Source organism: Clostridium lapidicellarium (genome assembly GCF_041224415.1).
Lineage (GTDB): Bacteria > Bacillota > Clostridia > Clostridiales > Clostridiaceae > Clostridium_B > Clostridium_B lapidicellarium.
In genome coordinates, this window is record NZ_JBGFFE010000010.1 from 1 (window position 1) to 57,671 (window position 57,671).

At 35.2% G+C, this 57,671-nt stretch carries 61 protein-coding genes, 1 tRNA gene and 2 riboswitches (1 of these 64 running past the window's edge); of the genes, 10 read left to right on the forward strand and 52 right to left on the reverse strand.

The genetic code is table 11. The annotated features are described in order from the left end of the window. Window positions 1-56 precede the first annotated feature (56 nt). Together aroF and AB8S09_RS08260 are read right to left on the reverse strand one after the other, a co-directional pair. Window positions 57-1,091: a 3-deoxy-7-phosphoheptulonate synthase gene (gene aroF / locus AB8S09_RS08255; protein ID WP_294180843.1), complete on the reverse strand. Its 1,035-nt coding sequence runs from the start codon at window positions 1,089-1,091 to the stop codon at window positions 57-59. 130 nt (window positions 1,092-1,221) lie between these two features. Continuing rightward, entirely contained in the window at window positions 1,222-1,350 is a 129-nt protein-coding gene (locus AB8S09_RS08260; RefSeq protein WP_294180844.1) for a hypothetical protein, read from the reverse strand. Between the two features lie 219 nt (window positions 1,351-1,569). Here AB8S09_RS08260 and AB8S09_RS08265 point away from each other — a divergent pair, with 219 nt between their 5' ends. Beyond that, window positions 1,570-2,775: an SH3 domain-containing protein gene (locus AB8S09_RS08265; RefSeq protein ID WP_294180846.1), complete on the forward strand. Its 1,206-nt coding sequence runs from the start codon at window positions 1,570-1,572 to the stop codon at window positions 2,773-2,775. 52 nt (window positions 2,776-2,827) lie between these two features. Here AB8S09_RS08265 and AB8S09_RS08270 read toward each other — a convergent pair whose 3' ends face one another. The 4 genes from AB8S09_RS08270 to ymfI all read right to left on the reverse strand — a co-directional run bounded on the left by AB8S09_RS08270 (window position 2,828) and on the right by ymfI (window position 5,361). After that, the gene (locus AB8S09_RS08270; RefSeq protein ID WP_294180848.1) at window positions 2,828-3,163 is read right to left on the reverse strand and encodes a hypothetical protein; all 336 of its coding nucleotides are present in this window, start codon (window positions 3,161-3,163) and stop codon (window positions 2,828-2,830) included. Between the two features lie 29 nt (window positions 3,164-3,192). Beyond that, the gene (locus AB8S09_RS08275; RefSeq protein WP_294180850.1) at window positions 3,193-3,567 is read right to left on the reverse strand and encodes an SdpI family protein; all 375 of its coding nucleotides are present in this window, start codon (window positions 3,565-3,567) and stop codon (window positions 3,193-3,195) included. 69 nt (window positions 3,568-3,636) lie between these two features. Continuing rightward, window positions 3,637-4,473 (reverse strand): response regulator transcription factor, encoded by an 837-nt coding sequence (locus tag AB8S09_RS08280; protein ID WP_294180852.1) that lies wholly within the window; start codon window positions 4,471-4,473, stop codon window positions 3,637-3,639. Between the two features lie 144 nt (window positions 4,474-4,617). Beyond that, window positions 4,618-5,361, reverse strand: a complete 744-nt coding sequence (gene ymfI, locus AB8S09_RS08285) for an elongation factor P 5-aminopentanone reductase (RefSeq protein ID WP_294180854.1) — start codon at window positions 5,359-5,361, stop codon at window positions 4,618-4,620. A gap of 174 nt (window positions 5,362-5,535) precedes the next feature. On the opposite strand from ymfI, the gene tpx reads away from it, so the two are divergent. Continuing rightward, window positions 5,536-6,030, forward strand: coding sequence for a thiol peroxidase (tpx, locus tag AB8S09_RS08290; RefSeq protein ID WP_294180856.1), 495 nt, complete (start codon window positions 5,536-5,538; stop codon window positions 6,028-6,030). A gap of 70 nt (window positions 6,031-6,100) precedes the next feature. Here tpx and AB8S09_RS08295 read toward each other — a convergent pair whose 3' ends face one another. Then, window positions 6,101-7,045: an AEC family transporter gene (locus AB8S09_RS08295; RefSeq protein ID WP_294180857.1), complete on the reverse strand. Its 945-nt coding sequence runs from the start codon at window positions 7,043-7,045 to the stop codon at window positions 6,101-6,103. Window positions 7,046-7,258: 213 nt separating this feature from the next. Continuing rightward, window positions 7,259-7,348: riboswitch (glycine riboswitch) on the forward strand. A 124-nt stretch (window positions 7,349-7,472) separates the two neighbouring features. On the opposite strand from AB8S09_RS08295, the gene AB8S09_RS08300 reads away from it, so the two are divergent. The 3 genes from AB8S09_RS08300 to AB8S09_RS08310 all read left to right on the forward strand — a co-directional run bounded on the left by AB8S09_RS08300 (window position 7,473) and on the right by AB8S09_RS08310 (window position 10,281). After that, entirely contained in the window at window positions 7,473-7,742 is a 270-nt protein-coding gene (locus AB8S09_RS08300) for an ACT domain-containing protein (protein ID WP_294180859.1), read from the forward strand. A gap of 17 nt (window positions 7,743-7,759) precedes the next feature. Continuing rightward, window positions 7,760-9,118 (forward strand): PFL family protein, encoded by a 1,359-nt coding sequence (locus AB8S09_RS08305; protein ID WP_294180861.1) that lies wholly within the window; start codon window positions 7,760-7,762, stop codon window positions 9,116-9,118. A gap of 104 nt (window positions 9,119-9,222) precedes the next feature. Beyond that, window positions 9,223-10,281: an HD-GYP domain-containing protein gene (locus AB8S09_RS08310; RefSeq protein ID WP_294180863.1), complete on the forward strand. Its 1,059-nt coding sequence runs from the start codon at window positions 9,223-9,225 to the stop codon at window positions 10,279-10,281. Between the two features lie 23 nt (window positions 10,282-10,304). Here AB8S09_RS08310 and AB8S09_RS08315 read toward each other — a convergent pair whose 3' ends face one another. Both AB8S09_RS08315 and trmB read right to left on the reverse strand, forming a co-directional pair. Beyond that, window positions 10,305-12,284: a methyl-accepting chemotaxis protein gene (locus AB8S09_RS08315; protein ID WP_294180866.1), complete on the reverse strand. Its 1,980-nt coding sequence runs from the start codon at window positions 12,282-12,284 to the stop codon at window positions 10,305-10,307. 43 nt (window positions 12,285-12,327) lie between these two features. Continuing rightward, window positions 12,328-12,963 carry a tRNA (guanosine(46)-N7)-methyltransferase TrmB gene (gene trmB, locus AB8S09_RS08320; RefSeq protein ID WP_294180869.1) on the reverse strand — a complete coding sequence of 212 codons (636 nt, stop codon included), beginning with the start codon at window positions 12,961-12,963 and terminating at the stop codon, window positions 12,328-12,330. 144 nt (window positions 12,964-13,107) lie between these two features. Between trmB and AB8S09_RS08325 the strand changes: the two genes are divergently transcribed. Continuing rightward, on the forward strand, window positions 13,108-13,740 hold the full coding sequence (locus AB8S09_RS08325) for a hypothetical protein (RefSeq protein WP_294180870.1): 633 nt from the start codon (window positions 13,108-13,110) through the stop codon (window positions 13,738-13,740). Between the two features lie 8 nt (window positions 13,741-13,748). Here the strand turns inward: AB8S09_RS08325 and AB8S09_RS08330 are convergent, their stop codons facing one another. The 9 genes from AB8S09_RS08330 to AB8S09_RS08370 form a co-directional block, all read right to left on the reverse strand. After that, window positions 13,749-14,399, reverse strand: a complete 651-nt coding sequence (locus AB8S09_RS08330) for a site-2 protease family protein (RefSeq protein WP_294180871.1) — start codon at window positions 14,397-14,399, stop codon at window positions 13,749-13,751. A gap of 16 nt (window positions 14,400-14,415) precedes the next feature. Further along, window positions 14,416-15,444 carry a hypothetical protein gene (locus AB8S09_RS08335; RefSeq protein WP_294180872.1) on the reverse strand — a complete coding sequence of 343 codons (1,029 nt, stop codon included), beginning with the start codon at window positions 15,442-15,444 and terminating at the stop codon, window positions 14,416-14,418. A gap of 27 nt (window positions 15,445-15,471) precedes the next feature. Next, the gene (locus tag AB8S09_RS08340) at window positions 15,472-16,482 is read right to left on the reverse strand and encodes a phosphodiester glycosidase family protein (RefSeq protein ID WP_369868912.1); all 1,011 of its coding nucleotides are present in this window, start codon (window positions 16,480-16,482) and stop codon (window positions 15,472-15,474) included. Window positions 16,483-16,705: 223 nt separating this feature from the next. Then, on the reverse strand, window positions 16,706-18,082 hold the full coding sequence (locus tag AB8S09_RS08345; protein ID WP_294180876.1) for a PhoH family protein: 1,377 nt from the start codon (window positions 18,080-18,082) through the stop codon (window positions 16,706-16,708). 275 nt (window positions 18,083-18,357) lie between these two features. Next, window positions 18,358-19,311 (reverse strand): 2-hydroxyacid dehydrogenase, encoded by a 954-nt coding sequence (locus AB8S09_RS08350; RefSeq protein ID WP_294180878.1) that lies wholly within the window; start codon window positions 19,309-19,311, stop codon window positions 18,358-18,360. 137 nt (window positions 19,312-19,448) lie between these two features. Beyond that, on the reverse strand, window positions 19,449-19,622 hold the full coding sequence (locus tag AB8S09_RS08355; RefSeq protein ID WP_294180880.1) for an aspartyl-phosphate phosphatase Spo0E family protein: 174 nt from the start codon (window positions 19,620-19,622) through the stop codon (window positions 19,449-19,451). 300 nt (window positions 19,623-19,922) lie between these two features. Further along, the gene (locus tag AB8S09_RS08360; RefSeq protein ID WP_369868913.1) at window positions 19,923-20,510 is read right to left on the reverse strand and encodes a hypothetical protein; all 588 of its coding nucleotides are present in this window, start codon (window positions 20,508-20,510) and stop codon (window positions 19,923-19,925) included. Window positions 20,511-20,592: 82 nt separating this feature from the next. Then, on the reverse strand, window positions 20,593-21,105 hold the full coding sequence (locus AB8S09_RS08365) for a NusG domain II-containing protein (protein WP_294180884.1): 513 nt from the start codon (window positions 21,103-21,105) through the stop codon (window positions 20,593-20,595). Beyond that, entirely contained in the window at window positions 21,026-21,892 is an 867-nt protein-coding gene (locus AB8S09_RS08370) for a thermonuclease family protein (RefSeq protein ID WP_369868914.1), read from the reverse strand. Before AB8S09_RS08370 ends, AB8S09_RS08365 begins: the two co-directional genes overlap by 80 nt. 493 nt (window positions 21,893-22,385) lie before the next feature. On the opposite strand from AB8S09_RS08370, the gene AB8S09_RS08375 reads away from it, so the two are divergent. Then, the gene (locus tag AB8S09_RS08375) at window positions 22,386-22,529 is read left to right on the forward strand and encodes a hypothetical protein (RefSeq protein WP_294180888.1); all 144 of its coding nucleotides are present in this window, start codon (window positions 22,386-22,388) and stop codon (window positions 22,527-22,529) included. Between the two features lie 390 nt (window positions 22,530-22,919). On the opposite strand, the gene AB8S09_RS08380 is transcribed toward AB8S09_RS08375, so the two are convergent. The 3 genes from AB8S09_RS08380 to AB8S09_RS08390 all read right to left on the reverse strand — a co-directional run bounded on the left by AB8S09_RS08380 (window position 22,920) and on the right by AB8S09_RS08390 (window position 25,208). Next, a protein-coding gene (locus AB8S09_RS08380) for an IS630 family transposase (protein ID WP_369868915.1) occupies window positions 22,920-23,983 on the reverse strand; the annotation gives its coding sequence in 2 pieces (ribosomal slippage) (window positions 22,920-23,456 and window positions 23,459-23,983; 1,062 coding nt in all). Between the two features lie 427 nt (window positions 23,984-24,410). Continuing rightward, window positions 24,411-24,734 carry a YjcN family protein gene (locus tag AB8S09_RS08385; RefSeq protein WP_294180891.1) on the reverse strand — a complete coding sequence of 108 codons (324 nt, stop codon included), beginning with the start codon at window positions 24,732-24,734 and terminating at the stop codon, window positions 24,411-24,413. Window positions 24,735-25,133: 399 nt separating this feature from the next. Further along, window positions 25,134-25,208 (reverse strand) — tRNA-Glu (locus AB8S09_RS08390). A gap of 212 nt (window positions 25,209-25,420) precedes the next feature. Between AB8S09_RS08390 and AB8S09_RS08395 the strand changes: the two genes are divergently transcribed. Next, window positions 25,421-26,077 (forward strand): metal ABC transporter ATP-binding protein, encoded by a 657-nt coding sequence (locus tag AB8S09_RS08395; protein WP_294180964.1) that lies wholly within the window; start codon window positions 25,421-25,423, stop codon window positions 26,075-26,077. 23 nt (window positions 26,078-26,100) lie between these two features. Continuing rightward, window positions 26,101-26,895 (forward strand): metal ABC transporter permease, encoded by a 795-nt coding sequence (locus AB8S09_RS08400; RefSeq protein WP_294180892.1) that lies wholly within the window; start codon window positions 26,101-26,103, stop codon window positions 26,893-26,895. A 35-nt stretch (window positions 26,896-26,930) separates the two neighbouring features. Here AB8S09_RS08400 and AB8S09_RS08405 read toward each other — a convergent pair whose 3' ends face one another. From AB8S09_RS08405 to pdxR, 26 genes are all read right to left on the reverse strand, one after another. Beyond that, window positions 26,931-27,227: a DUF2325 domain-containing protein gene (locus AB8S09_RS08405; protein ID WP_294180894.1), complete on the reverse strand. Its 297-nt coding sequence runs from the start codon at window positions 27,225-27,227 to the stop codon at window positions 26,931-26,933. A 137-nt stretch (window positions 27,228-27,364) separates the two neighbouring features. After that, on the reverse strand, window positions 27,365-27,880 hold the full coding sequence (gene cobO / locus AB8S09_RS08410; protein ID WP_294180896.1) for a cob(I)yrinic acid a,c-diamide adenosyltransferase: 516 nt from the start codon (window positions 27,878-27,880) through the stop codon (window positions 27,365-27,367). After that, window positions 27,873-28,757 carry a GHMP family kinase ATP-binding protein gene (locus AB8S09_RS08415; protein ID WP_294180898.1) on the reverse strand — a complete coding sequence of 295 codons (885 nt, stop codon included), beginning with the start codon at window positions 28,755-28,757 and terminating at the stop codon, window positions 27,873-27,875. Before AB8S09_RS08415 ends, cobO begins: the two co-directional genes overlap by 8 nt. Window positions 28,758-28,788: 31 nt before the next feature. Further along, window positions 28,789-29,565, reverse strand: a complete 777-nt coding sequence (locus AB8S09_RS08420) for a cobalt-precorrin-6A reductase (protein WP_294180900.1) — start codon at window positions 29,563-29,565, stop codon at window positions 28,789-28,791. 32 nt (window positions 29,566-29,597) lie between these two features. After that, the gene (locus AB8S09_RS08425) at window positions 29,598-30,410 is read right to left on the reverse strand and encodes a sirohydrochlorin cobaltochelatase (RefSeq protein WP_294180902.1); all 813 of its coding nucleotides are present in this window, start codon (window positions 30,408-30,410) and stop codon (window positions 29,598-29,600) included. A gap of 90 nt (window positions 30,411-30,500) precedes the next feature. After that, the gene (gene cobJ / locus AB8S09_RS08430) at window positions 30,501-31,226 is read right to left on the reverse strand and encodes a precorrin-3B C(17)-methyltransferase (protein WP_369868956.1); all 726 of its coding nucleotides are present in this window, start codon (window positions 31,224-31,226) and stop codon (window positions 30,501-30,503) included. Window positions 31,227-31,230: 4 nt separating this feature from the next. Beyond that, window positions 31,231-32,229 carry a cobalt-precorrin 5A hydrolase gene (gene cbiG / locus AB8S09_RS08435; protein ID WP_294180904.1) on the reverse strand — a complete coding sequence of 333 codons (999 nt, stop codon included), beginning with the start codon at window positions 32,227-32,229 and terminating at the stop codon, window positions 31,231-31,233. Beyond that, on the reverse strand, window positions 32,210-32,986 hold the full coding sequence (gene cobM / locus AB8S09_RS08440) for a precorrin-4 C(11)-methyltransferase (protein ID WP_294180906.1): 777 nt from the start codon (window positions 32,984-32,986) through the stop codon (window positions 32,210-32,212). Before cobM ends, cbiG begins: the two co-directional genes overlap by 20 nt. A gap of 13 nt (window positions 32,987-32,999) precedes the next feature. After that, on the reverse strand, window positions 33,000-33,665 hold the full coding sequence (locus tag AB8S09_RS08445) for a cobalt-factor II C(20)-methyltransferase (protein ID WP_294180967.1): 666 nt from the start codon (window positions 33,663-33,665) through the stop codon (window positions 33,000-33,002). A gap of 68 nt (window positions 33,666-33,733) precedes the next feature. Beyond that, the gene (cbiT, locus tag AB8S09_RS08450; RefSeq protein WP_294180908.1) at window positions 33,734-34,297 is read right to left on the reverse strand and encodes a precorrin-6Y C5,15-methyltransferase (decarboxylating) subunit CbiT; all 564 of its coding nucleotides are present in this window, start codon (window positions 34,295-34,297) and stop codon (window positions 33,734-33,736) included. Beyond that, entirely contained in the window at window positions 34,294-34,917 is a 624-nt protein-coding gene (cbiE, locus tag AB8S09_RS08455; protein WP_294180910.1) for a precorrin-6y C5,15-methyltransferase (decarboxylating) subunit CbiE, read from the reverse strand. The genes cbiT and cbiE overlap by 4 nt, the downstream gene beginning before the upstream one ends. A 20-nt stretch (window positions 34,918-34,937) precedes the next feature. Next, entirely contained in the window at window positions 34,938-36,017 is a 1,080-nt protein-coding gene (gene cbiD, locus AB8S09_RS08460; RefSeq protein ID WP_294180912.1) for a cobalt-precorrin-5B (C(1))-methyltransferase CbiD, read from the reverse strand. Window positions 36,018-36,036: 19 nt separating this feature from the next. Continuing rightward, window positions 36,037-36,657, reverse strand: a complete 621-nt coding sequence (locus tag AB8S09_RS08465) for a precorrin-8X methylmutase (protein WP_294180914.1) — start codon at window positions 36,655-36,657, stop codon at window positions 36,037-36,039. Window positions 36,658-36,661: 4 nt separating this feature from the next. Beyond that, complete coding sequence (cobT, locus tag AB8S09_RS08470) at window positions 36,662-37,738, reverse strand: nicotinate-nucleotide--dimethylbenzimidazole phosphoribosyltransferase (RefSeq protein ID WP_294180915.1); 1,077 nt, start codon at window positions 37,736-37,738, stop codon at window positions 36,662-36,664. Then, window positions 37,738-39,084: a cobyrinic acid a,c-diamide synthase CobB gene (locus AB8S09_RS08475; RefSeq protein ID WP_369868916.1), complete on the reverse strand. Its 1,347-nt coding sequence runs from the start codon at window positions 39,082-39,084 to the stop codon at window positions 37,738-37,740. The genes cobT and AB8S09_RS08475 overlap by 1 nt, the downstream gene beginning before the upstream one ends. Before the next feature lie 16 nt (window positions 39,085-39,100). Then, window positions 39,101-40,075, reverse strand: coding sequence for a porphobilinogen synthase (gene hemB, locus AB8S09_RS08480; protein ID WP_369868917.1), 975 nt, complete (start codon window positions 40,073-40,075; stop codon window positions 39,101-39,103). A 41-nt stretch (window positions 40,076-40,116) separates the two neighbouring features. Next, window positions 40,117-41,604 carry a uroporphyrinogen-III C-methyltransferase gene (cobA, locus tag AB8S09_RS08485; protein WP_369868918.1) on the reverse strand — a complete coding sequence of 496 codons (1,488 nt, stop codon included), beginning with the start codon at window positions 41,602-41,604 and terminating at the stop codon, window positions 40,117-40,119. Between the two features lie 12 nt (window positions 41,605-41,616). Then, a complete protein-coding gene (gene hemC, locus AB8S09_RS08490; RefSeq protein WP_294180922.1) occupies window positions 41,617-42,489 on the reverse strand; it encodes a hydroxymethylbilane synthase in 873 nt (290 codons plus the stop codon). A gap of 37 nt (window positions 42,490-42,526) precedes the next feature. Beyond that, on the reverse strand, window positions 42,527-43,153 hold the full coding sequence (locus AB8S09_RS08495; RefSeq protein ID WP_369868919.1) for an NAD(P)-dependent oxidoreductase: 627 nt from the start codon (window positions 43,151-43,153) through the stop codon (window positions 42,527-42,529). Between the two features lie 18 nt (window positions 43,154-43,171). Further along, entirely contained in the window at window positions 43,172-44,263 is a 1,092-nt protein-coding gene (locus AB8S09_RS08500) for a pyridoxal phosphate-dependent aminotransferase (protein WP_369868957.1), read from the reverse strand. 29 nt (window positions 44,264-44,292) lie between these two features. Beyond that, on the reverse strand, window positions 44,293-45,231 hold the full coding sequence (gene cbiB, locus AB8S09_RS08505; protein WP_369868958.1) for an adenosylcobinamide-phosphate synthase CbiB: 939 nt from the start codon (window positions 45,229-45,231) through the stop codon (window positions 44,293-44,295). A 64-nt stretch (window positions 45,232-45,295) separates the two neighbouring features. Next, window positions 45,296-46,810: a cobyric acid synthase gene (locus AB8S09_RS08510; protein WP_369868959.1), complete on the reverse strand. Its 1,515-nt coding sequence runs from the start codon at window positions 46,808-46,810 to the stop codon at window positions 45,296-45,298. Between the two features lie 126 nt (window positions 46,811-46,936). Next, a riboswitch (cobalamin riboswitch) is annotated at window positions 46,937-47,079 on the reverse strand. A gap of 24 nt (window positions 47,080-47,103) precedes the next feature. Then, window positions 47,104-47,829 carry an energy-coupling factor ABC transporter ATP-binding protein gene (locus AB8S09_RS08515; protein WP_369868920.1) on the reverse strand — a complete coding sequence of 242 codons (726 nt, stop codon included), beginning with the start codon at window positions 47,827-47,829 and terminating at the stop codon, window positions 47,104-47,106. After that, window positions 47,826-48,632 carry an energy-coupling factor transporter transmembrane component T family protein gene (locus tag AB8S09_RS08520; protein WP_294180931.1) on the reverse strand — a complete coding sequence of 269 codons (807 nt, stop codon included), beginning with the start codon at window positions 48,630-48,632 and terminating at the stop codon, window positions 47,826-47,828. Before AB8S09_RS08520 ends, AB8S09_RS08515 begins: the two co-directional genes overlap by 4 nt. Before the next feature lie 88 nt (window positions 48,633-48,720). Beyond that, window positions 48,721-49,275 (reverse strand): NUDIX domain-containing protein, encoded by a 555-nt coding sequence (locus tag AB8S09_RS08525; RefSeq protein WP_294180933.1) that lies wholly within the window; start codon window positions 49,273-49,275, stop codon window positions 48,721-48,723. Further along, window positions 49,276-50,727, reverse strand: a complete 1,452-nt coding sequence (gene pdxR / locus AB8S09_RS08530; RefSeq protein ID WP_369868921.1) for a MocR-like pyridoxine biosynthesis transcription factor PdxR — start codon at window positions 50,725-50,727, stop codon at window positions 49,276-49,278. A gap of 174 nt (window positions 50,728-50,901) precedes the next feature. On the opposite strand from pdxR, the gene AB8S09_RS08535 reads away from it, so the two are divergent. Next, window positions 50,902-51,804 (forward strand): D-alanine--D-alanine ligase, encoded by a 903-nt coding sequence (locus AB8S09_RS08535; RefSeq protein WP_369868922.1) that lies wholly within the window; start codon window positions 50,902-50,904, stop codon window positions 51,802-51,804. A 90-nt stretch (window positions 51,805-51,894) separates the two neighbouring features. Here the strand turns inward: AB8S09_RS08535 and AB8S09_RS08540 are convergent, their stop codons facing one another. The 5 genes from AB8S09_RS08540 to AB8S09_RS08560 form a co-directional block, all read right to left on the reverse strand. After that, complete coding sequence (locus AB8S09_RS08540; RefSeq protein ID WP_294180941.1) at window positions 51,895-52,770, reverse strand: diguanylate cyclase; 876 nt, start codon at window positions 52,768-52,770, stop codon at window positions 51,895-51,897. After that, a complete protein-coding gene (locus AB8S09_RS08545) occupies window positions 52,767-53,117 on the reverse strand; it encodes a hypothetical protein (RefSeq protein ID WP_294180942.1) in 351 nt (116 codons plus the stop codon). Before AB8S09_RS08545 ends, AB8S09_RS08540 begins: the two co-directional genes overlap by 4 nt. 118 nt (window positions 53,118-53,235) lie before the next feature. Beyond that, window positions 53,236-55,734, reverse strand: a complete 2,499-nt coding sequence (locus tag AB8S09_RS08550) for an MBL fold metallo-hydrolase (protein ID WP_369868960.1) — start codon at window positions 55,732-55,734, stop codon at window positions 53,236-53,238. A 410-nt stretch (window positions 55,735-56,144) separates the two neighbouring features. After that, window positions 56,145-57,437 carry an oxalate/formate MFS antiporter gene (gene oxlT, locus AB8S09_RS08555; protein ID WP_369868923.1) on the reverse strand — a complete coding sequence of 431 codons (1,293 nt, stop codon included), beginning with the start codon at window positions 57,435-57,437 and terminating at the stop codon, window positions 56,145-56,147. Between the two features lie 161 nt (window positions 57,438-57,598). Further along, window positions 57,599-57,671 carry the final stretch of an oxalate oxidoreductase subunit beta gene (locus AB8S09_RS08560; protein ID WP_369868924.1) on the reverse strand. It continues 872 nt past the right edge of the window, so the window shows 73 of its 945 coding nt (coding positions 873-945); the start codon falls outside the window, past its right edge; its stop codon occupies window positions 57,599-57,601.

Genomic DNA, 57,671 nt, shown 5'->3' on the forward strand with positions numbered 1-57,671 from the left:
TCCCATCATCAATTCATTTTTATCAGTGAGTTTCGCAATTACCTAATATATGCCTTTCATACATTCAAGGCATTATATTTCCTGCAGGACATTGCATCCTCCATTCTGTTTATATCCTTCATAAGTTCCTGAAATACTTTTGGCTTTATGGACTGCTGTCCATCACATTTTGCATTGGCGGGATCATTGTGAACTTCTATCATAAGTCCATCTGCACCTACGGCTACTGCCGCCTTGGCAAGAGGCTCCACCATCCACCAAATTCCAGCTGCATGGCTTGGATCTACTATTACCGGAAGGTGGCTCAATTTTTTTATAACCGGCACAGCACTTAAATCCAGTGTATTCCTCGTATAGGTCTCAAAAGTCCTTATTCCCCTCTCACAGAGTATTACATTTTCATTTCCACCTGACATTATATATTCAGCAGACATAAGCAATTCCTCAATAGTAGCTGAAATTCCCCTTTTCAATAAAATGGGCTTTTTAGTCTTCCCAAGCTGCCTCAAGAGATCAAAATTCTGCATATTTCTTGCACCAACCTGTATTATATCTACATCTTCCACAAATTTATCTATCAGATCTGTAGACATAATTTCCGTAACAATTGGAAGTCCCGTCTCCTTTCTGGCTATTTTTAAAAGTTCAAGTCCTCTTTCCTTGAGACCTTGAAAACTGTAAGGTGAAGTCCTGGGCTTAAAAGCACCTCCTCTTAAAAATTTGGCTCCGCTTCTCTTCACATCTTTTGCAATGCCTACAATCTGCTCCTCGCTTTCAACGGAACAGGGGCCTGCTATTACAGCCAATCTGCCTCCTCCTATGGAATTTTCCCCCACTTTCACAACAGTATCATCAGGGTGAAACATCCTGTTGGAAAGCTTATACGGCTGCTGTACTTTTTTTACATCCTCCACAAACTCATCTGCCCTGATCTTGCCTGCGTCAACCCCTGTTGTATCACCTATAAGACCCAGCACACAATATTCCTTCCCCTGTATTACATTTACAGATACGTTATTTTCTCTTTCGATTTTTTGCTTCAGCCTCATTATTTCATTCAACGGCGACTTTGGCTTCATAATTACTATCATATATAAAATCCCTCCTTGAAATAAAAAAGCAAGGCTCCTTAATGAGCCTTGCCTAAAATTAACCAATTGCATTTTATTCTAGCATGAAGTATGTAAAACTTCCATCACCACATACAACTATATCCACTCATTAGGAAAGATCTAAATATTTTTGAAAGCAAAAATAACCAGCGCTAAAATAAAAATAGCCCCAGCTAAAGGTAAAGTAAAAGTAATTTTTATTTTCTGCTTTCATTTCTTTCCCAATGACATCTTTCATTTCAACTTTACCTCCACATAAAATAAATTATAATCTAAATCTATTGTTTCTAATTATAGCAGGTTCTCTCTTTATGTCAACAAGGAATTTTAAATTTATGGAATTATATGGAATTATGCCGAAATATATAGTATAATTAACCTAAATTATTTCCAATTCTCTACGATAATATATTGATTTGAAATTTCAGGTTAATCTATAACCTCAGGAGGACACAGTATGAACAGGTACAAGAAACTAGTCTTTGCTTTTTTTGTCTCTGCAGCTCTTATGAACAGTAGAAATATGATAAATACCGTACACGCAGATAGTATTTTACCAAATATTCAAAGCAGTGCCTACACTGCAGTTGGAAACATATTTGCCAAATGCGGATACAGGGGACAGTGCACTTGGTTTACATACGGTAGAGTTCTTGAAAAGCTCGGAATTGCACTACCTTCAGAATTCTACGGAAATGCAGTGGAATGGTGGTATGCCAATGCAAGAGACAATGTATACCCCTACGGTTATGAGCCCAGGGCAAATTCTATAGTAGTGTGGGGCGGCGGACCTATCGGCTACGGACATGTAGGTTTCGTAGAAAAAGTAGAAGGCGATACCGTATATTTTAATGAAGGTAATTTCAGCATAAGAGGAAATTACGATGGAAACGTGAAAACCCTTTCAAAAGAGGCCATAAAAAACCGCGGCAATTTATATCTAAAGGGGTACATATACGTTGGAAATGGGAGACAGTCAGTCCCTGCTTCTTCCCCGGGCAGCGGCCCTGATGAAGATACAGATACCCACAAAACTGGATTTGTAAATATTTCCAGTAATAATTCCTGTTTGAACATAAGAAATGGTGCAGGTACATCTTTTGGAATACTGGGGAGTCTAAAAAAAGGACAATCTATTGAAATAGTCGGTTCCGTCGGAAGCTGGTATAAGATAAAGTTGAATTCATCATATGGTTATGTAGCTTCCACCTACATAAGTACAGATGAAAACAGCAGTACTCCAACCTCCAACTCGAAAACGGGTTATATCAAACTTCAAAACAGCTCTTCCTATTTGAATTTAAGATCAGCACCCCAAGGCCCCATAATAGGATCCCTGTCAAACGGAACACAGGTAACCGTTCTGGGAAGTTCAGGAAGCTGGTGCAAGATCACTGCAGGAAATAAAACCGGTTATATCTATTCCAGCTATATGAGCTTTTCACAGCCAGCACCTGTACCGGCAAATTCCAAAACCGGTACTGTAATTTTGAAAAATAGATCTTCTGTATTGAATTTAAGAAATAATCCATGGACAGGGCGTGTACTCGCAGCTCTTCCCTATGGGAGTAAAGTTACGATTTTAAGTACTGACGGGCGCTGGTACAAAGTACAGGCTGGATCTGTAACAGGTTATGTACATTCTGACTATATAAGGGTGTAAAATTCAAATATCAAAAAAGCCAGCCTGGAAAATACAGACTGGCTTAGACTAGTTAGTATTGAATACCTTTAATATCCTCCAAATTTTTCACTTCCAGATTGTCTATTAATTCATAAGGTGAATTCTGACCCAACAAACTGGAAACATTGCAGAACCATTCAAGTGGTTTAATATACTTTACATCTCTGGATACCAAAAAATAAAAATCCGGATGGGTATTGGATCTGGTCTTATTACTCATAAATAAATTATGTTTCTGTATACCTGTAAGAAAAGGTTCTATTTTAGACTTAGTTTCATATAAAGTACATTTTATGACAAAAGCATCCACTGTTTTATCATAATTCTCAAAATATTTGCAATCCTTCCAGACTGCTATAACTTCCATGATTATCCCCCTTTTAAATCACATACTTGTCAATCATCTGCATTATTTCGTTTCAGATTATTAGTTCTATGAATTCTTTTACCGTTTTCATCAAAGATCTTTTTCATATGTTTCTCTGTAGTAAATACCGTACACATCAGAACAGGTATAAAACCTATCAATGGTACTAAATAACCCTTGCCGTGCAGAAAATAATGACCTATTTCGCCTAAAATAAGAAGAATAATTCCTGCCAACACGTACTGATTAGTAGAATATCTGTTTGCTTCATTCCATGTATCCTGATTTTTCATAGAAATATCAGTGCGATATCCATACCATGAATTGATTTTTTTAGGTCTAACCATTTTGGGTATAACGCCAAAAGCCAAGGTTACCAGGCCAAATACCAGTGAATATATCATATACTCAGCTCCCCTTAAAACTTAATATCCATTACTTTAATAATAAAACAATTCTTTTAAAAAGCCAACCTATTTCCCATTTAATTTGTCTTTCATATTAGATGTAAGTTTATCCAGCAGCTGAGGTTTATCCTTTCCATCATCAGGGAAAACCACATAACTGCATTCAAGGTGATATTCACTGTATTTTTCATCCACAGATCTTATTCTATTATATATTTCATTTATCTTATTCATGATAAAACGCACTCTTCCCCTCTGACATCGGGGTAATACACCTACCAGTGTAGAAAACCCATATTTTTCAAACAAATCCGGTGTTTTAAAAAGAACTCTTAATTTTTCATAGAGAGAGTCCACTAATATCAGATAATTATCTTTTACTTCTATTTTTTCGTCCATTTCCGTAAAATATTTTTTTATCAAGCTGATCATTATAATTGAAAGTTTCGTATGTTCAGCTTTAGCTTTCACAATCTGTCTTGTTATATACTGCTGGAAGTTCAAATATATTATTTCACCTTGTTCATCCTTATTTTTACTGGATTTTATAAGCTTATTAACCCTTTCAATCAGCATTTTATTATTAAAAGGTTTTAATATATATTCTGATGTTCCCTCTTTTATACATTTTATGAATGCATTTCTCGTATTCATTTTTGTAAGTATCATTATTGGAATATTTAGATTTCTAGCTTTTATCTTTCTAATTACTTCAAAACCATCTTCATTGCTAAGTCCAACTTCCAATATTATTAAATTTATTTCATCTTTATTGTCATGAAGTTTATTAAAAAAATCAAAAGAAGTGCCTGCCTCATATACGCCAATTCCCTTTCTCTCCAGAATCTCCTTTACTCTATATCTCATATAAGCCATATCATCCAATACAATAACTTTATCCATAATTATCATCCTATTTTCCATAGTAATATTTTAGACTATTCCTTTCCGCATTTGAAAAATGAAATTTTCAATGTCATATATTTTGTTATCGTCCAATTTAAGACTTACTTTAAAAAAATATACAGTTGAAAACCATGTTTTTTGCTAGGACATCCCACCATCTACAGTTATAATCTGACTTGTCATGTAAGAAGAAGAACCTCCTGCCAAAAAACATACTACTTTTGCAACTTCATCACTATTTCCAAACTTGCCCATGGGAATTTCTTCTTTTAAAATTTCTCTATCTTCAGCTTTTAAACAGGCATTCATCTGTGTATCTATTACACCTGGCGCTACGGCATTTACTCTGATATTAGAAGGTGCCATCTCCTTTCCAAGAGATCTGGTAAAAATATTTATGGCACCTTTTGTGGCAGAATAAATTGATTCACAGGAAGCACCGACATTTCCCCACATGGATGAAATATTTATTATAGATCCGCTTTTTCTTGAAATCATATGCTTTAACACACAATGTGTACAATTCAACATTCCTTTAAAATTGACATCTATTATGGAATCCCACTGTTTTTGCTGCATATCTACAAACAGACCTATATGACATATACCTGCATTATTTACCAGTACATCTATTTTGCCCATTTTGCCTATGGCATCTCTCACTATTTTCTCCGCATCCTCATACAAGCTAACGTCGCCCTGAACTACAATTCCAGTAGAACCAGCTTCTCTTACCATTTCCAGAGTTTTATATGCCCCTTTTTCATCTCTATTATAATTTATTACCACAGCGGCACCACATTTTGCAATATTTACAGCAATACTTCTCCCTATACCTCTGGATGCACCAGTAATTACAACAATTTTTCCTCCCAAATCTTCCATATAAATTTCCTCCTTTTAGAATCAAACCTGCATTACTTCAAGAAACATTATACATTAACTCTACATAATGGCAAAATAAAATTATAGTAAATTTGCATATTCTGCACATTTATGCTATTATAATTATAATAAATAATAATTCTCAATTAATATAATTTATTTGGAGGGATATATATGAATTTAACATTTCAGGGAAAAAGCGTAAGACTCTCTGGCAGTCCTCTTAAAGTTGGCGATGCTGTGCCAAATTTTACTGTTATAAACAATGCAATGGATACAGTTTCTTTAAAAGACACAAACGGTGTTAGAATATTTTTAACAGTACCTTCTATAGACACACCGGTTTGTGATCTGGAGACCAGAACTTTTAACGAAAAAACATCAGAAATTCCAGGCGTGACTGTATATACAGTATCCATGGATCTGCCCTTCGCCCAGAGCCGCTGGTGTGCAGCTAATGGAATAAAAAATGTAATTACAGTATCGGATTTTAAAGATAGGACATTTGGTAAAAATTTTGGAACATACATGGAGGATTTAGGTCTGTTGGCCAGAACTGCCTTTGTAGTTAACAGCACAAACAAAATCACCTATGTAGAATATGTACCTGAAGTTACAAATCAGCCAAACTTCGATGCCATATTAAATGCCGCTAAAAAAGCAAAATAAAGTGAATATACAGTACAAAAGATTCCTGGATCCCAAAGGTTCAAGAATCTTTTTTTTAACTTAATCTGAACTATATAAATATCATGAATATTGGAATAACAACTATACAAGCAAGTGTAGTGATAACAGTCACAATGCTGGCATATTTGTAATCTGCACCATAACCTTTTGCTACAATACTTGTATTGGTCATTGCAGGCATAATGGATTGGATAATAAATACTTTCCCCATCAGCGGCGGTACATGGATAAAATGAAGCAGCAGCATAACCAAAACAGGTGAAAGAGCAAATCGGGCAGCAAGCAAAATCAACAGTTCCCTATCAAATTTCAGTTCGGAAAATTTAACCGAACTCAGTACCAATCCAATGAAGATTAAAGCAAAAGGTGTCGTTGGAAATCCCAGATAGTTTAAAGTATCCATTACAAAATTCGGCAGATTTATTTTTAGGATGATTAGCAGAATCCCAACCATAAACCCCAGCAATGCAGGTGTTAGGATTTTTTTGGCTGTCGCTTTTGAAAAAAAAGAAACATTCTTGGCTAAATTTCCATCACGACTGATTTCATAATTTCCGATTGTCCAAAAATATGTTGTATTAACTATATAATAAATCAATACATAGGGTACACTTTTTTGTCCAAACAATTCCAAGTTAATTGGAAGTCCAACAAAAAATGTATTAGAGCAAAAAAATATAGATCTAAAGATTCCTTTATGTCTCCTTGGAACTTTGAGCAAATTGCTGATTAAAACAGACAGTATATACATGCTTCCCATGGAGATAAGTGGAACTAAAATTCCACTTATCAGAGAAAAAAACTTACTGCGGTCAAAATTGCCAACTAGATTCCAAATCATATAACAGGGAAGTGCAATATTCAGCAAATATTTAGTTATCGCACTTCCAAATTTATCATCTATCCACTTTGCACGTGACATAAAATAACCAACCATTATCATTACAATGATCGGAATGATGCTTTCTAAAGATGTAAAAAAAGTAAGTAGCATATTATAAACTCCAGATTCTCAAAATAATTTTATATTAAAATATCAACGTCTATTTTACTCTAAATACACACAACATTCAATTTATAATAAAGTTAATCTTAAGGTAAAATTATCACAACATCAATTTGAATTATAATAAAAAACATGTTATAATCACTTTAATAATTTAACAGGCTGGATGAAGCTGGCGGAATATATCCATAGACCGTTAGCTGACAAGCCTCTGGAGAGACTCGTAAAGAGCGCCGAAGGGGAAAACTGTCTACAGTGAAACTCTCAGGTAAAGAGGACAGAGGATTTTATCCAAAATAGTAAATTTCTAATTATTTGCTGTTTTAATTCCTTGTTTACCAGAGATTAAATTTAATTTAATCTCTTTTTTGTTTCTTAAATAATTATCAATATTGAAGGGAGATGAATTCAACAGATGAAGGCATTCATAACTGTAATCGGAAAAGACAAAGTTGGTATTATCTACAAAATAACTTCTGTGTTGTTTGAAAACAATATAAATATTCTAGACATCAATCAAACTCTGATAGAAAATTATTTTACCATGATAATGCTGGTAGATTTAAGCAAAATGAAAACAGATTTTACAAGCATAAAAAATATACTTGAAAATAAGGCAAGAGAAATGGGTGTTGATATCAAGATTCAAAGAGAAGACATATTTACTTCTATGCAAGAAATCTAAACTGGAGTGTGAACAATATGATAAATACCAAAAACATAATGGAAACAATAAATATGATAGATAAGGAAAATCTCGATATAAGGACAATCACAATGGGCATATCCCTCATGGATTGTATAGACAGCGACGGGAAGAAAGCCAGAATAAAAATATACGACAAAATAACCAGATGTGCTGAAAACCTGGTTAAAACTGCGGAACAAATCGAAACGGAATATGGAATACCAATAATACATAAAAGAGTATCCGTATCCCCCATTTCACTTGTGGCTCAATCAACCTCCGACAAAGACTATGTAAAATTTGCACAGACTCTAGACAAAACTACAAAAACCCTCGGTATAGATTTTATCGGAGGATTCACAACACTTGTCCATAAGGGTTATTCAAAGGGAGATAGAATACTCATAGAATCCATACCTGAAGCACTGGCATCCACCAATAAGGTCTGCTCTTCGGTGAATGTTGCAACTACAAAAGCCGGAATAAATATGGATGCAGTAAAGGATATGGGGAGGATAGTGAAAAAAACTGCTTATCTCACCAGAGAAGACGACAGCATAGGATGCGCCAAATTGGTGGTATTTTCAAATGCTGTAGAAGACAATCCTTTTATGGCTGGGGCATTTCATGGAATTGGAGAAGCTGATACCATAATAAATGTAGGCGTAAGTGGTCCCGGCGTGGTAAAATCTGCATTGGAGAAAGTAAAGGGGGAAAATTTCGGCACAGTAACTGAAACTATAAAAAAAACTGCTTTTAAAATAACCAGAATGGGACAATTAGTGGCTGATGAGGCTTCAAAAAGATTGAAAGTACCCTTTGGAATAGTTGACCTGTCATTGGCACCTACACCTGCAGTAGGAGACAGTGTAGCGAGAATTCTCGAAGAAATGGGATTGGAAAGCTGTGGATGTCCAGGTACAACGGCAGCACTTGCACTTTTAAACGACTCAGTTAAAAAAGGTGGTATAATGGCTGCATCACAAGTTGGAGGTCTAAGCGGTGCTTTCATACCGGTAAGTGAAGATGAGGGAATGATAAATGCAGTAAATGCAGGTTCTCTCAATTTGGAAAAGCTGGAGGCCATGACATGTGTATGTTCCGTTGGACTTGACATGATAGGCATACCGGGAAATACACCGGAATCAACCATATCTGCCATAATTGCAGATGAAGCTGCCATAGGAATGATAAACTGTAAAACAACTGCAACAAGGTTAATACCAGTTTATAATAAATCCGTAGGAGAAGAGGCAAATTTTGGTGGTCTCCTTGGAAAAGCTCCCATAATGCCTGTAAGCAAATTTTCCAGTAAACTTTTTATAAATAGGGGCGGCAGAATTCCGGCACCAATTCACAGCTTTAAAAACTAAAATGCCTAATTTGGCCTCAAACATATTTAGAATTATAAAATTAATACGATAAATTGTTATATTACTATATATTTCTAAATCAACAATATATGAGGTGAAACAATATGGCATGGGAAAAGAAACTTATTCCAGTTACCGAACTAAAGCCTGGAATGATGTCTTCAGAAGATGTAATTTTTGAAGATAAAATGTTATTGTCAAAAAATAATATCGTTACAAAACCTACTATAGATAAATTGAAACAAAATTACCTTGTGGATAAAATAGAAGTTTATGTAAAAAATGATTCTGATAGTCCATTAATTATTAAAACAAATACAATACAAAAAATAGAAAATGATTTTAACGAATTTTCTCTAAGTTTAAAACGTATATTCAACAACATATCTAAATTAAAAGTTCCTGAAATGAATGAAATAAGGATTTTTTCAAAAAAAATACAGGAGGAATTTAAGTCCACGGGAATAGTTATCAGAAATATTGTGTTTTACGGCAGTGGAAATGACACCATATACAGACACAGTATAAATGTATCTGCTATAAGTTTCATATTGGGAAAATGGTTGAATTTCAGCCAGCGAGAATTAAATTTATTGACCTATTCAGCAATATTGCATGACTTTGGCAAAACCAAAATCAGCAAAGATATAATAAACAAAACCGGTGCTCTCACTCCAAAAGAATATAAAATTTTTAAAAATCACCCTATTATAGGTTATAAATTCATAAAAAGCATTCCATACTTAGATCCCTCTGTAGGCTACGGGGTACTGATGCACCACGAGAAAATCGATGGATCTGGATATCCATTAGGTATAACTGGAGATAAAATACATGCATTTGCTAAAATAATAGCCATTGCAGATTTATTTGATGCTGTGAACTCTTCAAAATATCATAAAAAAGTAAGGGGTCCTTTTGAAGCCCTGAGGATAATTCAGGAACAGAGCTTGGAAAAACTTGATTGTAAATACTGCAGTGTATTTTTAAATCACATAATAAATTATTTCATGGGAGAAAATGTGCTATTAAACAACGGGAAAAAATGCAAGGTAATTCAAGTCCAGATAAATGATCTTACAAATCCGCTGCTCCTAAGCGAAGATAATTTCCTGGATTTAAGAAAAGAAAAAGATCTGTATGTGGAAAAGTTGATCATATGATCAACTTTTCCCCTTTTTTAAAGTCAAATCTTAAATTTTTGAATGATTACATTGAGCTTTTGAGCTGAATCCGACTGCTCTCTAGCAGTTTTATCAACTTGTATCATTTCCTGTGCGGCATCACTTATAATATCCTGAATTTGGTTGGTGCTTTCAGAAGACTTCTGTGCAATACCGGCCATGCCGCTTACCGCTTTAGTAACTTCATTTGTTGTGTTTTTAATATCTTCCGTCATAGAGGTCAGATGACTTAGAGAATCGGATGTAAATTGGGAATCCTTGTAATATCTTTCTCCTGTACTCATATAATTATCAAGCTGCAAATTCACATTTTCATCAATAAATCTTAAAGTCTGATGACTGGCGTCAGAGAGATTTTTAAAAGCTTCTTGAACTTTTTCCACTACATCTTGAATAGTAGAAACAGTTTCTGAAGACTGTTCGGCCAACTTCCTAACTTCTTCCGCAACCACTGCAAATCCCTTTCCATGCTCTCCTGCTCTCGCAGCTTCAATGGCCGCATTTAACGCCAAAAGATTGGTCTGTTCTGCAATATTCGCTATTATATCTGCCATTTCCTTTATCTTTGAAACTACTTTTCCATCCTCTATGGCTTTAAGTATATTCTTCTCTTCATCTTTATAAATGGATTTGCATTCTTCTATAGCCTCTTGGGCACTTTTTTGGACAGAAAGGGCATTTTCTTTGGAATTGTTTGCATTTTCATTCACATTCATAGCTTGATTGGATAACTGATTTATATTCGAATCTATCTCTTCCACTGATGCAGTGACTTCCTGGGCTGAGGCCGTTGTTTCCTGCGAACCGTTTACTATGTCGCTTATGGATTCATTTATATTCTGAAATTTGGATGTCATTTCCTGAACTGTAGCAGAGAGCTCCTGACTGGAAGCACTCATATTTTCAGAATTTTCAACTATGGTTTTAACTAGAGACTTTACATTCTTCTGGGCTGTATTGAGGGAAAGAGCTGTATCTGCAAATTCATCCCTTCTCTTCATATTTATAGGAGTACTAAAATCACATTTAGACAACCTTCTGGCAAACTGTTGTATCTGTGCCAGAGGTCCTGTAGCATATTTCGCAACAGCTATACCGCATATAACAGCTACTGCTATCATAACCAGCAAAACAATGACAGCTGTAGTCAAATTATAATTTAATGCCTGGGCATAATCGCTTTTAGGGCTGACGGCCACAACTGTCCACCCTGTTTCCTTCGATCTATTAAATCCAGCTATTTTCGATTCCTTTCCCCGTCCGTACTTTATATTGCCCTGTTTTTCACCTAAGACGGACTGTCCGGAAGGAATTTCTGATTTTATATTTTTCATTATCTTGCTCCTGTCAGAATCTGCAATGATTGTACCTTCCCGTGAAATCAAAATGGCGTACCCGCTTTTCCCCACCTTAGTGGCAGTCAATCTATTCCTCAATGTGGACAAATCAACATCAAAAGCCACGGCACCCTTTCTTCCGTCATCAAGGTGTACTGCTTTGGCAAGAGTTATTACGATTTTACCTGTAAGAGCATCTTTATATGGTCCGCTGACATATATGCCGCCATTGGAAGCCAAAGCCTTCTTGTACCATTCTCTTGATGTCGGATCAAAATTTTCAGGTATTTTTACAGATTCGGGATACACTGTCATCTGCTTTGATTCATCACCCAGATAAGATTGTAATATGTCATTATTGCTTCGTGTTATACTTCCCAATGCATTCAATAGACTTTCCCTGTTCTGGGAAAGTACATCTCTATTGAATGATAACGATTCCAAATCATGTTTCAAAGAAAGGTTATGCAAATCTATGTAGGAAACTTTTTCATTTGCAACCTGGCGAGTCAATTCCCCTGCATTATCATTTATGATCTTAGATGCTATGGAAAAGGAAAAAACCGATACTATGACTACTGGTACTACAACTAGCAATATCAACAGTCCAATTAATTTATGATGTAGTGACATTTTATTTATCAAAATTTTACCCCCCCGCAGTTTATTTAATTATATACTAGCATATTTACTCTAATCTTGCCATTAGAAACATTATTTTTATGCCAAGTCCAACAAATTTTTCCTCATATTCTGTCATTATATTTTCATGAAAATCACTGTTGTGAAGATCATAAGTCAAATATTCTATTTTATAACCGCTTTCTGCAAAATAATCCTGGGATTCTTTAAAAAGATCGATGTCATCCGTTTTAAACCATATCAGGCTTCCCGTCTTTAAGAAATTCCTGTATTTATTTAAAAATACAGTATGGGTCAATCTCCTCTTTTTCTGTCTTCTCTTAGGCCAGGGATTGCAAAAATTTATATATATCCTATCAATTTCCCCATTATCGAAAATTTCTTCGATTTTCATTATATTCATGGGTATTATCCGCACATTTTCCATTTCATTTTCCTTTACTTTTCTCAACGCATATACCAGGACTTCATCCTTCAAATCAATCCCTATATAATTTATATCTATATTGTCAGCTGCATGAGTGCATAGAAACTTTCCCCTTCCGCACCCCAGCTCCAAATATATTTTATTATTATTTCCGAATTCATTCTTCCACTTTCCCCTGTATTTTTGGGGTTCTGTTATAACAATAGGGCTAGCTTCGAGTTCAGGTCTGGCCCACCATTTTTTTCTAAGTCTCATATTGTAAGATTCCCTTCCCATATCTGCAGTTCACACATTCGTACACAAAATACGAAATTTTTTTACAAAATACGATAATTTTAGATAAATTAATTATATAATAGAATTAAAAACAGCCTGTATTAAAATTCAAGGTGGTAAATCATGAAATATTTAAAGCGTTTAAAGTTACCAAAAAAAATTACAGCAATTATAATAATTGCCATTTTAGTTATCGGCATGCCGATTCATTTTGTATTAAAATCATATTTTAATACAAGTTTGTTTTCACAGGCAGGAAAATTAATAGACAAGATAACTTTAGAAATCTATAAAAAAAATTCTCCAAACGTGTACCTGCCGGAATATTTAAAATACCAGAATATAGACAAGAATAAATTAAAAGCCTACTTAGCTACAAAGAATTCGCTGTTATGCAGGGATCCCTATTTCTCTACAATAATCAAAACCTCAAAGAAATTCAACTTAAATCCAGTTTTGATGTTTGCCATAACAGGACAAGAACAAAATTTCGTACCTGCAGACACACAAGATGCACCTAAAATAGCCAATAACCCCTTCAATGTACACCACAGCTGGAGGGAATACAATACAAACATAAAAGATTCCTCGAGGATAGCTGCCAAAACCATTATAAATTTATCTGCAAACAGACCTAAAGAAAACAATCCTTTTATCTGGATAGGCAGCAAATATGCCGAAGACAAAAACTGGGGAAATGGTGTTCAATCCATATTTGAAGAAATAAATAATTACTACAGAACCCACAGCAATTGACATTCATTTTATATAATGCCGCTGGCTATTTTAATAAAGGCCTTATATATGGCGAATGATGGGATACCCACTACATATTTGGCTACCGGAGTAGCCACAAACAACAGCAATATTATAATTTGATATCTGTATATACTATCCGATATCCTGTAAAATAAAGACGGAAAAATATCCCTCAGTATATGAAATCCGTCTAAACCCGGTATTGGTATCAGGTTAAATACAAATAACATACAATTTATATTTACAATATATAGTATAATTTTAATCACCAAATTAAAAATTGAAGAAGACTCTGTAATCATACCGCCCCATTTATATACCAGTACTACCAGCACGGCAGCAGCAAATGCCACTGCCAAATTTGCCAATGGACCTGCAGCAGATACCTTTAGATCATCCCTGCTCCCATTTTTGAAGGCACCGGGGTTGATTTCCACGGGTTTAGCCCAGCCAAATCCCACCAGCAGTATCATTATAAACCCTATAATATCCACATGAACAAATGGATTTAAAGTAAGTCTTCCCTGAAATTTTGGAGTCTTATCCCCTAATTTATCCGCCACAACCGCATGTGCAAATTCATGAAATGCAAATCCAATTAATATAGCAGGTATTACGAGTATTTTCCCTAATATAGTTTCAGTCAAATATTTCATTCCTTCCTCTTGATTTTTAATTTAATGGCAATTTCTCCAATCGACCATTGCTTATGGATGCAATTCCACCTTCAAACATCTGTACGAAATTTCCCTTATATGTATATTGCTTTCCCGTTGCCGCGTCGGTAACAACTCCCTTTAGGTTATTATTTATGTATAATTTTCCCGAGGGCATCAAAAATATATCATTTCTATTCACAGGTTGACTTAAATTGACATTTTGATAACCATTTTCACCTGCATTTAAACTTCCATAATAAATATTTGATATTTTTCCGTCATTTTCATCTCCTATATATATTTTATCATTTTCATCCACTCCTATCCATCTAGGATTTTGAACTCCCTTAATGTCAATGGGATTTTGTCTTCCCGTAACATATATGTTGTGATATATGCTGTCCTCATATATTAATTTGTCATCAAGATATAAAATTCCCATCTTGTCTATCATGTATGATTTTGTATACACCTTCTGCATTTCCTTCATTATATTTATTCTGTATATACTGGTTCGCCGGCCTCTATTTTGAATCTTTACATATATTACATTTGTAAAAGGCGACTCCTGTATATCATCAATCTGAGCCTTTTCATCGGGACAGGTCAGTTCCTTGATATTTTCTTTTATATCCTTGTCAACCTCGTAATAAGACAGATTAAATTTTGAACCATCATATTTGGAATCATGTTTCTCTGCAATAAGCATTCTATTTCTATCCTTGAGCCACTTGTAAAAAGATACCTTAACTCCATCTTTAAACTCTACATTTTTTTCGTCGCCGGTCTTTGAATCCACAATTTTCAAAGCGTTTTCCTGATAATAAGCAACATATCTGCCATCAAATGAAACACTGATATTTTTGGCATTCTGCGGTATTTTCACAGTAGTATCTTCCCTCTTGGGTTCACTTTTCAAGACTTTTTTAGCCTTTATCTCTGTTTGAGAAGATAAAAAATAATTATTTATATAAAACAGTCCTGCAAACTGTATTGCCAGTGATATGGACATCCATGCAATAACTCTCTTAAAAACTTTCATCTTACACTCCCCTTTAACAGTTAGTTCCTATGGCTTCACATAAATAGCAGATGGAACAGATCTCTCTCCCAAAGGATCGCAAGTATTGTTTATTACTTCTCCTTCATAGTACATAGTAGTAGAAGAACCTCCATCCAAATTTGTGGCATTTACTGCACCGTATTTAAGCATTATATTTTGAACATCTCTCAGTGAAGCTCCTACACTTTTGGCCTGACGTCCATCTATAACAAGAAAAATCATGGCTCCATCTGTCCTCTGACCTATAGCTGTTCTAGGGGCTATTCCCCATCCGCCATCTCCTGATTTTATGGTTCCTTTACCATTTACTACCAATGCAGGTCCAAAGGATATAGCTTCTGTAACGCCCTTTTGTTTCATGTCATTTAAACTATGATTGCCTACTAAAAGCTGTCCTTTTTTCGTAATTGCCATCACTTCCGATTTTTTATCAGAATTTTCTATATCATTAGAAACAATTTTACCGTTGCTCATAAGTATACCTGTAGGTTTCCCTCCAGTACCGGTCCATTTGCTGCTTCCAGAAGAACTGTCCTTAAAGGCTCCTCCATTTATGGCTGCTACAGCATTATTATTTTTTGCTATTCTGCTGGTAAGCTCTCCTGCAACTCCCAATTTTTTGCTGTATCCCACCTTAACTCTAGAAGGATCATGAATTATCAATACATAACCCTTAAATTTCTTTCTGTCATCACTTATATCCTCTCTTTCTATACTGCTGTCATGTTTATTTTCAAAATTTAAAGTTTTTACACTATTTTGTTCTACACCCGCCGCAGCATTTCCTGCCAGTATTTTTTGTATTTCTTCATCCGACAGAAATAACTTTGCAATGTATTGATGACTCAAAGTGGTCATAGCTGCACCCACCACCGTCCTCTTTACATTTTCAAAAGGACCATGAAATATTAAAAAAGGGGCTGTCATTCCAGTAAATATAAATTCAAAGAGTAAAAAACAAAGCACCAGTTTCCAAACTGATTTCTTTTTTTTATTTGATCTTCTCCTCTTTTTCATATATTGAAACCTTTCCTTTCTAAAAAAAACATAATATAAATTAAACACACATCTTTCAATATTGTACAATAAACGATAAAATTTTTAAATAGAAATAATTATAAATACATAAAAACTTCATAAAATGGCCGGACAAAAAAAAGATATTTGCCACCACAATATATATAAATATGCTTCAGCAAAATATCTTTATATGGTATAATTATTTTCAAATTTTTCTCATTTACAGTCTTTTAGAAGCTTCATAAGCCAGTGGGGATCTTTCACACTCGTCATGTTTTAAAGTAACCTGATAGCAAAGGGGGCTTCCCTTCATTTTCTCAGACGCATAGGATAGTCCATTGGATCTGGAATCTAAAAATGCCTGATCTATTTGTTCCGGATCTCCTATAAGCAGGAGCTTGGTGCCCACACCAACTCTAGTCACTATGGCTTTTACCTGTTTAGGTGTCAGATTTTGAGCTTCATCCACCACAAGCCAGTTTTTCGTAATGGAACGGCCTCTCAAATAGCCCACTGCCTCCGTAGTTATGATTCTCCTGTCAAATAGCTCCCTAACCTTATCTTCCAGCTCCTTTTCATTATTATATCTTTCCTTTTCATTTGAATCCACCAATATTTCAAGATTATCAAGTATAGGTCTCATAAGCGGAAAAATCTTTTCCTGCTCCGTACCCGGTAAAAATCCTATATCCTCATCCATTGTAATATTGGGCCTGCATATTAGCATTTTTCTATATTTTCTATTGTCTTCCTCCATCATATTATGAAGTCCCACTGCCAATGAAAAAAAGGTTTTAGCTGTACCTGCAGGCCCCTTTATTATAACAAGGGGAGCTTTTTCAGCACTTGTAAGGAGAGCCTCCAGCATAAATTTTTGACCCACATTTCTTGGATATATTCCCAGCGGTGAACTGTCTTTAAAATTAAGAGGAACAATTTTCTTTCCGTCAAATCTTCCCAGGGCGGTTTGTTTAGAATATTCAAAACAATGTATTATAACAAATTCATTTATATAGAAAACTGGGGCAAAATACTTTTCAGTTTCCCCATCATAACAGGTAATTTTATCAACCTCTATATATTTTTCTCTATAAAAATTTTCTATATCTTGTTTTGATGCATACACATCCATCCTTCCTGTGTATTGACTTTTATCCTCAGGAACAACTTTTTCATAAAAATCTTCCACGTCTATATCTATAATATCAGCTTTGATTCTTTCAAAAATATCTTTTGTTATAAGGCAAACATCTTCACCTTCTTCTTTAAGTCCTTTACATACCTGTATTATTCTGTTGTCCGGCTTACTTCTGTCCCATGCAGGGGGCAGTTTTACATTATAGTGATTCATTTCAACCCTAAATTCTCCACCAGATGGCAATTGTACTCCTTCATTGATTTTTCCTTTTTTTCTCAAGCCATCTATCAACCTGGCTGCATGTCTTGCATTGGCGCCCAGATCGCCTTTGTCTTTTTTAAACCCATCTAATTCTTCCAATACCACCTCCGGTATAACTACGTCTCCATCACCAAAAGTCAGTATGGCTCCTGGTGAATACAGAATAACATTGGTATCCAAAACATAAGTTTTTTTCAAAGTCATTCCTCCCCTCTATCATTATTATAATATATTCATCTCTACATATAAATGCATTTATTTATTAAATACATTTATATATCCATATATTAGGAAAAGCAAGCATTAAAAACTTTTAATGCTTGCTTTTTTAAGGAGATCTAATAATTTAAACTAATTATCTTTCTATAGTTCTATTTTATACATAAGATATTACAAAATTGTGTCATATATATTAAATAGATGTTTATTTTTTAAATATTTTATAAATAATCTGGTTTTACATATGACATACCCTAAAATTTTACCACATTTTGAGGATTTCCATCCAGCCATTTTATTATGTTATCAAAAGTTATATGAGCTCTCCTGACCATTGCTTCCTTAGTTGCAAATCCTATATGAGGAGTTAGGACAGTATTCGGAGCATGAAGAAGAGGATACGATGTGTCAAGAGGTGGTTCACCGTCAAATACATCTATTCCTGCGCCTCCAATTTTTCCATTTTTAAGTGCCTCTGCCAGAGCATTGTTATCTACGATGGGCCCCCTTGCAGCATTTATCAATACAGCACTGTTTTTCATGAGAGCTATCTTTTCCCTGTTTATAAGGCCTTTCGTCACGCTGCTTTGCGGAAGATGTATTGAAACCACATCACTTTTTGAAAGAAGTTCATCAAGGCTCACATATTTTACACCTATTTTCTTAAGTTCTTCTTTTTCACTCCTATTGTAACCAAGTACGGTACATCCAAAGGCCTTTGCCAATCGGCATACTGCAGAACCTATAGCACCTGTTCCAACCACCCCAAAGGTTTTTCCATTTAACTCAACTTGACTGTATCCGCTTTTCGTATTTCCATCTCTTGTAATGCCATCCAGCGGCACTATGTTTCTAAACACAGCCAGGGCAAGTCCTATAGCAAGTTCAGCTACTGAATTTGTACTGTATCCTGCTGCATTTGAAACCATCACATCTTTATTACACGCACTGAGCTCAACGTGATCAATCCCTGTAAATGCTATGGACATCATTTTAAGCTTATCATCAGCTCGTATCACTTCACCTTTAAGAGGTAAGTTTGCAAGTACAATAATTTCGGAATCCTTTACTCTATTTTTCAGAATCTGAATATCCGAAGTCCTGTCATTATATACTACAAGTTCATGTCCCCTGTCCGTAATCGGTTTCGCAATATCCCTAAGTTCATTTTCTGATAAACCAAGTGGTTCAATAACCGAAATTTTCATAAACATTCCTCCGTTGTATTATGATTATAATATATCTCTATTTTTAATAATAGTACTTAAATTAAATGAATACAAGTCAAATTAATACAAATGAGTTTTCAATTTCTTTGAAAGAGAGGCCAGAAGCCTCCCTCTCTTTACTTGTCCATTTTTTTGCTGATTGCTTTGCTGTATTCATTCAAAATCATGTCTAGTTTTTGACTTTCATCAATTATTTCAGAATCCAGCAAATTTCCATTTTGTCTAATTGTGTCCAATAATTGTGTCCTTAATTTTTCTACTTCTTCCAATATTTTATCAATTTTGGACATAAAAAAACACCTCCTTTCTCACATCAGTATAGAAAAGAAAGCATTTTTTATAAATATAATTTTTCTCATTATTCATTATTTATTGAAATATCAATCAAATATAAATCAATATAAGAAAATAAACATCTGGTAGTTCCCAAATGCTTATTTTCCCCTCTAAACATAATGTTTAGGACAATTACTATTATATATGTAATTTTATTACAAATCAAGTATTAATAGACATATAAATATAATTCTAACAATTAAAAAAGTAAGCACTAAAACAGTACTTACTTTTGTACAAAGAAATATTCACCACTATACTATAATAGGTATTCTCAATTTATTTTCAATTTCATTCCAAAAAGCATTAAAACATGGTTTTTCCTCTATATATTGGAATATGGATTTTATTTCATTTATGGAAGTATAGGCTATATAGGAGGTCTTATCGTTCTTTTCACTCTGGGGAGATTTTAATGCAATATTTGCATCTGTACTCAATATTTCATTAATTTCTCTAATCAGCACTCTATTACCATATATTCTCAGGCGCAGTGCCTTATATTTCGTTTTTTTCCGTTTACTCCTATATCTGGTAGAGTAATCAAACCTGCTGTGCAATTCTATATAAGCTCTCAAAAAATTATCATACTGATTCAATTTAGGTAATTTTCGGATATCCGAATTTCTGTTATTCCAGCCTATGGATTTCAATCTTTCTATGTCAAAATATTTAGTGCTCAAGACATATTGTACATTCTTCTTATCTTTTTGTTTATATATATTATTCCCACAGACTTTTTGTATCTGTTCAAGAAAATATTTATTTTTATTTTTGAAAATAAACCTTCCCCGGGATATATATCCAATTGAAAATATTATTCCTAAAATGTAATCATTCAAATTCATCACCCCCAATAACTCTCTATGTTATCTAACGATATTTGAAAGTAATTTCGGGGTGTCGGCATACCTGCACAAAATTTTATCTTCCTATGTCAGCAGGTTGTCCTGAAATAGCATCCACATCATTCAATCTAGGATCTCTACCTTCTATTTTAACCATAAGCTTATATGGAACACACACGACATTTTCACCTGGTTTTGATATCCATCCCATTTTCATTCCTATTTTCCTAGGACTATTTGAATCAGAAATACGTATTTTACCTTTTTCCACCTTGATTTTATTAAAACCGGACTTACCGTATCTTACAGTAAATTCATAAGTATCCTGTACTTTATTTAAATCAATAGTTCTTATTATTTTGCCATTTTCCTTTATAACTGCTATTTTAGTTGAATCATCCAGCCGGCTTTTATACACGTAAATTCCTATTAAACTTATAACAATCAACATACTTATAATTAAAGCAATAATTTTATCTCCCTTTTTCATATTCAACTCCTTATTATTATCACCTTTTTGAGCGCCTGTATCCTGCAGCCTGTGCCTCTGCCTCTGTATTAAAATATTCTTCAGCACTAGTTCTATCATAAAAAGCTTGACCAGGAACATGATAAATTTTTTCTCCCCTTGAATTTATATTACCTTTTATCTTTCCCGATCCAGACGGTTGTATATTTTTCCGGCTGGATGAAGTTGTACTTGAATTACTTGATGTAGAACCTGAAGGAGCACTCGTTCCATCTCCTTTAGTGGTACCATTAGGATTCACAGACCACAACCCTCTGTTGTTTTCTCTGGCATCTGCACAAAACTTTCTGAAATATTCAGCATATTTTACATTCGGCTGCACAGTCATCTGTTCTGCATATCCATTATAAGCCAGTATAGCATTGAACATCTTGTTTCTGACTTCGTCTTCAGTTATCTCCCTGGGTGGTGAAATCCACACATACCTCAATAATCTTCCATATCTATCAGTGTTCCCCGCATCGCTTTCGAGATATACAGTTTGTCCATATAGTTGTGATTTTGTATAATCAGAAGCCTGTTCTCCATATTGTTCATGCTTGGTGGTGAATTCTGGGGTATTCACACCAATAAGCCTCACTTTTGCAGTTTGTCCATTTTCAAGTGTTACTCCTACAGTATCTCCATCAGTATGATGGGTTACAGTAGCTTTTTCCAATTTCACAGGAGACTGACTGTTGGGTTCAACAGATTTGGCAGCATCTTTAGTTGAACTTTGAGCCACCTGTTTATCTGTATTCAAATCCTTAGAATTTAAAGTTGAGGAATTTGAGCATCCTGCTGCCGTAATCAATAGAATTGCCGTCATAAACACTATTATAAATATATTAAACTTTTTAATTTTCATCTGCAATATCTGCCTCTCTTTTTTATTTGCTGTCACAATAACGTATTAAACACAAAAATAACAATGCCCTGAATTTCTTCAAAACACTGCTATTACTTACCTGGTAGTCCTTAGAAGAACCGAACTCCTGATTTCACTTTCCCAATATTGTAAGTGCATACGATTTTCTGCAAGTTTTGAATTATGTAAAAATGGTGTAAATTCAAATCAGGTTTACACTATTTGATACTACTTATTTTAGCACATCTTTCCCATTATAAATTAATGAAGGTAACTATTACTAAAACCAGATATCCTGATATATATAATTATATAATATTTATGCAATTCATAAAAGCCCTAAATGCAGCAGGATCATTTACCTTTTTATTAGTCGGTAACTTGCAGCATAAAATATGTACAATTATATTGGGTAAAATATAACCTTAAGTAAATACTATTAGTAATAAACTTTGTATTTAATTATTTACTGATTTTTATAGGAGGAAATTACATGGATAATAATAAAAACAGAATGAAAGATAGGCCCAAATCCAATGCTGAAAAAAGAAAAATGTATCCTAAAACCGGTGCTAAAATAGGTATTGAACATGGAGAAAAATATACCAAAACATCAAAATTATCTCATAATAAATAATAGTAGCTTAGGAATAAAATTTACTGTGTCCATGCTAAATAAACACATTATTTTACATAAAAAGTATTAAATTAATAAAAATACCATAAATGAGTATATTTTTTGCTCCGGCTATAATATAATGATAAGGTATGTAGGTGAGCAACTACAGAGAAATTGTAAATCCACAAAATCATGTTATACGAGAAAGAACCTATATGCAAACAAGTAACTTCTTCCAAAAGTTACTTGTTATTTTCTTTTTCAGGTTTATCTATATAGAAAGTAAAAATGACTCAAAGCTTTATACAAAGTCTGTCAATAACCTTTTGTTTAGATGAATTGACAACCTTAATAAATTTTTTTACAGCTGCATTTATCTCTTTTGCANATATAGAAAGTAAAAATGACTCAAAGCTTTATACAAAGTCTGTCAATAACCTTTTGTTTAGATGAATTGACAACCTTAATAAATTTTTTTACAGCTGCATTTATCTCTTTTGCAGTAGAGTAAAATGCATTATTTATAATGTCAGATTTAAGCCACTTCCATAGACCTTCAATAAGATTAAGCTGTGGACTGTATGGTGGAAGAAATACAAGCTTCAATCGAGGGGTATCCTGTAGGAATGGCTGGATGAGTTTTGCATGGTGAATACGGGAATTATCCAGGATCATTACAATCTTTCCATCAGGATATTCATGTACTATTTCTTGTAGAAATTTGAGAAATACTTTCGCATCATACTTTTCATCTTCACTGCAATATACTTGTCCAGTTTCATAATTTAATACACCTAGAAGCTTAACTCCTCTATGCTTTCCAGTAGTAGGAATAATTCTTTGTCTGCCTTTGATAAACCATGTTTTTGCTATAGCCTGATAATCCCGGATCATTGACTCATCTTCAAAAAGAATATGGTCGATAGACCCATATATCAGCTTCTTTTTAAAAGCTCAAACTGTTTCTTGAATTCTTTCTGTTTCAATTCATCAGCTTTTTTCAAAGAATATGTTGGTCGAGTGAAACTCAAATTATTCCTGTATAATACTTCAAGCATTCCTCTTTGACAGTAGGAAACACCATAAAGTTTCATTACCAGCTGCCTTATTATTGTAGTGTCCCAGTTTTTTCTTGCAGTAAAACCTTCTTCATCAGGAGTCCTGGTTGTAATTATTTTAACTAGTTCTGATTCCTGAGCATCGGTTAGATGATGGGGAGCTCCCGAGCTTTTACCCATAGCCAGGCCACTTAACCCGAACAATTTATACTTTTTAACATAAACACCTACAGTTTGAGAAGATATATTGTTCATATAGGCAATCTCATTAAGCTTGTATCCTTGAAGATAGTTAAGAATGACCATATATCTTATATGCATTCTCTTATTTGAGTTATTTTTTAGTTCCTGGTTGACTTCTTCAAAATCTGATTTTTCAGCATAATAATTTATTCTATCATGTACCCTTTCCATTCCAGTTCACCATCCTATAGTTAGAATTATTATATTTTTATAATTCCACTATTTAGTGAATCTTATTGCAGAATTTATTGGAATGATATTTATATACTTGTTACTTTCTATATATATTAACTCTAACATCTGTCAAAATTTTATCCTTTGAAATACCAGCTTTGTTTTCAAAAAACATTTTAAGTTTATCCTGCCTGTAGCAGAAAATTGAGATGATGGATAAGCTCAATACTACGGTAATTGAAAGCACTACAAAAGGAGCAACTCTATATAATATGATACATTACTGTTAAATACATTATAGCATAATATTGTTAATACTTTAAAGATACCAGATTCATATACTTTTTATATTTCAATATTAGTATGTTTTTATTAAAAGAGGCAAAATAGAAAGAGTTCTGGATTTCTCCAAAGCTCTTAAAATTTACGTTCCACTGTAGTCTTTAACAAAATATAAAAATAGAATTTTTGTAACTTTATAATTGGTTATTACATTTCCTGTTATTCTGTCATATAAGTTATTACCTGTAATAGTATAAATCATGGTATTCTTTTTATTTAGTTTACTTCTCTCCCGATTATATTTGACCCTATTAACTCTTATGGTCTCTTTAAATGCTTTAAAAGGATGCCCTGTTACAAATATATGACTTCTAACAGATAAAAAAGGAGAAGAATGAATCAAGATAAATATTCCAATAATCATCAAAATAGCTATTGTCGTAATTTCTTTTTTTAAAAATTTCATTTCAATCTCCTTTTATTTTTTAAATATTATTATAAATTAATTTTATCATATTTTATGGTAAAAATAAAAAGCTATCTTTAGCTCTTTGGCACCATAATCCTAAACTTAAATTTATCATCCAACTTATCAATCAATTTATCTCCATTTGTATCTGACATAATCACTAAACCACTGCTGTTTTTGAGTATCATCTGCAGATATTCCTAATTACACTTTCTCCATATTCACCCACATAATATTCTGTATCTTTCAATGATATTACAGGTTTATCAAATATAGAATCTGGACATTTTATTTTTAGTCCCAGCATCTCAGATCATTAATAACGATAATTAAAAATGTGTTAAATGCAAAAACAGCAATGTCTTGAAACCCTTCAAAACATTGCTATTATCTATTTGGTAGTCCCTAGGAGAATCGAACTCCTGATTTCACCGTGAGAGGGTGACGTCTTAACCGCTTGACCAAGGGACCTCATACTAATTTTTGCAATCAACAGATATAATTATATATTTTTTTATCAATTTAGTCAATGCTTTTTTTACTATAAACTGCTTGCAAATAATTTGCAAGTAGTTATATAATAATGTGGTAATGCATTTTATAGAAAAGACATATTTCCACAATTTCGGTTTTATCCACCGATTGTGCACAGCAACGAACAAATGGGAAGAGGTATAAATATGATGATTCACATAAAAGATTTGACTTTCTCATACACGGGAAGTCCGCCTTATATTTTAAATAAAATAAATTTGGACATTAAAAAAGGGGCCTATGTTTCAATTATAGGAGAAAACGGCAGTGCAAAAACCACTCTAATAAAATTAATCTTAGGGCTGCTGCATCCTCTAAAAGGCACTATACAGGTACAGACCAGGAAAATCGGATATGTCCCTCAGATAATGGAAACCTTCAACTCTCAATTTCCCATTACTGTTTCCGAATTAATCAAGTGCCATATGAAAATTTTAAAGATAAAAGATAAAGCATCTTTGGAAAGATGCTTAAATATTATCGGAATGAATGATTTTAAAAATAGTTTAATAGGAAATTTATCTGGAGGACAGCGTCAAAAAATATTCATAGCCAGAGCACTGATAGGCCATCCTGAGCTGCTAATACTTGATGAACCCTCTACCGGAGTTGATATTCCGAGTCAGAGAGAAATATATAAAATAATAAGCAATTTAAACAAAAGTTTATCCATAACAATACTATCTGTAGAGCACAACCTGGAAGCTGCCCTTGAAAATTCCAGTCAAATATGCACCATAAGTAATGGAAATGCATGCCTTTACAGTATTGAAGAATACAAAAAATCAATAGGTCATAAAAATTAAAAGCTTTTTACTGGAGGGAAACTATGTTACAATACGGTTTTATGCAAAATGCAATTATTGCAGGTATATTCATATCCATATTATGTCCTGCTGTAGGTACGTTTCTGGTTTTAAAGAGATATTCCATGATGGGAGACACCCTGTCACATTCATCTCTGGCCGGTGTGGCGATAGGGTTGGTATTCGGGTATAATCCCATATTGACTTCTTTTATATTCACCTCCGCTGCAGGATTAGTAATAGAATTTCTAAGAAATTATTATAAAAAATATGCTGAATTAATTCTGGTAATAGTCCTTACTTTTTCTGTCGGGATTGCAATTGTACTCATAAGCACAGGAAAGGCAAATGCAAATGTTAACTCCTTTTTATTTGGAAGTATACTTACAGTATCCAAAGGTGAACTCCGTGCAGTATTTCTGATGAGTATAATCTCAGTTTTAACTTTACTCCTATTGTATAACCAGCTTCTTTACATAACATTTGACGAAGAAGGTGCCAAAATATGTGGAATAAAAGTAAAACTCATAAATTACCTTTTTGCCCTTTTGGTAGGTGCTACCATTTCAATATCCATCAGAATATTAGGCATTCTCGTGATCTCATCTATGATTGCCATGCCTGTGGCCGCATCGCTTCAGCTCCACAAAGGTTTTAAACTGACATTTATATTTTCCATTATATTTGGATTCATAGATATAATGGCAGGATTAGTTTTATCCTATTATATAAATAGCGCCCCTGGGGGAACCATAGCTCTTGTCTCAGTGCTTACACTTGTAATCACATTGGCTTACAGAAAATTATTTAGAAAATAATCTCTTATAAGTATACTTTATCCTTTACATATGTTTTAAGGATTTTTTATACCTGTGATATAGCTTTCTATATTTTTATACATACTTGACCAGGACCGTCTACAAAACATAATTGTCACATCACTTCTCTTGGACTGATTCTTTATTATTCCAGATATGTTGTGGCCTATATAATCCGTCAGCACCAGAACCAAATCTGTATTCTCGGGTATCTTTATTTTTCTATCACCTTTTTTCCTTCCACTGACATGGCCTATCTTGTTGAATCCATTTTCTTTTAATTTACTCTTTATATTTCCTAACCTGTCTCCCCCGATAACCAAAATACTCATAAATAATCCTCCCTTTAAATTAAATGATATCGATTCTCATTTTCAATTTTAACTTAACTTTCCTTTTTTGTAAACACCAAAATTAAAAACCTGATGAATTTTAAAATCCATCAGGCTAAAATTTAACAGTATACAGATTAATTTTCTATTCCCTTTCTAGCTTTTACACCTTCAGTATAATAGTGCTTTATCTCTTTCATTTCAGTAACCAGATCCGCCCTCTCTATTATTTTGGGATCCGCATACCTTCCTGTCAGTATAACTTCTGTTTTTTCAGGCTTCATATCCAAAAGTCCCAATACTTCGTCTGCGGTGAAGAGCTTGTAATATACAGCTATATTTATTTCGTCCAATACCACTATATCATACGCCTCAGAACTGAGCACTTTCTTAACTTCTTCCAGACCTTCCTTGGCCACTTTGATATCCTTTTGGCTTGGTGTGTCAAATATAAAGACATCCCGTCCAAACTGCTCCAATGTAAAATTAGGCAAATACTTTCCAGCTTTTAATTCACTGTAATCCATCCCCTTCACAAACTGTCCAAAAAACACCTTCTTGCCCGCACATACCGCTCTGAGCGATAATCCCAATGCTGCTGTAGTTTTTCCCTTTCCATTTCCAGTATAAACCTGAATATATCCTTTATCCATTATAAACATCAGCTCCCCTTTCACAAGCATTTTTTATAAAATCAAAATTTTCCAATGCCTTCACCTTATATATTTTAATATTTTTCAGTTTGAGATTTTTTGAAAACTTCTCTCCAAAATCAATTTTTTCCTCATCGCCATATATTATACCCAGTGCATTCCCGCTGTGGGCTCCAATTACTCCAAGCCCTGAAGTTCTACTTTTTATATCCATTATCCTGTCTAGGAAATCATAATACAGCCTTTTTTGATTTCTCACTATGCTTTCGGTAGATACACAGGCCAATTTTCCCAAATTTTTTTCCAATACCGCTTCTTTAAGTATAGGTACCAGATCATCCACATCACTTAAATCTGGTAATTTCTTATTGTTGAATTCTACAGTATCAATGGTTCTCTGACCTTCAAAAGCAAGTATATTATAGGGCAAATAATCCCCCAGAATATATTTGTATTTTCCATGCTTGTAATCAAACAAAGTCATTTTCCTAAATATTATGCTGTCTGTAGGTTCCACCTTTACACAATTTCTTATAAGTTCCCGTTCACTGAATTTTCTGTGAAACATCTCTATAAGGGAATAATACACTGCGCACAAATCTGCAGTACTGCTGGCAAGTCCCTTTCCCCTGGGAATCTGAGAACTTATCTCCATATTTATATTTTTATAATATCTTTCATATCCCCAGCATTTCAAGATGTTTAATAGAAAATTCGAAGACTTTTTCAAATTGATCTTTTTTACAGGATTATCACATTCCGTAAGCTTGACTTTAGTATAAATATTCACAGGACAGGACAATAAAATATCCCTGCCCTTTACCTTTCCCTGAAGTATTTCACCAAAACTTCCAGGATAAATTGCCTTAACCTCCATAAGATACACCCTTCATATCCGAACTTTGATATTAATTTTTCATCGTACACGATTTTATATATTCCACCAGATCACCTACATTGTGAAAAACACGATGGTGATAATTTATTTTTTTTCTTTCCATTACAAAAGCATATATTCCGCAATCCAAACAAGCTCTTATTTTTTCAAACGTGCCGCCTTCTCTTCCGCTGTCTTTGAGAAGCATGGCTCGAGCTCTGTATTCCCTTATAAAGGCACAATTCAATTCATATCCAACAGGCCCTTTAAGTGCAATTATATCATCTACGGGTATATGTCTGTCATGAAACTCACTTAAAACTTTTACGGTGGGCAGCACCCTGTATATTATCCTGTTTTTCAAGCCCAACGACAATATTTCGTCCAAATTTCTGCTGCCTGTAGTATTTAATATAGTGCCATCTATATTCTCAAGTTTCAATTTAAGTTCCCCATAGTCTTTCACTTTCACAACTTTAATTTCATTTTTAAATTCTTCTACACAAGATGGTCTCTCATATCTTATATAATCTATATTCAGCCTATTACAGGCTTCAATTGCATTTTTGCTGATTTCCACCGCATAAGGGTGCGATGCATCCACCAATAATGTTATATTTTTTTCTTTCAACTTTTCCATAAGGTTCTCAAAATCAAGAGGTTTGCTGTTTATACAGTTATATTTATAATTTTTTAAAAGAAAAGCTCCATATTCCGTTGCGGTAGATACAAATATATCCTCTGTAAATTCATTTAAAAGTGAAAGTATTTTTTTCCCTTCGTTAGTTCCAAGAATTAATCCTATCATATTAAAATTCTCCTCAATAAACAGCCTGGATTCTAATTTTTCTTACCCATAAGAGGGTTCCCATCTATACAGTCCTCAATATGCTTTAAATATATTTCCTGATAAGCTTTGTTTTCACCTAGTCCATGTATATATGTAGTAACTTGAAATCCCTCTTCTTTAAGTATCTTTTCCCAGGAATTATTTCCATTTCCAGCCATATCGTTCAACGCATGATTCCCTGCCACCAACATAAACGGCATAAGAATTACCCTATCTATTTTATTTTCTTTCAACCTTGGTATTATATTTTCAATTACAGGATACCCCTCTACTGTACCTATAAATACGTTTTTCATTCCCATATCTTCCAATACATACTGGAACATGGCATAAGAAGCATTGCCCGGATGAGATGAACCATGACCCATAAGTACCACAGCCTCATCTCTGTCAAGCAGTGGAATTTGATTTTTAAGGGCTTTAGCTGCTGCTATATAATCATCTTTTCTATACAATACAGGTCTCCCTACTACTAATCTGTCAAAAAAATCTGCATACTTTTTCACGTCAAGTACTATTTTGTCATATTCCTCTCCCGGCATTATATGAAGCGGCTGCACATATACTTCTAAAAGTCCCTCATTCTTCATCCTAATCAATGCTTCCGGTACTGTATCTACATGAATTCCCTCTTCTCTCTTCAATTTTTTAATTATCATTCCTGAAGTAAAAGCCCTCCTCACTTCATAATCTTTAAATCTATTGCTGATTTTCTGCTCTGTACTCTCAATACAGCTTTTAAATGCCCTCAATACACTGGTCCCAAAACTGACCACCAAAATGCCTGACTTTAAAACGCTCAATTCACACACCCCTTTTAGCAATTGGCAATTTACAATGGACAATGCACAGTTGTCAATCGTCAACTGTAAATTGTAAATTGTCGATATCGCTTAACAATCCTTTAATTCATAACCCCTTGGAGTAATAAAAATGCCATCCTTCAAATAGCTGTTGCTGTTTCCCACTATTACTATGGACATCATATCCACTGCATCATCCTCAAAGGAATCGATGGTACAGATTTTAAAATTCTGTCCCTCACGGAGTGCATTTTTGACTACAGCCACCGGTGTAGAGCCCTTCCTATATTTTCTGACAATATCCATACACTCTTTCAAATAGCGGGGTCTTCCATGACTTTTAGGGTTATAAAAAGATATTACAAAATCCCCCGAAGCTGCAAGTTCAACTCTTTTTTTTATGAGTTCATAGGGTGTCATAATATCACTCAAACTTATATTGCAATTATCGTGCATAAGAGGTGCTCCTACCACAGAACCTGCAGCAGAAGAAGCTGTTATACCGGGAACAATTTCAACCTGCTCGTCTTCTCTCAATTCCAAAATAAGGCCTGCCATTCCATATATTCCGGAGTCTCCTGTACTGACTATGGAAACTATGTTGTCCCTGGAAAGTTTAAGTGCCCGTTTACACCTTTCCATTTCACCTCCCATACCTGTAGAAAAAACTTTCTTGTCTTTAACCAAATTCCTGATTATATCTATATACTTGCTGTACCCTATAATTATTTGACTGCTTTTTATTACATTTACAGCTCTTACGGTCATATTTTCAATGCTTCCCGGGCCAATTCCAACTACATAAAGCTTACCCACTTCTCTAACACATCCTTCTCTTGTCATCTTTAAATTTTCCAATACACAAAGTCATCCCGTCCGATTTTATTTTACCTGTAATAAGTACCGCCCCCGTAAGCTCTACACAAGGCTGACAAACAGCTCTCACACCCACGGATTTCTCTACAAAATCACTGCCCTCATAATTGTGTTGTACGCCTTCTATTTCTTTCATGGAAAATATTTTTACATTACATTCGAGATATTTCGCAAGTTCAATTATAGCTCTTTCCTTTGATTTAATTTCTGCAGTGGCTATACATTTTACAGATCTTCTGTCTATATTATAATTTTTTAACAGCTTCGCAATTTTATCTACCATATCCGAAGGGCTGAAGTTTTTTCTGCAGCCAATTCCAAGTACAATATCCCTTCTTATAAGTTTCAAAGCCCTTATTCCATTTATATCCAATTTATTCCTACAGGTTACATATACCACTCCCCCGACATTTTTTGAGGAAGAACTGTACCCGGCCGGAATATCCATTAAATTATCCTCATCTATAAATCCTACTTTTTTACCCTCCACTAAAAGTGATGCTATATATTTCGCATCTTTTAAACTGTCTATAACAAGACCATTGTTTTTGGCCAAAACATCCGGTGCTTCTATACCCATATTGTCTGTAGCCGTGGTTATCACCGGTGTTGCTTTTAAAATTCCCGCCAATTTCACCGCAAGTTCATTTGCCCCCCCAAGGTGACCGCTCAAAAGGCTTATGACAAATCTACCTGAACTGTCTATTACAACCACCGCCGGATCTACATCCTTGGATTTTATAAAAGGAGCTATTGCCCTTACGGCTATACCTGTGGAAGCTACAAACACAACTCCACTGTATTTTGACACAATCATTTCAGTTATACTCTTTAAATTGAAATTACAATTGTTTTTGGAATAAAGATCTAAAGATACAGATTCTGCCAGCTTTTCCGCTATTTTATCACCGGCATTTGTAACACTAATCACTCCTATTTTCATTTTTTGCCTTTCTGTACATGTGTGTAAAATTTTCATTATATAAAAAGCTCTTTTCATATTTGCAGTTAATAAAATCTCCAACCAATATCTGTGCCGTTTTCGTTATATTTTTACTTTTCACTTTTTCTGCGATGTCATCCAGGGTGCCCACTACGCATTTTTGGTCTTTCCAGGTAGCTCTTTGAACAACTGCTGCAGGCACATTCCTGCCATAACCCCTTTTCAATTTTTCAACTACTTTATCTATCATACTTACGGACAGGAACAATGCCATGGAACATCCTATGGATGCAAGTTTTTCCAGGCTTTCATTTTCAGGCACCGGTGTTCTGCCTCCTATTCTTGTAAGTATTACGCTCTGACTTACATCAGGTAAAGTAAACTCACTCTTTATAGCAGCCGCCGCTGCCGTAAAAGAGCTGACTCCCGGTATCACCTCATAGGCTACATCAAGTTTATCCAGCTCATCCATCTGTTCCTTTATAGCCCCATATATGGTAGGATCCCCTGTATGCAGTCTGACTACTCTCTTGCCCTGCTTGTAATATTCATACATGGTTTCAACAACCTCTTTTAATGTCATAGAAGCCGAATTATAGATTTTTACACCTTCCCTGCAGTAGTTCATGTGCTCTCTGCTCACAAGAGAACCTGCATATATTACCACATCTGCACTGGACAATATCTTCCTCCCTTTTACAGTTATAAGATCCACATCTCCCGGACCTGCACCTATAAAATATACTTTACTATCCATATTCATCCCTCCGCTATCTTCTATGTGCTATTATAAGCGACATATAATCCCTGTTCTCAAGTATGTCTTCCCTGTTTCTAAGTACCAGCTGTCCCTGCCTATAGGCCCTTTTTACAAAGACATACTCAAAGCCTTTCTCTTCCAGTACATCCAAGACCTTTTCCTCATTCTTATACACTTTCATTATAACCACGAATTTTTCATCTTTTATTTTATCCACCTGATCTGCAGGTAAAATCAGTACTCTCTCGTCACCTATGACAATATTTTCGGCTGCCAGGCTGGCAGCTGCGCAAAAAGACGTTATACCTGGTACGGTCTTTGTATTGTATCCCCTATCTTTCATATAATTTAAAAGGTATATATAAGTACTGTATACAAATGGATCTCCTATGGTCAAAAATGCCACATTTTTGCCTTCCTTTAATTTTGATTCTATGGTTTCAAAAGCTTCAAATATTTTTTTACTCTGATCCTTACCACCCATCGGAAAATGTTTTATTATAACTTCCTTGTTCCCGTCTATAAAATTTCTAGCCGTATCAAACGCTATACTGCTTTCCCCCTCCCTTGCAGAAGGGGCTACTATCACGTCACAGCTTCTTATAACTTTCACGGCTTTCAATGTAAGCAGTTCTTCATCTCCCGGTCCAACTCCTATTCCATAGAGAGTTCCCATGAATTTATCCTTTTTTTCCATCTGATTTTACAACCCCTTTCAATCATAATTGACCTAACAAGCCGGGATTACGGCTTAACCGCCTTAACTACAAATATACTGTTGTTTGCAGTCATCATATAACTGTCATCCCGGGTTTTATTTATAGAAACCTGTATGCACTCCACTTTACAGTTCATATTCCTGAGAACATTCAATGCCTTATATAAATTATCCAGGGTTATAAAATTCAGCACCATATTTGACTTGCTTTTCAACTTTAAACCGTATCTTTTTATTATATCCTCTATATTTCCCCCGCTGCCTCCAACAAATATGGCGTCAAATCCGGAATCTATATTCCCTTCTGCTTTGAGGGCCTCACCTTTTACAACAGTTAAATTATGTATATCGAATTTCTTCCTGTTCAATTCAATAAGCCGCAGGGCTTCTTCATCTTTTTCAATCGAAACGACATTCCCCCTGCTGCATATCTTAGCCAGCTGTATACTTATTGAGCCGGTACCGGCACCTATATCAAGCACTCTTGAATTTTCTTCTACCTCCATTTTGGAAATACTTAGTATCCTTATTTCCTCTTTTGTCATCGGACAATTCCCTCTTATGAATTCATTATCCTTTATATATATCATAAACTCTCTCCCTTTTTTTCTATTACAACTACGGAAAGTCCGGCAAATTTTTTATTTTTCATTTCCTCTACATCACCCACGGTAATCCTCTCATTTTGATAGGAAAGATTTTCCCCCACGTACACTCTGGCCGCTATTGATTTACTTTCCAAAGCTCTGCACATATAGTCCGGAGAATGTACATTATCCGTAAACCATATAGATATCTTATTTTCTCTTACCACGTTACAAAAATCTTCCTGTCTTCCATGAAGGCTTCCTAAAAAAGCTCCCTGCCAGCTCAACTTTATTTTTGCCATCATATACTGAAAAGAACTGATACCCGGGACAATCTCCATATTTCCCCGGTAATTTTTTTTTAAATACTCGGTTATGCCGTAATAGAGTGGATCTCCCGAGGCAGCTATTGATATATTCTTGTCCCCGTTGAGATCTATAACGTCCATTATACTGCTCAATTTTTTAACTACCATCTTTTCTCCGCTTATAAATTTCAAACTGTCTACAGCTCTTTGAAAGCCAACCACTATATCGGATTGCTCCATTACAGATACTGCTTTTGGAAGTATATATTTCTCATTTCCGGGTCCTATTCCAACTATAAAAACTTTTCCATCCATATTTTTCACCTACTGCTGAGTTATTTTATGCTGCTGTAAAGTACTCCTGCCTTCATGGAATACATTATCACATCGGCACTGATTGAACCATAAGTGTACTGCTCTATCTTATCCTTTATTTTTATGCCTATATTCTCATACAGTTTTTCATATCCCTTCCCAAGGAACTCCACAGCTCCTTCCGTAGTTTTCTGACTGTATACCTTCCTTACAAGTTCTGCAGGTTTACCCATAAGGGCAAGTTCAAGAGCCAGAGTCTCAAGCCTCATACCCGATACCCTGCTGTGAGTGTTAAAACATCCGGAGGCAACCTTGCTGAGTTTTCCTATATGTCCTACTACAAGCACTTTTTTTATTTTCTTATCCATACAGCAATTTAAGGCAAACCCGACATAATTGGACATTATCACCATCTTATTTCTATCCAGCTTCAATTTTGATGCCATGTCTTTACCCATACTTCCAAAGAGAAGGATCAAGTCATCATATCCCCGGGCAGATTTTTGGCTTATTTCCAGCTCAACAGACTGCATAAGGGCTTCTTCTGACATGGGCATTACAATTCCCGTAGTTCCAAGTATGGATATTCCCCCAACTATATTCAGCCTAGGGTTAAAAGTCTTCTTAGCTATTTCTTCTCCCTTTGGAACAAAAATTGTTATCTCAACACCGCATTTTCCGGGAAGCACTTCCTCTACTTCTTTTTTAATCATCTTTCTGGGGACCGGATTTATGGCATATTCTCCTTTTTTTACATAGAGGCCATCCCCTTGAACTACGCCAACTCCCCTGCCGCCCTTTAGAACATATCCATCGGGAATTTTCCTGGCCATCGCCCATATTTCTATGCCGTCCGTTGCGTCGATGTCATCTCCACCGTCTTTCAAGACACAGCATTTTACACAATCCTTTTCCATGATCCTGCTGTGAACAGGTATTAAAAGTTCAATCCCCTTGGGAGTATCTATTTTAACTTCCTTGGGTTCACTGCCGAAATACAGCATTGTTACCGCCGCTTTTGCAGCTGCAGCTGCACAGGAACCCGTGGTATATCCGCATCTTAATTTTTTCCCATCATGATTTACATACATATCCAGCACGTTTTATCACCTCAAAGCATTATCTGGTTATCATATACATAAGTGAATTGACTATTGCCGCTGCTATATTGCTTCCACCTTTTCTCCCTCTTATAGTTATCATGGGAATATCAAGTTTTTCTATTTCCCTCTTGGATTCTTCGGCCCCCACAAAACCCACCGGGGCTCCAACTATAAATTCAGGATCTGCCTTCTTTTCAATCGTAAGTTCCTTCAATCTAAAAAGAGCAGTAGGAGCATTTCCAAACACAAAAAATCTTACCCCCTCTTCAGCAGCTTTTTCCACTGCTGCCATGGAACGAGTTATTCCGCTGCCCTTAGCCATACGTGCTATTTCAGCCCTGTTTACAAAACATTCAACCCTGCAATCAAGCTTTTTCAGTGCCTTTTTGTTTATACCGGCTGCTGCCATATTCGTATCTGTGTAAATAGTTACTCCATTTCCCAAAAGCTGAAGTGCAGCATCTATAGCCCCCTGTCTTATGTATATTATGTCCTTATACTGTGGATCCCCTGTAGTATGTATCACTCTTTTCACTACAGAAAGTTCCCTATCTGAAAAACTATGTTTCCCAATTTCCCTCTCTATTATTTCAAAACTTCTTTTTTCTATATACATAGGTGATTTTATATAATCCATAACATCATTTACCCTTTCTGATATCTACAAGAACCGTACCGTCTATATTGGCCTCATCAAAGCTTCCCATATTGTCCATCACGTAAAGAGCTGCTTCTATTATTTCAAATGCCATGGGACATCCCGAGCCCTCTCCAAGCCTCATTCCCAAATTGAGCATGGGATTCAGGCCCAATTCTTTCATTACATATTTAATAGCAGGTTCTGCCGAAAGATGAGAAGCAAAAATATAATCCACTACCTTCCTGTTCAACCTGAAAGCACAGAGGGCAGCCACTGCAGATATAAAGCCATCGATCACAATGGGCATTCTGTTTTTGGCAGCTCCTAGAAAGCAGCCGCATATCCCTGCTATATCAAATCCTCCAACTTTTGACAAAGTATCGATTGGATCATTGGAGTCCGGTTCATTTACAGCAATAGCACGCCGTACTGCTTCTTTCTTGGCATCAAACTGGCTGTCCGTAATTCCTGAACCCTTTCCAACAGTCATATCTACGGGCAGATTTTTAAGTACACTTAAAACTGCAGAGCTGGTAGCTGTATTGCATACTCCCATTTCGCCCGTACCAAACATATCATATCCTTTTTTAACAAGTCCATCCACTATCTCAATTCCAGCTTCAATGGCCTTCACACATTCTTCCTTTGTCATAGCCGGTTCTCTAGTCATATCTTTAGTTCCATAAGCTACCTTTTTGTCTATGATTCCGGGATCCTTAAAATCATAATCCACACCAACATCAACTACAGTTCTATCCGCCTTAAAAAAATCTCCAAGCACGCATACACCTGTTATGCCTCTTACAAAATTTTTAGTAACAGTCACCGTAAGATCTTTAGGACAGCTGCTCAAGCTCTTATTCCAGATTCCATTGTCCGAGCACATTATAACTATATTTTTCTTGTGAATTTTGTTATGCGTTTTCCCCGTTATCCCGGCCATCTTGGCTATTATATTTTCAAGCTCTCCAAGACTTCCTATAGGTTTTGAAAGATTATCTATAGATTTCCAGGCCCTTTTTACAGCTTCCTCATTTTTACCTTCTATAGCCTTTAAGGTCTGTTTCAATAACTCCATCAATATACTTCCTCTCTTCTAATTTTCCCAGTAATTTCTTTAATCATATTTAAATTTCCAAAGAAGTGAACATGGGCGTAAGCTCCCAACGTGTTCTTATTTATATATCCGCAGTTCCACCGTTTTACCATGCCATTATATGTATCCTTGGTAACTGTATAGATTTTCTTTTCATCTGATTCAATATGGGATTTATGAAACTCATGGCAATTTATTTTCAACCCCAGAGGCAAAATATTGTTCTTCTCAGTTACCTCAATTTGAGCATATCCGAAGTTCTGGAGTTTTGAAGTCATATAGGCTTTCCCATTAAAAAATCCCACTGTATTGAAAATACGTCCGCTGTCCATTCCCTGGATACCTTCCATCAAGTACATGAGCCCTCCGCATTCGGCATAACAATTGAGTCCTGAGCTCAAACTTTTATTTATGCTGTTTAACATGGATTTATTGCGGCTCAGTTCTTTTATAAAGACTTCCGGGTAACCACCCCCAATATACAAAAAATTTATATCTTCAGGCAGACATTTATCTTTTAGAGGACTGAAGAATACAACTTCCCCGCATTCCTCAAGAAGCTCTATATTTTCCCTATAGTAAAAACTAAAAGCTTTGTCACAGGCCACTGCCGTCTTTATTCCCCTGTCCTCAAGGTGGTATTCATCTTCAAAATCAGGACTTTCCTTAAAAAACTTCAACAGCATATTCATATCTATATTTTTCAAAACAAGTTCACTGCACAATTCTATCTTTTCATTTAAATCTTCAACTTCCCTGCTTTGAATCAGCCCCAAATGCCTGCTTTCCAATGAAAGTCTCTCATCTTTCGGTATATATCCAAATACCTTTAAATTGCAATTTTTTTCTACCGCAGCCTTCAAAAGCCTATAATAGCCTTCACTTATATTATTAAAAATAACCCCGCACACGTCTACGTTTTCAAAATCAACTATCCCATTTATTTCAGCACATAGTGTAGTGCTTTGAGGCTTAGGGCTTATGATCAAAACTACCGGAAGATTCAAGATTTCGGCCACGTGTGCTGTTGAATATCTGCTGTCTATCCCCTTGCCGTCATAAAGTCCCATAACTCCCTCAACTATACCCAGATCTCCGCTGCCTCTGCCAAAAGATGCCTTTACTCCATCTTCACCCATAAGATAAATGTCAAGATTTCTGGAATCCACACCAGTTATACTTTTATGAAACGCAGGATCTATATAATCGGGACCTACTTTATACCCCTGGACACTGTATCCGCTCTTTATAAGAGCCTTCATAATACCCAGGGTTATTGTAGTTTTCCCACCTCCACTGCTATCTGAAGATATAATAATACTTTTCAAAGCAACCTCTACCTTTCTAGTTTCCCTCTTCTTTTATCCACCTGCATATGTCTATGGCATAATAGGTAATTATCAAACCTGCCCCGGCCCTCTTCATACATGTGAGCATCTCTTTCACTATGGCCTTCTCATCTATAAGACCTGCTTTAGCCGCCGACTTCACCATAGCAAATTCTCCGCTTACATTGTACGTTGCTATAGGTACATCGAACCTGTCTCTGGCTGCTCTAACCACATCCAGATAAGCCATAGCCGGCTTTACCATTACTATGTCCGCACCTTCTTTTATATCGTCTTCTATTTCAAGCATTGCCTCCCTTACATTGCCGGGATCCATCTGGTATCCCTTTCTATTTCCAAACTTAGGTGCTGAATCTGCAGCATCTCTAAAAGGTCCATAAAATGCCGAACAGTATTTGGCACTGTAGGCCATTATACCTACATTTTTAAAGCTATTTTCATCTAGCGTATTTCTGATAGCCTGGACTCTTCCATCCATCATATCTGAAGGTGCTACCATGTCAGCTCCTGCTTCAGCATGCGACAAAGCTATTTTTGCAATGTATTTAATAGTTTCATCGTTATCCACTTCATGATCATGAACTATCCCACAGTGTCCATGGCTGGTGTATTCACACATACACACATCGGTAATTACAAAAAGTTCTGGGTCCAATTCCTTAAGCTTTCTAACGGCCCTTTGAACTATTCCATTTTTCTCAAAAGCCGAAGTCCCAACTTCATCTTTATATCCTGGAATTCCAAACAAAATTACACTCTTTACTCCTGCATCCTTAAGTTCATCTACGACGTCGTGGAGTCTGTCTATGGAATAGTGATAGTTGTTTTCCAGAGAAGATATCTCCTCTTTAACATTTTCCCCTTCTACTACAAATACCGGATAGATAAAATCTTTCCTGTTAAGAGTTGTCTCTCTTACCATATCCCTTATAACTTGATTTTTTCTAAGTCTTCTGTGTCTTGTAAACATTCTTCATTACTACCTTTCCTCATTATATTAAAATTAATTTTTTAATCGCGGGCTGCACACTTTGAACTGTTCATTGTATGGACAATAGTATCTATTACGCCTTCTGTAGTATATTCCCGGGACATATGATAACATATGCCGTGTTTTTCCAACTCTTTACCTGTTATAGGGCCTATGGAAACCACCTCTTTTTGTTTTATAGCCTCGGTTCCCACAAGATGTATCATATTTCTAACTGTAGTGGGACTGGTAAAAATCACTATATCCACGCCGTCAAAACATTTTTTATCGGGCAGTTCTCCCATTTCAGTCTCATAAGTATAACACTCATCTACAATACATCCCTCCCCGCGCAGGGCTTCTGCCAGATAGGGTCTTGAATTTTTAGATCTGGGAATAAATATTTTATCTCCTTTTTTCACAAATTTTTTCATTTTATCATGCAGACTTTCAGCTACAAATTTGTCTGCTACCATTTCCGGTATAATCCCTCTCTGTTTTATAGCTTTTTCTGTGGCAGGTCCTATAGCTGTAAATTTTCCTTTTATTTTCCTGATATCATAATTTTCACTCAAAAGCCTGTCAAAGAAACTATTCACTCCATTTACACTCGTAAAGACAATATAGTCGTAATTCTGAAGCTTGTGCATATATTTTTTAATATTCTCTGAAGTATATTTTATTTTAATAGAATGTATTTCAGTAACTTCCGCTCCCAAATCCAGCAGTTTCTGCCGCATTCCTTTGGACTGAGCTTTTGATCTGGTAATACAGATGTTTTTACCAAAAAGGGGCTTTTTCTCATACCAATTCAACTTGTCACTGAACTCAACCACTTCGCCTATTACTATAATACAGGGAGAATTCAACGAGGCTGCATTTACTTTTTGACATATGTCTTCAAGCTTGCCTGCAACTTTTTTCTGCCGTGCAGTAGTTCCCCTCATAACTACCGCACAGGGCGCATTTTTATTCATTCCATTTTCTATTAAATTATTACATATTGTGCTCAGATTTTCAAAACCCATTAAAAAAATCAAGGTACCGCCTATCTTGGCTGCGGCACTCCAATTTATATCCAATTTGTCCGCAGTTTTTCCTGTAAATACATGAAAACTTCTGGCTATTTTTCTGTGTGTAACAGGTATGCCTGCATAATTCAGCACAGAAATAGGTGATGTAATCCCTGGTACAACTTCAAATTCAATTCCCTCTTTCAAAAGGGCAAAAGCTTCTTCCCCGCCTCTTCCAAATATGTAGGGATCCCCTCCCTTTATTCTTCCGACTATATAACCTTCTTTTGCCAGTCTAACAAGCATGTTATTTATTTCATTCTGGCTCTTGTAATGACATCCCGGTTCTTTCCCGCAGTAATATACTTTACAGTGCTCATTTAGATATTTTAAAGCTCCCGTACCTGCCAGTCTGTCATACATCACGGCAGTACATTCACTGAGTTTTCTTGCAGCTTTTAATGTTATGAGCTCTTCATCGCCGGGACCTACTCCTATAAGATAAACTTTACCCATATGCAACCTCCTCTAAGGATTAATTATATCTTCAGCAAGTTTTTTACCTAAAAGAATATAATTTTTCCTGTCACCTGTTATATCTTTTTTAATCAATTTATCTCCTACCATGAATATTCCCATGATATTTATAAGATCACCATCTATTTCGGCATAGGCACCTATAGTGGAACGGCAATCTCCATTTAATCTCCGCATAAAACTTCTCTCAGCTTCCACACAAATTCTTGTATTTTCGTCATTTAATTTCATAAAAAGATCTCTGTGTCCGCTCTCTTTTCTTATTTCAATTCCCAGGGCCCCCTGTCCAATAGCAGGTACCAATTTCCCTACCGGAAAATAATCTGTAATTAAATTTTCAAGTTTTAGCCTTTTGATGCCCGCCGCAGCTAAAACTATACCCTGTAAATTTCGTTCCCTCATCTTTTTTATTCTGGTCTGTATATTTCCCCTTATAGAAACCACTTCTAAATCAGGTCTTAATGTTTTTATCTGGGCAGCTCTTCTGTTACTGCTTGTACCAATTCTTGAACCGCGGGGCAGCTCTTCAAAATGAACATTATCCACAGAAACAAATGCATCCCTTACATCTTCTCTTTCCAATACAGCTGCTATCTCAAATTCATCCGGAACATCAAAAGGTACATCTTTCATGCTGTGAACCGCAGCATCGGCCTCATCTTTTAAAAGAGCAAGTTCGATTTCCTTCAGGAAAAGTCCCTTTCCGCCTATTTTGTCTAAAGACACGTCAAGCCTTTTATCCCCGGTAGTTTCTATAAGCACTTTCTGACATTCGACGCCAAAGTTTTTTTCCAGTATGTCCATAACTATTTCAGTCTGGAGCTGTGCCAATTTACTTTTTCGGGTTGCAATCTTAAACTTCAAATAACATCACCATCCTGCAGCAAAATAATTTGCCATTCTATCCAAAAAACATTTTTATAATCTCAGAAGATTTTCCTTCTTTATAAAAAAAATAGAAATCCTCAGTACAGACAAATCTCATAATTTTTTTCCTAATATCTTCATTCTCTATACTATTCCTCATTTTAGAAGTAAATTTTACAAAATCATCATAGTTTCTTAAGTACCCCACTGCTTTCTCTGCAATAAAAACCGAAGTAATAGGGGAAATTCCTACATTTCTAGTATTGATTCCCAGTGAAATATTTTCTGTATTCCTCTGGCAGGGAACAATACAATTTCCTCTTTGAGGTTCAGAGGCATCCAGATAAATTTTACACAGTTGGCTGCAGTGCCTTCCTATAACCCCGTTTAGCTTTTTATCGCCGGTGGCAATTACTACAATATGTGCATCCTCTATATACTTTCTCTGATACTTTCCCTTTATCATATCGATATTGTCCTTTATGCCGTCAAATTCTCCGATAAATTCCGGTGAAAGGACACACACCCGGCATCCTTTTAATGCAAACGTCCTGGATTTTATATAAGCCGCCCTTCCTCCTCCTATTACCACTACCTTTATCTTTGACGGCAGAAGTGCAAGAAAAGCACTTGAATAATTCTCAAATGGTCTTTCATTCAATCTCAATATCCCCCTAAGCTATATATTTCCCAGCACACTCAGCAATCTCTGATTTCTGCTTCTGTCTTTTATGGCCAGCCTTATAAACCTATCATCCAATTTTCTGAAATTGCTGCATTTCCTTATAAGTATACCTGCATTTAAACACTTTCTATACAGCTTTTCACAACTCATATCTCCCAGTTTGCAAAGTACAAAATTACTGTAAGTATCATATGTCTTTTCTACAACGGGAATTGCCTTTAAACTCTCCAGCATAAATTTTCTTTCCATTTCAATCCACTTCAAAGAATTATCCATATAGCATTCATCCTGAAGAACATATTCAGCCGCTGTCTCTGCAAAACAATTTATATTCCACGGATTTTGCTTGGTCCTTATTTTATCCATTAATTTTACATCTTTGCAAACACCGTAGCCAAATCTTATTCCGGGCAGTGCAAAAAACTTTGTAAGAGCCCTTACAATAAAAATACATCTGAACTGTTTCATCTCTCTTAAAAAGCTGCAGCCTATCTTACCTGTAAATTCAACAAATGCCTCGTCTATAATTATCGTCTTATGATTTTTATTGCAAAAATTCACAATCTCATAAAATTTGTCCTTATCTATTATACCTCCATTTGGATTATTGGGGTTTCCCAAAATCAAAGCATCTGCATTTTTAATTTTCAGTTTAATATCTTCATAATCATAATCCATGTTATCAGTCAAGCTGGAATAACTTACACTACAGCCCCATTTTAGTGCATCTTTCTCATACTCTATAAAAGAAGGTACTACTATGCAGACACTATTAAAGCAGCTTATAACCAGATCTATTATTTCAGAAGCCCCATTTCCAAGTACGATGTCACTGTCATCCAGGCTCAATTCTCCATTGCACTTGTTATTTCCAAAATAGTTCTCTGAAAAATCCAAATATTTCCTTATGATATATTTTACTTTTCTATATTCAACATCCGGATATCTTTCTACATTTTTCAGTGCTTCATCTACATTTTTTTTGAAACTGGAGGGTACTCCCAGAGGATTTATATTAGAGCTAAAATCCAGAAGTTCTCTTCCCTTTAAAATACCCTCTGTATATACATCTCCGCCATGCTCCATTATACACACGTCCCAACTCTTATTTTTATTTAAACGGCCTGGATCACCAGTGCCATTAAAATCATCATGAGTACTTCTGTAAAATACATAAGATCTATACAATACTTTATATGCTCAAAATTCAATTCAACAAGCTTATCTCCTATGGTTGGCTTATACACTTCCTCGCCAAAATAAATGTTAGTGCCGCCGAGCTGTACTCCGAGAGCTCCTGCTGCTGCAGATTCGGGATATGCACAGTTGGGGCTTTTATGGTTTCTCCTGTCCCTTATCATTATCTTAAAGGTTTTTACTGGATTCCCCCTTACTGTAAAGGACATTATGCACATAAGCACCCCTGTGATTCTAGCAGGTACAAAATTAAATACATCATCTATTTTAGCCGGGAAAAATCCTATGTATCTATACCTCTCATTCATATATCCAAGCATTGAGTCCATAGTATTTATGCCCTTGTAGAGCATAGCAAGAGGTGCCCCAAATACAGCCGCATATATAAGTGGTGCTATGACTCCGTCGGATGTATTTTCAGCTACCGTTTCCACATCTGCCCTTATTATATCTCCGCTGCTTAAATTAGAAGTATCCCTGCCAACTATGTAAGAGAGCTTCAGCCTCGCTTTCTCAATATTTTTTTCTTTTAAAGCAAAATAAACTTTTTTGGCTTCCACCGACAGGCATTTAGCAGAAATAGTCGTACAGATAATGAATGTATTCACCAAATTATATAAAATCAGGTGTCTTCTCAAAATCACAAGTAATACAAACGGTGCAATAAAACTTACAGCTCCTACTGTTAAAACTATCAACCCTCCAAAAGCTTTTAAACTGCCATTTGTTTTACAAATTTTTCTTCCTTTCTTTTCTAAGCAGGATATAAGTTTTCCTATATATATGACAGGATGCGGGAACCAACCCGGGTCTCCAAATATCCAGTCCAGTACAACTGCTGCAAGGAGATCTATAATATTTATATATACAAGGGAAAAAGGCAAATTAATCCCTCCTTCTGGTATTTGCTAAGCATATCTATCATTTGATGCCCATAATAGCATATATTTTATCTATATCAAGACTTCTTCGTACTATATGGGCAAGTTTCTCTATTTCGCCCTCTCTGAGGTTTTCATATATTTTGGATTTTTTATAGCTCAGTCCTTTGTTCTGTCTTATTCTGTTTAAAATATATTCTCTAAAATCAACGGCGTCAAAAACACCGTGTATATAAGTTCCAAAAACATTTTGGGCTGTATTCACAGCTCCATCTTTCATATGAACTTTTTTTCTGTTTTTCTCTGTAAATTCAAACAGCGGCCCGGCGTTTATGCCATATTTGCATATTCCCATATGAATTTCATATCCATACACATTCAATTTCTTTTTTTCCAAAGATCCATTTTTATCTATAAACGGGAAATCCATATCACTTACGGCCTTTACTCTAGTAGTGACTTTTTCCCTGTCAAACACAGTTTCTATATCCAGAAGACCTATTCCATCCGCCCCCCCGACGTCAGTTTCCGTCTTATAGGGATCACTTATGGTTTTGCCGAGCATTTGATAGCCGCCACATACTCCTATTACAATTCCAGTTTTGCTGTATTTTTTAATGCAGGATTCAAGACCGCATTTCCTGATTTTAATTAAATCTTCTATGGTATTTTTACTTCCGGGAATTATAAGCAAATCCGGATTCCCAAATTCCTCCACAGAAGTTATGAATCTCACAGAAACATCATCTTCACTTTTAAGGGCATCCAAATCTGTAAAATTAGAAATATGTGGCAGTTTTACTACAGCTATATCTATAGGTGCCGTAACTTTTTTGTTGAATTGCACCGCCGCATCTTCATCTTCCAGTGCCAGGTTAAAATGAGGTATAACTCCCAGGCAGGGTACTTTGATAACATCTTCAAGCATTTTGAGCCCAGGTTTTAATATATCTATGTCTCCCCTAAACTTATTTATTATTGTTCCCTTAACTCTTCTCTTCTCTTCTTCATTAAAAAACAGCATTGTACCTGCAAGAGAGGCAAATACTCCTCCCTTGTCTATATCACCGGCCAAAAGAACGGGAGCATCTGCTATTTCAGCCATACCCATATTCACGATGTCCCTATCCCTTAAATTTATCTCCGCAGGACTTCCTGCACCTTCCATCACTATTATATCAAAATTTTCTTCCAACTTTTTAAAGTGATCTCTAAGCATGTCCCTAAACTCCAGCTTCATATTATGGTATTCCATAGCTGTGCTGTTTCCATATACTTTACCGTTTACTATTATCTGGCACTTTTTATCCGAAGTAGGCTTTAATAGTATCGGATTCATATACGCTTCCGGCTGCAGTCCTGCAGCATAGGCCTGAAGCACTTGGGCACGGCCCATCTCTTTTCCATCCAAAGTTATATAGGAATTCAACGACATATTTTGAGATTTAAATGGACATACTGAATATCCATCCTGTTTAAATATCCTGCAAAGGGCAGAAACAATTATACTTTTACCTACAGAAGAACCCGTACCTTGAATCATAATTTTCGTCACCATAACCACTCCTCTAATACTGTTTTAAGAACAAAAGCGACGAGCTTTAGAGCTCATCGCTTTTAACATAAAAATCCAGTTTACACTAAAAATTTAAACGTAATAAAAGTTTCTTTCCCTCCGAAAGCAAAAACAATTTGTTAGGCAGGTTTTCTGGCTTATGATCCATAACTCACAATCAAATACAGTAGCGGGGGCTGCTGCGGAATCTAACCGCATTCCCTTTTAACCTATAACTATTCAATTATAACTTTAAGTTTATTATACTACACTTTTTATGTCAACCAATTTAGTCATTTAATATTACATTTTATCAAAAAATCATTGTCCTGTATCACCCTGCTGTAAGCATCGTCTCTTATTATGCGATGATCTTCCGAAAACACCAATACACGTCTGAAAAGTCCCTTCACATATTCAAAATCGTGGGTAGAACATATTATAGTTTTTCCAACCCCGTTCAATTTTTTAAACAGATCATTTAAAAACTTTTTACCCTTGGGATCTATTCCGCTCATGGGTTCGTCTAAAACCAGTACCTCTGGATTAAGAGCGAGTACAGAGGCTATGGCGACTCTCTTTTTTTCCCCTCCACTTATATTGTAAGGTTCCTTATTTTCCAGATCCTTTACATTCAGAAGATTCAAACAATCATTCACTCTTTTTTCCACTTCAGCCTCATCCATTCCCATTTGTCTCGGACCAAAGGCCACCTCTTCATATACATTTGAACAAAAAAGCTGTGCATCGGAATTTTGGAACACGAATCCCATTTTCTTATGAAACTTTTTGGAAAAATCACTTTGTTCCAATTTATCTTTGGATATCAGTACATTATTAAAATAATAGTCTCCGCTCGAAGGGAATATTATGCCATTTAACAGTTTTAAAAGAGTTGATTTTCCACTGCCGTTGGCACCTATAAGTGCTATAGAATCTCCCTGTCCTATTTTGAGATTTATATTTTTTAAAACTTCTTCATCCTTATATTTAAAAAATACATTTTTAAGCTCTATCATATCAACCTCATTCCAGTTATGTAAAAATACATACCTATTATAAAAATCCCAGCCGCCGAATATAGAAAATCTGCAAATTTAAATTTGAATTTACTATGAGATACATATTCTCCCGTAAATCCCCTGCATTCCATGGCAGAATACATTTCATCCCCCATTTCCTTGGATTTTAAAAACAGACCTCCCATAAGTTTTGAAATGGAAGAATATTTGTGATTATTCTTTCCCACGGATCTGAGTTTAAGAGAATAAAACATGTCCAAAGCAAACTCTCCCAAAATAAAAATATACCTTAAAGTTATGTCAAAAACCAAAATAAAAATATCCGGTATGAAAAACTTTTTTAAGGCCCTTATCATGTCATGCCATTTGGTAGTATAAGATAGGGTGTTTATAGAAATTATAGTCCCAGCTATCTTTAATATGAGCAAAACACTGTTTCTTACATTACCCATAACCATAGAAGGTATGAGCATTACAACAGTAAACATCGGTACAGCTGCACTCACAATCAATATTTTTTTTATCTCCCCTATATCCAAGAGACTCAATATAAGCAAAAAATATACATCCACCAAAAGTACATAATAAAAGCTCTTGGATAAAGACAAAAATATTATACATAAAATAGTAAAAAATAGTTTTACTATGGGATTCAAACTGTATAAAAGGCTGTTTTCACTTCTGTTGTTTCTTTTAATAAGGGACAAAAGATGTAATATAGAAAAAATGCTTTTATCTATAAATTTATCCTTGTCCTTTGGCGGAATATAATTATCCTTTTTTAAAAGCCAATCCTTCATAATTACACCTGCAATTTCAGATTATAGTTTACTCATGATAAAAATATATCATAACCACAAGTATATTTCAAACGGCCTGTGATCTGTGCTATATACCTTCCATTCCAAAGAAAACATACCACGGTCCCATGGCTATAGCAGTTCCATTTGCCTGTTCCTTCAGGAAAAAATGTTTCAGCTCCTCTTTCTTCAGTGCAATTACCTCTATATCCTCTGCTGCTTCTAAATTCTGTTTGGGGTTCTTATTTTCCTCCAGATTTTCATCTATTTCAACTTTTACCACTCTTATCCTGTCTGTAAGCAGGGCAGCATTGGAATATAGGGAAATACCTACAGATTTGACCCTCCCCGTATAACCTGTTTCCTCTTTTAATTCTCTCAGTGCATTCTCAGGCAAACTGCCCTTTTCCACAAGTCCTGCAGGAAATCCAATAATGTAGTTGTCTATGGCAGGTCTATATTGCTTTATGAGTATATATCTGTTAGATGGAACCATTTTTCCTATTATGACAACTGTATTGGTAGTATTGGTTCTTTCTATGCTTTCCCATTTCAACTGCTCATGACTCTTTCCCTCATAAGTTATCTCATTCAATTTAATCCAATTTCCACTGTAAAGTGTTTTTTGCGATAATTTTCTCAATTATATGCCTCCCAAATTTCTAACTTCTTCTCCAATTATACTAAAACCTTTTTTTATATCCTCTTTACTAACTCTTGAAAAGCCAAGCCTCAAAGTGTCCTGCCCCTTATCATCCACATAAAATATATCTCCTGGAGTAAATATGACATTCTTCCTGCAGCATTTTTCTAAAAGTTGTCTGGAATTTATTCCCTTTAATTTTATAAAAATATGCATCCCTCCTTCACCGAGTATTTCCCTGCTGGGTATATAATTTTTGGCACACTTCAATGCAAATTCATATTTTTCCCTGTATATTCTTCTGGCTTTTTTGATATATTTATTAAAATCCCCGCTTTGCAGATACTCATAGAAAATTGCCTGATCCAGAGAAGAAGTATGTATATTTCTCGCCCTCTTGATACTTTCCAAGTATCCCGTAAGCACCTTATCTGACAATATCCATCCTATCCTTATCCCCGGAAACAGGACTTTTGAAAAACTTCCTATGTATATGACACTATTGCCTTTTCCTGCAATAGCAGCTATCGGAAGCACATGGGCACCTGAATATCTCAGCTCCTCATTAAAACCATCTTCAATTATAGGCACATTGCAGCCTTTAAGTATATTATACAACTTTGCCCTATTCTCTGGAGGCATTACAATGCCCGTAGGATTGTGATAGGAAGGTATGAAATAGGAAATCTTGAATTTTTCTTTCTTTAATTTTTCTTTTAGTTCATTTAGATCTACACCTTTCCTTCCAATCTGCACCCCCTTTATATTGAGTCCATGTAATTTCATAATCTTAATAGCCGTGTTATGGGTGGGATTTTCACACAGTATGCTGTCACCTTTATTTGTAAGACAGGACAGTACCAGATCAAATCCTTCAGTAAAACCATTTGTTATAAGTATATCCTTGCCTTTTATATCCACGCCTTTATTTTCCATATATTTAAGGAGATATTCTATTAAAAGCTTGTATCCCTGGGCATATCCATAATTCAGTATTTTTTTCCCTTCTATAGACATGCGGTTTAAAAAAGATTTCTTAAATTCCTCTATATTAAAAAGATTTTCATCCGGAGCTATACTTTTGAAAGATATCATCCCTCTTTTCCATTTTGTCTCATGTTTGATTATATCCAGTTTCTCCGAAAGTTTCCCATATGCATTTACTTTATTTTCCCAGTCTATATCCCATTTTTCCTGGGTACTTACCTTTACATCTGAGACAAAAGTACCCCTGCCTTTTTTTATGTAAACAAAACCCTCATCCTGTAAAAATTCATAAGCATACATTACTGTGTTTCTGCTTATGTTTAACATTGAGGCCATTTCCCTGGATGAGGGAAGCTTTTCATCTGCCCTGAGCAGTCCCCTCAGTATCATGCCCTTTATGTAATCCCTTATCTGTATATATGCAAATTTGCTGTTCTTGTCTTCTATTTTCATATCAGAGAACATATTAAATTTCACCTCAATTATATTTTACACAATAAACTGCATAAATAAAGGATAATATTCGAAACCACAGTAGAAGAAAAATAGTCACAGCGTGGTTCTTTATTTTACAGGACAAATGTATAGAATAAATAATAAAGAACCAAGTAAAATAATAAATTTCACGGAGGAATCAAAATGAAAATAGGAGTAGTTATGGGTGGAATATCTTCTGAAAGAGAAGTTTCATTAAATTCAGGCAGGGAAATAACAAACTATCTGGATAAAAACAAGTATGAGGTAAAACCTATTGTAATAGATAAAAAGAGTGACGCTTTTGAAAAAACCAGGGACATAGATTTTGCATTTATAGCACTTCACGGAAAATTTGGAGAAGATGGCGTAATACAATCTGTATTTGAAACTATGGACATACCTTATTCAGGCTGCGGTCCTCTGACAAGCAGCATATGTATGGACAAAGATATAAGTAAAAAAATATTTGAATCTACAGGAATCAATACTGCAAAATGGATATGTATTAATTCAACAGATGAAATAGATTATAGATACCTGGATGATATGGGCTATCCTGTAGTTGTAAAGCCAAACTGTGGAGGTTCAAGCGTAGCCACCAGTATAGTAAAAGAAAAAAAATATGTAGAGGATGCCGTAAAATTGGCCCTTGACTATGACAATGAAATAATAATTGAAAAATATATAAAAGGTGATGAAGTGACCTGCTGTATGTTAGACGGCAAGGTGCTCCCCCTCATTTCCATAAGACCAAAATCCGATTTTTTCGATTATACTTCAAAATATGCGGATGGCGGATCAGATGAGATAATAGTTAAACTGGAAAAATCTCTGCAAGACAAAATAGAAAAAATATGTCTTAAATGCTGGAAAGTTCTGAAATGTACCGGCTACGTAAGGGTCGACATGATAGTTAAGGATAATATTCCCTATGTATTGGAATTAAACACTCTTCCAGGTCTTACAAAAAACAGCCTTTTTCCCAAAAGTGCAAACGCAGTAAACATGTCTTTTACGGAATTACTGGATAAAATAATTAAATATTCTCTTAAAAATAAGCAATAATAGTTTTTAAATTTAAAAAATCTCTTTACCAGTCAATCTACGAATTGTGGATTATAGTGATTTAGGTAAGGAGATTTTTTATAAATTTCCTCAATTGTCCGTTGAAATATCGCCTATATCCTTTACTACAAATAAATGTCTGTCAATATTTTTCGCTTTAGTAGAAGCTAAACTTGCTGCATTGATCAATTTATCTATACAGCTCAATATATCAGCCTTTTCATGAAGATTTCTTGCTTTACACCCCGCTATACCTATGGATATTGAAACCAAAATTTTTTCTGAAAAAATATTTCTCCTTACCAGGGATATTATACGATCTGCCAGTGCCTCATTTTCATTTAAGGAATAACAAGTGAGAATGGCAAATTCATCACCTGCATACCTGCAAAAATAAATATTATTGTATGCACTTATATTTTTCTTTAAAATAGAAGCTACTGATTTTAACACCTTGTCTCCATTTATATGGCCATATTTTTTATTTATAAAGCCAAAATTGTCCAAATCCATAAATATAACTGAAATACTCTTATTCTCCTCAATCAGTTTATAGGCATTGTAAAATATGTAATCACTTTTATAAAATCCTGTAAGCAAATCGATGTGCTTCCCCAATTCAATTTTTAAAATTGTCCTTGTAATAAATCCTGTAATTTCACTTTTGTCTTTAACTATCATAATTTCCAGATCATTATTTTGATTGAATATCTCCAATGCCTTCCATATATATGTACTTCCCTTTACACACACATATTTATTTGACATAATATCTGCAACTATTCTATTGGGATGTGCTGTAATCAATTCTTTTTCCGTAACTATGCCAACTAATTCACAGGATTTATAAACCAACAGGCACTCGATATTATCTTCATAAAAATAATGCTGAATGGAATTCACTCCAGAAAGCATATTAACCTTCACAAAATTTTTATCCGATATGCTTAAAACATTCTGTATCATAAATCTATGGATTTACTAACATGCAATGTTACACTAACTTGTGCTTTTATAATCATTGTTTCGTCAGCAATTTTACCTCCTTCCTCTAAAATTATGGAAATTAACTTATCTTTGGGAATTAAATTTATCAAAGATTTCTTAATAACAACCGCCTCTATAAATCTATGTTCTATTTTAATCACTTCATATTGCTCTGGTGAAAGCATGTCTACCATTCTTCTGGCAGCTTCCGGACCAATAGGAGATCTTTTACCAATGATCAGAACATCCTGCATTGGAGGTACTTCAAATTCCGAAAAATACATCGATACTTCCGCTGTCTTTGTACCTTGATTTTTACTTTTCATTAACAACATGTCTCCTTCCTATAATCCACATATAATATTATCATATCTTGTCTAATTCTTCTATAAATTATTTAATGTTTGTCATATTTGCATATAATAAGTCGTATTTTTATTTCATCTACCATTTTAAAACACAGCCCGTTTTATATTCGAATTTATTTTTTATTCTACTTAACTTTTCCCCACCACCCTTCAAATGACCTTCTTTAATTTTTAATTTCACACTCAAATCAAAATTATTAAAAGAGGGATTTTTTTTCAATTCTATTCCCTCCATTTTGCAGAGTTCAACTGCCATTTTTATTATTTCATTCTGATTTGCACTCTCGGACACACTCATGTTCCACCCTGTCAAATCCGATATTCTTTTAACTGTTTTCTCACATTTTTTCCCTATCGCAGGAGTTATGAAAGACAGTTCTATATACTTTTCATCCAAATGAGATTTTATACTCTTTTTATAGGGTTTAAATTCCATATCTTCAAAAAATTCATCGATAAACTGCAAAGCCCTGTTTTGCTCCATAACATCATGTCTGCTTCCTGATTTTACAATTACGGCATTCGCATTCTTGGAAACTAAGTTTTCCTTATATCTAACTGAAATATTTATCCCCGTAATATTCTTGAATTTTTTTTCACTGTCTTCTATCGCGTTGGCAGGTGAGTCTAAAACTACTGTCACCTCATTTTTTTCCAACCTATATGATATTTTTTCGACATTTTTCTGACTGAAAAGTTCCTTTATTACTTTTGAGGCCTCATTTATATTTACCGAGTTGTTTATTTTCACCTGCCATTTGAATTTTTTCTGGAAATCTTTCATTACATTATGTATATCCGCATTTACCACGGCAGGAAAGTCAAAATTCAACACAATTTCCCTGTTCTCATACATATAGCTGGCTTTTTTAAAATTAAATTTACCAAAATAATTATGTACAATCTCTTTCAATTCATTTGGTTTAAGTTCCTTCCTGTCTAATTTTTCCAGTACTTTCCCCTCTTCTTGACATTTAAATAAAAACAGCCTCTTGCTGTCATTTTCAAAATATGGAGAGTAAATTATAATTTTTTGAAAATCCCTGAAAGATTTTTCTAATTTATTACAACCCCTCCATATATAAAAGAGTTCTTCTGCCGTGAATAACCTTTTTCCATAATTTTTGGATATAAATTCCCATAAGCTTCTAACATTGTGTTCATCTAATTCCATGTAGGAATTCATAACCTTGTTTATATATGTTTTACGCTGTCTCCGGGGCTTATGTATATCTATTGCATAGCTGTCGCCGCACTTAGGAGCATATACCCTTCCACTTGTCTCCTCAAAAAGTTCTCTGGAAAAACTTTCCACTACATTTTCATCTCCATGGACAATAAATATGCTTCTGGGATTTAAAAGGTGAATCAACGATTTTATTTCGAGTTTATCACTATGTGCTGAAAGTCCTATTCTCTCGACTTTACATTTTACCTCGATAGTTTTCCCGTTTAAGCACAATTTTTTGTTTTTTTCGTCCTTTAAAAGATCCAGCAATTTTCTCCCGGGTGACTCTTCATCCTGATAGCCTGTTATAACTATATACCCTTTTTGCATGGGAGCTATCTTTTCTGCATAGTACTGACTGTAGCCTCCTGTAAGCATTCCTGAACTCGATATTATCACACAGGGTTCTTCATTTTCCAATATCCTCTCTCTGGTACTATTATCTTTTACGGCCACTATATTGTCATCATAAAAGGGTTCAATTCCCTTTAATATTTTTTTCCCCAGAGAATTTTTAAGGTAAAGTGGATTTAACTTATAAGTTCGATTTATATCCCTTATCATCCCGTCCACATAAACTTTAATATTTTTTAATCTATTTTTGTTCATTGCCTTTTTTACAATGAGTATCACTTCCTGAGCCCTTCCAAGAGCAAAGGCAGGAATAAGCATTTTACCTTTTTCCCTGACACATCTGTCTATTACATCTACAAGCTTTTCTTCCTCTACCTGCCTATTTGAATGCAGCCTGTCACCGTAGGTTGATTCAAAGACTGCCGCATCCGGTCTCAATTTAGGTATTTTAAGACCTTCCACTGTCTTCTGAGAAAACAGGGAAAAATCACCGGAATAAAAAAATGAACCCTCCGGCGTGGTAATATAAACACAGCTGGCTCCCGCTATATGTCCTGCCATATAAAAAGTGAGAACCATATTGTCGAATATGGGAAACTTAACCATATAGTTTATGGGAAACACACGGCTCAACATATTTACAACATCTTTTTCTGCATACAATGGGATTTCTCCCTCCCGGTTGTTCATAATCTTCAAGCTGTCATAGAGCAGAACCTTCATCAAATCCTTGGTCATTTTAGTTGCATATATTCTGGCTTCCGGATATTCCCTGCTTATAATTGGAAGAGAGCCTATATGATCCATATGGGCATGGCTTATTACTATGGCATCTACGCCTCCATTATCCTGAATTAGTTTAAAATCCGGCAGGGCGTCTTTGGAAGAATTTTGTCTTACGCCGCAATCCAGTAATATATTTTTATTGTATATCCTGAGCAGCATGCAGCTTCCACCAATCTCACGAGCTCCTCCCAGAAATGAAATATGCATATCATCCAATTCTCCCTTCTCCTATATTCAATAGCTCATATAAAATAGTTTATACGAAAACGTCATCTTATACAATGCTTAACATAATCAAAATAAGGCATAACCCGGATAAAAAAGTTATACCTTATTTTACAACTATTGATTTACATTAAACAAAGGAAAAATAAAAAACCATTTTCAACAAAGCATCCAAAGTTTCTAAAATACAGCTATTCAGCATGATAAGCCTTCCCTGCCATTCTATAATTATACTTATTTAGTTTAATAAACCAAATTTTTGAAATAATTCATATTATACTCTCTACAGAAATTGGTATCTGGTATACCAAATACTATTGAAATGGTCTTGAGCTTATGTTATACTGATAATGTAGTGTAAGGAGTAATGGTGAAGAAACTTTAAGAAAACATTAATGGGTAGTTTCAGTAACTTTTTTCTTACTTACCACAGGCTGTTTTTTCACTGGTTTTGGTATGCGAGGCAAAACCAGTGACATTATACAGGCGTATAGTGAGAGCACTGCAGCACATGAAAATACTACATTCCATCCATAAGAGCTAGCTAGATATGCTCCGAGACCCCCACCTAAAATAGAGGCTATTCCCTTCCCACTGTACAGAAATCCATAATTTGTGGCAGCATAAGTTGAGCCGAATACATCTGCATTAGTTGGCGGAAACAGTGAGAATAACTGTCCCCAGGTAAACATTATGCACATCATGCAAATCACATAGAATATACTGTTGCTTCCTATGACAGGAAGTATGAATAAAAATACTGCATTTAAACCGAAAGATATGAACATAGTTCGAGGACGTCCTAACTTATCTGAAATCCATCCCCAGAAAACCCTCCCTATTCCATTAGACAAGCTATTTAACATAACTGCTAGTACAATAATTGAAGAAGCTATTCCCATTTCCTTTCCGAAAGGTTTGGTATTAGCTGTAATAATAAGACCGCCTACACTAATAGAAAAAAACATGGACCATATAAGCCAGAAATTAGGAGTTTTAAGCATTTGTGTAGGACTGAACCCAATTTGTAACTGATCTAATTTGGCAATTTCCTCTTTCTTATTGGGCATTTTTGATCCTACAGGATAACGCAAAATCAAAGCTACAACTATAATTACAATGCCCTGTAGTGTTCCAGTAACCAGAAAAGCCTGCATAACTCCACTGCCCTGCAGCAGCCTGTCGATCACAGGTACAAAGGGCATTGAACCAAGGCCAAAAGCACCTGCTATTATACCAGAAGCCATACCTCGCCGATCTGGGAACCAGCGAATCGCCACACTAACACATCCACCATAAACAATGGCTGCTCCAACTCCTGCCATGGCATAAGCAAAATACAGACCGCTTACAGAATTTACCTGTCCCATCATGCTCCATCCAACTCCAATCAACAGACCTGCAATAATAAACATAAGCTTTGATCCAAATCTATCCAGCAGATATCCTCCTGCGGGCTGAACAAATGTTTCAAACATAATAAACAGGGTAAAAGCGTACTGGACAACAGCCAGAGACGATTTTAACTGCGTAACCAAAGGAGTGGTAAATAAGGTCCAGGCATACTGTAGGTTGGCAATCATTATCATAGCAACAACAGCAGCTACAAGTTGAACCCAGCGGTTACCGAGGATTGATCCATATGCATTGACATTTTTAGCTTTCATCTCGTCAATATTGTTCATGCATTATTCCTCCTTAAATTCATATTTAATTTTCAAAGATCTGTTTCCGAACTTTTGCTTATTACCACCTTCTTTCTTTTAATTAGAACCCCGGAGTTATTAAATTGATCCGGGGTAAGGTAAATTGTATATTTTTACTATTATATTTTGATTAAGATTTATTATTCTACCACTGGAGGCACGCTGTATTCTATCCCAACTTCTTTCATGCGTTGATTCGCAAATTTCTGAAGC

Coding starts and splice junctions, on each gene's coding strand:
- AB8S09_RS08280 (WP_294180852.1), bottom strand. CDS start 4,473: ATGGATAAAGTTATTGTATTGGATGATATGGCTTATATGAGATATAGA.
- AB8S09_RS08520 (WP_294180931.1), bottom strand. CDS start 48,632: ATGAAGGATTGGCTTTTAAAAAAGGATAATTATATTCCGCCAAAGGAC.
- tpx (WP_294180856.1), top strand. CDS start 5,536: ATGAATTTAACATTTCAGGGAAAAAGCGTAAGACTCTCTGGCAGTCCT.
- AB8S09_RS08445 (WP_294180967.1), bottom strand. CDS start 33,665: ATGGGAACTCTCTATGGAATAGGAGTTGGACCGGGAGATGAAGAACTG.
- AB8S09_RS08300 (WP_294180859.1), top strand. CDS start 7,473: ATGAAGGCATTCATAACTGTAATCGGAAAAGACAAAGTTGGTATTATC.
- AB8S09_RS08260 (WP_294180844.1), bottom strand. CDS start 1,350: ATGAAAGATGTCATTGGGAAAGAAATGAAAGCAGAAAATAAAAATTAC.
- AB8S09_RS08550 (WP_369868960.1), bottom strand. CDS start 55,734: ATGCATATTTCATTTCTGGGAGGAGCTCGTGAGATTGGTGGAAGCTGC.
- AB8S09_RS08540 (WP_294180941.1), bottom strand. CDS start 52,770: ATGATACAGAATGTTTTAAGCATATCGGATAAAAATTTTGTGAAGGTT.
- cobO (WP_294180896.1), bottom strand. CDS start 27,880: ATGGATAAAGGATATATTCAGGTTTATACTGGAAATGGAAAGGGAAAA.
- AB8S09_RS08395 (WP_294180964.1), top strand. CDS start 25,421: ATGATTCACATAAAAGATTTGACTTTCTCATACACGGGAAGTCCGCCT.
- hemB (WP_369868917.1), bottom strand. CDS start 40,075: ATGTTTACAAGACACAGAAGACTTAGAAAAAATCAAGTTATAAGGGAT.
- ymfI (WP_294180854.1), bottom strand. CDS start 5,361: ATGGAAGATTTGGGAGGAAAAATTGTTGTAATTACTGGTGCATCCAGA.
- AB8S09_RS08330 (WP_294180871.1), bottom strand. CDS start 14,399: ATGAAATATTTGACTGAAACTATATTAGGGAAAATACTCGTAATACCT.
- AB8S09_RS08350 (WP_294180878.1), bottom strand. CDS start 19,311: ATGAAAATTTCGGTTATTGAACCACTTGGTTTATCAGAAAATGAACTT.
- cobT (WP_294180915.1), bottom strand. CDS start 37,738: ATGGAGTTATTGAAACAGACCTTAAAGGCTATAGAAGGTAAAAATGAG.
- AB8S09_RS08270 (WP_294180848.1), bottom strand. CDS start 3,163: ATGGAAGTTATAGCAGTCTGGAAGGATTGCAAATATTTTGAGAATTAT.
- AB8S09_RS08415 (WP_294180898.1), bottom strand. CDS start 28,757: ATGGAGGTTAAGGCAATTTATCCTGGAAGTTTTGGTGAAATACTTCAG.
- AB8S09_RS08295 (WP_294180857.1), bottom strand. CDS start 7,045: ATGCTACTTACTTTTTTTACATCTTTAGAAAGCATCATTCCGATCATT.
- AB8S09_RS08545 (WP_294180942.1), bottom strand. CDS start 53,117: ATGAAAAGTAAAAATCAAGGTACAAAGACAGCGGAAGTATCGATGTAT.
- oxlT (WP_369868923.1), bottom strand. CDS start 57,437: ATGAACAATATTGACGAGATGAAAGCTAAAAATGTCAATGCATATGGA.
- AB8S09_RS08405 (WP_294180894.1), bottom strand. CDS start 27,227: ATGAGTATTTTGGTTATCGGGGGAGACAGGTTAGGAAATATAAAGAGT.
- cobA (WP_369868918.1), bottom strand. CDS start 41,604: ATGGGTAAAGTTTATCTTATAGGAGTAGGTCCCGGCGATGAAGAGCTC.
- trmB (WP_294180869.1), bottom strand. CDS start 12,963: ATGAGACTTAGAAAAAAATGGTGGGCCAGACCTGAACTCGAAGCTAGC.
- cobM (WP_294180906.1), bottom strand. CDS start 32,986: ATGGATAGTAAAGTATATTTTATAGGTGCAGGTCCGGGAGATGTGGAT.
- cbiE (WP_294180910.1), bottom strand. CDS start 34,917: ATGGATGGAAAAGTTTTTATAGTTGGAATAGGACCCGGAAATGAGAAA.
- AB8S09_RS08310 (WP_294180863.1), top strand. CDS start 9,223: ATGGCATGGGAAAAGAAACTTATTCCAGTTACCGAACTAAAGCCTGGA.
- AB8S09_RS08535 (WP_369868922.1), top strand. CDS start 50,902: ATGAAAATAGGAGTAGTTATGGGTGGAATATCTTCTGAAAGAGAAGTT.
- AB8S09_RS08305 (WP_294180861.1), top strand. CDS start 7,760: ATGATAAATACCAAAAACATAATGGAAACAATAAATATGATAGATAAG.
- AB8S09_RS08340 (WP_369868912.1), bottom strand. CDS start 16,482: ATGAAAAAGAGGAGAAGATCAAATAAAAAAAAGAAATCAGTTTGGAAA.
- AB8S09_RS08265 (WP_294180846.1), top strand. CDS start 1,570: ATGAACAGGTACAAGAAACTAGTCTTTGCTTTTTTTGTCTCTGCAGCT.
- AB8S09_RS08275 (WP_294180850.1), bottom strand. CDS start 3,567: ATGATATATTCACTGGTATTTGGCCTGGTAACCTTGGCTTTTGGCGTT.
- AB8S09_RS08400 (WP_294180892.1), top strand. CDS start 26,101: ATGTTACAATACGGTTTTATGCAAAATGCAATTATTGCAGGTATATTC.
- AB8S09_RS08515 (WP_369868920.1), bottom strand. CDS start 47,829: ATGATAGAGCTTAAAAATGTATTTTTTAAATATAAGGATGAAGAAGTT.
- cbiG (WP_294180904.1), bottom strand. CDS start 32,229: ATGAAAATAGGAGTGATTAGTGTTACAAATGCCGGTGATAAAATAGCG.
- AB8S09_RS08325 (WP_294180870.1), top strand. CDS start 13,108: ATGAAATATTTAAAGCGTTTAAAGTTACCAAAAAAAATTACAGCAATT.
- AB8S09_RS08375 (WP_294180888.1), top strand. CDS start 22,386: ATGGATAATAATAAAAACAGAATGAAAGATAGGCCCAAATCCAATGCT.
- cbiT (WP_294180908.1), bottom strand. CDS start 34,297: ATGATATATATAAAGGATAATGAATTCATAAGAGGGAATTGTCCGATG.
- AB8S09_RS08420 (WP_294180900.1), bottom strand. CDS start 29,565: ATGATAGGATTAATTCTTGGAACTAACGAAGGGAAAAAAATACTTTCA.
- AB8S09_RS08465 (WP_294180914.1), bottom strand. CDS start 36,657: ATGGATTATATAAAATCACCTATGTATATAGAAAAAAGAAGTTTTGAA.
- AB8S09_RS08370 (WP_369868914.1), bottom strand. CDS start 21,892: ATGAAAATTAAAAAGTTTAATATATTTATAATAGTGTTTATGACGGCA.
- pdxR (WP_369868921.1), bottom strand. CDS start 50,727: ATGTTCTCTGATATGAAAATAGAAGACAAGAACAGCAAATTTGCATAT.
- AB8S09_RS08355 (WP_294180880.1), bottom strand. CDS start 19,622: ATGTCCAAAATTGATAAAATATTGGAAGAAGTAGAAAAATTAAGGACA.
- AB8S09_RS08500 (WP_369868957.1), bottom strand. CDS start 44,263: ATGGAGCATGGCGGAGATGTATATACAGAGGGTATTTTAAAGGGAAGA.
- aroF (WP_294180843.1), bottom strand. CDS start 1,091: ATGATAGTAATTATGAAGCCAAAGTCGCCGTTGAATGAAATAATGAGG.
- AB8S09_RS08365 (WP_294180884.1), bottom strand. CDS start 21,105: ATGATAGAACTAGTGCTGAAGAATATTTTAATACAGAGGCAGAGGCAC.
- AB8S09_RS08385 (WP_294180891.1), bottom strand. CDS start 24,734: ATGAAATTTTTAAAAAAAGAAATTACGACAATAGCTATTTTGATGATT.
- AB8S09_RS08335 (WP_294180872.1), bottom strand. CDS start 15,444: ATGAAAGTTTTTAAGAGAGTTATTGCATGGATGTCCATATCACTGGCA.